The following is a 57,671-nucleotide window of genomic DNA, read 5'->3' as shown; positions in this document are numbered from 1 at the left end:
ATAAAAGACATTTGTTTTTGCGGTTGATTTGCGATGTGGAGCCGAGCAACTTAAGCATTCACTTAAGCATCAATCGTCGGTGCGGTTTTGAGATATTGGCTTGGGGTACAGCCCATTTCACGCTTAAACATATAACTAAAAGCACTCGGGCTGTCATAGCCGAGATCAAGTGCAATGGTGAGAATCGGTGTGTTGAGAGAGAGCGCAGTTAACGCGTGTAATAATTTGGCTTGTCGTTGCCAGTGCCCAAAACTCATTTGCATTTCGCGTAAAAAATAACGGCTAATGGTTTTACTGCTCAAATGAAACTGTTGGGCTAATTGTTCTAAGCTGATGTTTTGTCCAAGATTTTGACTAAGATACAGACAAATATTCTGTAGCGTTGCCGATTTGGCTTCGGGTAGCTGAAAAGGCAATTGTTCCAAGAAACGAACTTCATCTAAGATCAATTGTAGCAGACGTTCATCGCGGCTATGCGCTTGTACAGCATGTTGAATGCTCAGTGCACTATTGATCAATTCGGACAGTAAAGGGCTAATCGCGACCACTTGGCAGTGATTGGCTAAATCGGCTCTGGCATAGGGATCGATAAACACCCCATGGGCTTCGACCTGACCATAAATCTTAATACAATGTTCAGTCTGTGCAGGAATCCATACCCCTTTATTGGGGGGAATGACCCAGATGCCTTGCCGTGTTTGTACGTGGATCGCGCCACTTAAACTGTGTAATAACTGAATGCGGTCGTGTTGGTGAAAGGGTTCGGTACAACCATGTGCATAATGCTGTGCAAAGGCAAAAATAGGATAGTCAAGATGACCATGATGATAATGCATGGTGTCAGACTCCTTCAACAGTGACATCAAACACCATCACGTAGGTGTTTGATGTTGTGGCGCTGGTCTAATGGCGCAGCCCCACATTTTATGATTGATGACTGGCTTATGCTTGACGATTGGCTTTTTCCACTAAGCCAGATAGCCCTTGGCGGCGTGCCAATTCATTGAGCACAACTTGTGGGTCGATATCGAAATAGCCTAGCGCGATAATACTATGGAACCAGACATCAGCCACTTCATAGATAAAGTCATTTTTATGGTCGGCACAAGGGTCTTGTGCATATTCTTTGGCTGCTAGAATCAGCTCTATGCTTTCTTCACCGACTTTTTCGAGGATCTTGTTGAGCCCTTTATGGTAAAGCTGAGCAATATAAGAGCTATCGGGATTCGCCGTTTTACGCTGTTGCATCAAGTCTGCCAAATAGTTGAGAACTTCAACTTGTTCAGCTTGTGCATTGGAAGCTTGCATGACTTGGCTATGTGCATTTGGGCTTGGGCTTTTTTCGGCATAGATCTGTGTTGGATCTTTAAGCTGAGCATCCACCACCTCCCAACCGTGTGCCGTGAGTTTACGGTAGAAGCAGGACTCGCGCCCGGTATGACAGGCAATGCCGCCGTGTTGTTCGACAGATAAGATGATCACGTCGGCATCACAGTCTAAGCGGATTTCATGAATACTTTGAAAATGCCCCGACTCTTCGCCTTTATGCCAAAGTTTTTGGCGAGAACGAGAATAATAAACGGCTTGATTTTTTTCAGCGCTCAAGCTCAGGGCTTCACGGTTCATCCATGCCACCATCAACACGCGACCGCTACGATGATCCTGAGCAATGGCAGGGATTAGACCTTGTTGATTAAATTTGACTTCATCAAGCCATTGCGTATTTGCCATGAGGGTTCACCTTTTGTTTATTTCACGTATGGCTTGCCAATATGCTGTGTCTTGGCAAGCGATATTTTGCTGCATGTTATCATGCAAGCATGTGTGCCTGCTTGTAAATACTAACACGACTAAATCCATAATCAGGACTCAAGACACTAAAAAGCTGTCCTGTACCCTGATCATGGATTGGGCAAAATGCAGTGCGCAAGCGTGAAACTTAAAGTGCCGCGCTATCTTGTGCGGTGAGTACGGTCACGCCAGCACCTTCTGAACCACAAAAACCATCAAACAATGCAAAGAAGGCATCTGGATCTATAACTTGCTCTGGTGAAAAGACGCCTGCGTGTTGGAAATGACCTTGCTGCAACAAGGGTAAAAATAATGCTTGTGGAATACCGGTCAGGGTGGCCATCCCACCTGCTGGCAAGTGTTTTAAGTAGGCACCGACGCGCGTCGGTTTGTTGTCTTTGAGACCCGCAGCAAAAGCAAATGAGCCCGGGGTTTTTACTGCCACGGGACTGGCTTGAGTCGTTGGGGCATCTTGCTGTACCTGTTGCAATATTTTGCGTGCTGCATCATCGACACTGATTTGTCCAGCAGCAATGGCTTGGGCAGCTTGGCGTAAACTATCAACCCAATCAGCAATGCCTAACATGCCGTTATAACAGCTTTGTAATTGCGTAAAGTGCCGTGGCAAGGTAATGGCTTCTGGATGCCCCAATGACCAAACGTCCATTAAACCAAACTCAGGGAAATCAATAGTCGAGTGTTCCAGTGCATCGGTTTCAATGCTTTTACCTTCGCGAATAATCCGAATTTTTTCAGACAAACAATGCATTAAGTGTACTGCAGCGGCATCAACACTGCCTGCAACGGGTGCTGTTTGAAAACCATCATCGGCATTGACGGCACCCGAGAGTTTCCAGGCCGAAATAATGCGATCAACACGATCCAATTGCTGCGCTGCTTTGACACAGAGCAGGTTAATAATGCCTGGACTTGCACCTAAACCAATAACAGCAATGACATTATTTTGTTTGGCTTGTTCATGTAATTCCAGCATGGCTACGGTTGGCTGCCAGTCATCACAAATATCGCAATAGTGTTTGCCTTCAGCAATGGCCGCAGACAAAATGGGAACGCCAAAACGGAAGAAAGGTCCTGCTGAGTTGAGGACCACATCGACTGCGGCAATCGCATATCGCAGTTGTTCTTGATCGGTGACATCTAAAAAGATACTACGGGCGCGCGGGTCGTTGAGGGATGCAGCAAAACGCTCTCCTAAGTCAGCATCGATGCCCGCTATAATGATTTCTTCAATAAAGTCAAAGCTTAATGCTGCACGAACGGCAGCACGTCCCATACCACCACTACCACCTATTGCTAATACTTTCATGAAATGCCCCAGATATCGTGTTGCTTATAACTTGAATTCGAAATATTAAATCTAAAAATATTAAGTCTTAAAATACTGCATCGAATGCGTGGATTGGATGAGAGCATGCACTGCTGTTGGCACAGTACATGCTTATCCATTTTCAATACATCGTGTGCATGACATTGATCTAGCGATGAACAATAATTGACATGATGTATTGTCAACTTCTTTATATTAAATTATTTAATTGAAAAACATCAAGTTTATAGCATGACTCTAGGGGGCAGCCAATGGTCGTCTAGCGGCCAACTGGCTGGTCTATACTGAAGTATAGCTGTGTCTATTGATTTGTCGTTGAGGCAAAGCCGCATGTGCTGGGCTTAAGAGCGAGTTTTTTGCTGCCAAAAATACATCAGGATCGCCCATAAACTGCTTGCCAATGCCGCGATGAACAATAACAACGCGATACGATTTAAGTTTATATGCGGTTGTTGTGATAGGAAAAAACAAGCAAATAAAAAGCTAAAGCAGAGCCCAAAGCAAAGACTTGTTTTGAGCAGTGAGCTATTTTGGCGCGCGAACATAATTAAGTTTCTATACTATAAATAAATTAGCTCGATTTTACCCATTTTTTGCCATCATGAACATCGCTATGTGACACAGCGGCTGCTAACGGCAAGTTTTGGCGATGTCAGCATAGGAAAATTGTTGTAAGGCATTACGCTTTAGACCTGCAATGGTCAATGCCATCTGTCTTTGTAAATAGGGAATTTGATTCATCAGTGGAAAACAGACATCACGAAAATAGCCCGCACTACGGCTGTGTGATTGGTATAAAGGGGTGAGCAGTCGACTCAGCGTTTGATAAAAAGCGGTCGAAGGTTGTCTCAGTAGATGATAATGCTGCCATAGTTTTGCCCAGTCCATTTGTTCGTGCTGACGTGCTTGTTGTATCGCTTGTCCCAGTGCCCAAGCATCGAGCAATGCCATGTTGGCACCTTGCCCTAATTGCGGGCTCATGGCATGTGCTGCATCACCGATCAAACCAATACGCCCCATGCCAAAGCGCTTGAGGACCACATCTCGATATTCAGCCGCCAGCCATTGTGGTGGCTGTGCGCTATGTTGCCAAATCTGTGCCAAGTGTTGTGCAACTTTGGGCCAATGTTGTGCAATCTGCTGTAGCCAAACTTCATGATCATGTTGTTGGATAAAGGCGGGAAGCTGCTTGCTCGGCATGCTCCAAAAAATGCTGCTGAGACGCTGTGTGGGGGCATGTGGTATACAGCCCGAGGGTAGGATGCCCAGCATGACTTGAGCACCGGCATAGTATTGATGCAAAATTTTCTGTTCAAACAGGGTGTGATCTTGCTGTTCTGGCACAATACACCAGGCTGCACCCCAAGGATAAACTTGCTCGATTTTGACCCAAGCGGCGGGACGTAATTGGCTGCGCGCACCATTGGCAATGAACACGGCATCATGAACCTGTTGAAAAGCTTGAGACGATTGTTGCGTTGGCTGCTGTGATATGACTTCACCATGGAGGAGTACATGCTGTGACTGTTCCTCAATCCGCTGAATGCGTGTATTGAAGTGGCAGTCGATCAGATCGCGATAGGGCAAGAGACCTTGTTGTAGCACATGGCATAAGCTAGCACGATGAATACCCAGGCCATAATACGCAGTATCTGCTTGTGAATAATGGCTATCGACCACCAAACGACCATCTGGCAAGCAACCTTTTAAACCAGAAATCTCAGCAGTCAGTTGCTGAACCTGCGTTAATAATCCTAAGTGTTCAAACACTGCTAAGCCAGCGGGTTGTAACAACAAGCCAGCTCCTACAGGGGCTAAGCGCGGTGCTTGTTCATAAAGACTGACCCGTATATTAAGTTTGGCGAGCACGATCGCGGCAGCTAAGCCAGCGGTTCCTGCTCCAATAATGGCAAAATGTAAACTTGTTGTTGTCGGCATATTTTTGCAATGATTTTGTAATACGTTAAATGAATAATAGGAGGCTATGCTGATGCAATTGTGCGAGGCGTAGCTTAGCAAAAGTGCGCTGATTTACCAAGTGATCCACTTTGCCGTGAGCATAAATGGGTTATGTTGAAGAAAAGCTGATAAAAATGTTTAGTATTACTAAAAAAATCTGTTAGAATTTTCTGACTTGATACTGTCTGTTTTAAGTGAAAACAATTCTATCATTCTCTTTTGAATTGCTTTAGACACCTTGTGAATACGGTGTATCTATGTGCTAGGTATAAATTTTCTTGTTGCTGTGCTTTTTGGCACCGACTTTCCTAGCAACCTCTAAAAATCTCTATATTGTTTATATCCTACTTGTGTTCGCTCATGCAGGCTTGGTCTGTATTTGGGGCAGCAAGTACAATTTTTGTGTGTAGATTAAAATGCAAAAGGTTCCAACTACCACCTTGAGCCGCGCTACGTTAATGTTTCCATTGGCATTGGTGCTGTTCGAATTTTCGGTATATATCGGAAATGATTTAGTCCAACCTGCGATGCTTGCCGTTACACGAGACTTCGGCGTGAGTAGCACATGGGCACCGTCATCCATGTCTTTTTATTTATTGGGTGGGGCTTGTGTCGCCTGGTTATTAGGACCTTTATCCGATCGTTTAGGTCGTAAAAAAGTATTGCTCGGTGGCGTACTCTTTTTTGTACTGACCTGTTTATTGATTTTATTGACGCAAAATATTTATCAGTTTCTGGCTTTGCGTTTTTTACAAGGCTTTGGTCTGACGGTCATTTCTGCTGTCGGCTATGCTGCAATCCAAGAAAGTTTTGCGGAACGTGATGCTATTAAGGTGATGGCGTTGATGGCAAATATTTCGCTATTGGCACCTTTATTAGGTCCTGTGGTCGGTGCAGGACTGATAGAACATGTCTCTTGGCATTGGGGCTTTATTGGTATTGCTGCCATGGCTGGGCTCAGTTGGTTTGGTCTCAAAAGCAAAATGCCAGATATACAAGTCTCTGTTCCCAAACGTTCGCTACGTTATATGCTGCAAGATTTTAAACAGGTTTATCACAATAAGCGTTTTTTAATCATGACGGCATCATTGCCTTTGCTAAGTATGCCACTGATGCTTTGGATCGCGTTATCCCCCGTGATGTTGGTCGATGAATTGGGCTTGAGTAGTGTTGAATATGGTCTAAGTCAATTTCCCATTCTCGGTGCTTTAATTTTGGGTAATTTGGTTTTGGTGCGGATCGTAGATAAATATCCATTGGGCAAAACTGTTTTAATCGGTGTACCGATTATGTTGGTCGGTGCCTTGATTTTATTATTCGGTACTTTTCATCAAGACTATGTGTTGCCTTGTATTTTACTGGGTTTGAGCTTGATTAGTTTTGGTGAGGGAATTGGATTTTCTATTGTTTATCGTTTGGCATTAATGTCATCTGAAGTTTCAAAAGGAACGGTTGCTGCAGCCATTTCATTATTATTAATGACTTTGTTCTTTAGTATTATTGAAATTGCCCGCGTGTTATATGAGCATTTTCATATCATCTCCTTTGCTTTCTGTTGTTTGGTATTGCTATTACTGTGGTTTACTTTACCGCGTACAGAGCTTAAAAAGATCATGCAAGAACGTGCTGCCAATCAGCAGTTCTAATCTAGCATGGTCTAGATGACGTCATTTGTCGATGAGAGCCAGTGTCGATGAGAGTTAGGGTTTTCTTCAGCAATGTTTGTGCGATGCACAACTTGCTGGATTAAACCAGCATGACTATCCCGCTTTGAAGTCCCAGTTTTAAAAAGCCTCGTTTTAAAAAGCCCAGTTTTAAAAAGCTTAGTTGTGAAAATCAAATACTGAAACGCTAGCTGTGAAACTTCAGTTTTGCAAAGCCAAGCATTGAAATCTCAGTGTTTGCAAAGCCAGCTCTACCCGTAAGTTAGCGAATTTCCCAAGCCAATAATTGCTGTTGTAATAATAAAAACTCAGGCAAAGTTTCTAATAGCAAACTCAGTTGTTTGAGTACCAATAATATGTGTTCATCATGATCATTGCCGAAACTGAGCGCAGCAATTTGCGTACTCAATTGCTGTAATTGTTGTTCATCAAGCGGTTGTTGCTGGACTACGCTGTGTTGTAATAGCTGCTGGCAGTTTATGAGTAATTGGCGGATGGCAGTTTGTGCCGTGTACTGCCGATGGCTACCCAAAGCGGCGATATAGCTCAATTGACTATGACTATAAACCAGATAACGAAAAGCTTGCTGGATTAGTTCAGCATTGGGGTGTGGTTCGGTACTTAAACTCGAAATCATATTGGATAGTTCAATCTGCGCATTATGCGCATAGCGCCGTGCTTTGCGATAAGCAGTATGGTTATTGCGCCCCTGCAAATACTGTTGTACCACTTCATCAAAATAAGCCATGCTATTGAGGTTACTCTGACGAATATTGCGACTAATATTTCTAAAGTTCCAATCTGGCCAGATAAAACTGACAGCAAACCATGCGATTAAACAGCCCAATAGCGTGTCGATAATACGGGGCAGAATGACGCTATAACCTGCGCCTTTTAAATTGAAAATTAACAATACCATCAAGGTGGCCATGAGGGTTGCCATGGCATATTTTTTGGAACGTAAATAAAAAAAGCATACGCCAAAAATAATGGTCAATAATAATTGTCCAGTCATGCTGGGAACAAAATACAGAATTGGAATACCGAGGAATACCCCTAGAACCGTACCGAGGGTGCGGAGTTTTAAGCGACTTTTGGTCGCAAAATAACTGGTCTGACAAACAAATAAACTGGTTAATAAAATCCAATAACCGTGTTCTGTGATGGGCAGTAAGGAGATCAGATTACCGATCAGAAAGACCACCGCAATACGAACCGCATGACGAAAAAGAGCCGAGTCGGTATTGAGGTGCTGCTTGAGCTTGAGCCATAAATCACCGAGCCCTTGAATATCGTCATCTAACAGTTTGAGATGTTCAACTTGCTGGCTATTTTTCGGTGATTCTATGCTTTGTTGTTGGCTGAGACGTTGCAATTGCTCTTGCAGTGATGTGAGATTATTTAAAATCAGTTTAAGGTTTTTAACTTGTAATTGTTTGGGATTGGCACTGATCCAGTCTTGCATAGAGTATTCTAGTTGTGTCAGGGCATAGCGTTGTTCTGGATTTTCCTGATAGTTTTGACGATGCAAAATACATTGTGAAATGTGTTGGCAGGACTGTGCCAGTAAACGAATATTTTTTTGAATACGGTAAATCAAATCACTGCGACTAAATTGTGTTTGTAGTTGTTGATAATGGACAAAATTGGAGCTGGCATGCTCATGTAAATCTTGGGCTAGAAAATATAAATCTAACCAGTAAATGGTAGTGGCATTGGCACGTGAGGCTTTTAGACGGGTCAGTAATGCGCGTTTGGTTTGATTTAGACTGTGCACTATAGGCGTATTGTACTGTGACAGGGTATAGAGCAGTTGTTCGACATTGTCATAATTATCGGGATCAAATAGCCGTGCTTTGGCATAGAGTAGGTCGGCAATTTGGCTAAAGCTTTGCGCGAGATTATCTTGTAATGCTTGCGTCGGTTTGAGTAAATAAAAAATGATCGAGCTCAGACCATAATATAAAGCGCCTAACACAAAATAACTGGCTTGGGTCGACCAGTGTGGATATTCACCGATACCAAAGAGTGTATAGATAGATAATAAGACTGCACCAAACGAAATAACCGCATAACGTTGTCCCAAGGCACCCAATAAAATCAAAGCAGCACTGGATAAAGAAAAATAAACCACAAACAGTATTTTATAAGGATAGATGAGGCTTAATAGGCTACTGACTGCAAAAAATAAAACACAGACATAAATGAGATTTCTAAGCCGAATACTTAGGCGATCATCAAAATCTGTGAGCGCTGCTGCAATAGCACCTAAGGTCACCGGGACGATGAGTGACTGATTATCAAGAAAATATAATCCCAGTGTGGTGCCACTGAGTACAATTGCAATTTGTATGCAATACAGCAATAAAGAGTTACTGCTAAGGTGCTGTCGTAGCGCTTGCCAAGCTGTCATCATCGGCATCCATCATGATGCAAAGTGCAGGGTATCATCAAAATGTGGATATCTTCGTAGATATCCACATCATCATCATAATAATAATAATCAGATCATTATCATCCGATCAAATCTTCAAGCATTAGATAATACCGCAAGCTACACGGTTACCTCCGCCACCTAGTGGCGCAGGGCTATCAGAATAGTTATCACCTCCCTCATGTACCATAATGGCAAGCCCTTTGATGTCTGCCAATTTTAACCGTGGTGCAATGACCGTGGTTTGGGCTTTACCATCACTGTCGACATTGAGTACCGGTAAATCACCTAAGTGACCATCATTGGGCGTGCCGTGATGTGGTGCATTGTTCGGGTTAAAATGACCACCTGCCGCCAATGCTGCCCCCATCTTGCCATCTTTTTCAGCTGGTTCACAAGAGCCTTTTTCATGGATGTGGAAGCCATGATAGCCTGGGGTTAATTGGGATAAGTCATTTTCAATAACCAATCCTTGCGCGCTGTCACTGAGTTTTACTGTACCAATGGCAGCACCGACCCCTGCAGGGCTTACCGCATGTACAGTGACACGATGTACAGTTGTTTGACTGAGATTTTCTGTTTGTGTGGTTGCTGTGTTACACCCCAATAAAGCGGCTGCTGCAATACTACAGCAAGCACTCAGTTTTAATAATTTTAATGACATTGACATATCCTAATTTTCGATGTGTAGCATGATTTAAACAAAGCTACAGCCAGATGGCAATCGAAAATAACTATATGATTGTATAGATCAATTAATCAAAATCATCGCAATGAAAACCTTATTTAAGTTAAGGGATTGGTTTAAGTGAAGCGATTGCAACGGCCTTGGGCATGATCATGCATCATTCTCATCATCATACAGCAGGGTGGTTTTAGGGACCTGCATGCTTTCTCTTTTCTCATGCAGCCACTCACGCCAAATCGCCAATAAAATCGCTAAAATAACTGGTCCAATAAATAAACCAACAAAACCAAAACTGGCTATACCACCCAGCACACCAAACATAATCAAAATAAATGGAATACGTGTAGCGCCAGAAATCACAATCGGTCGAATGACATTATCTGCCGTACTGACGATGCCAATACCCCAAAGCATGACGCCGATGGATTCAATGGTCTGACCTTGTGAAAATAACCAGAGTGATACTGCACCATAGGCAAAAGGCGTTCCAAATGGAATTAATGCAAATAAAAATGTTACCAACGTCAGGACTGTGGGGTTGGGAACTCCGGCAACAAAATAACTGAGTCCTGCCAACAGTGCTTGAGCAATAGCGGTTAGCCCTACGCCATAAACAACGGCACGTGTGGTTTCAGAAATCGTATCCAGATAATGATGCACACGTGGACCGATAATATTCTCTAAGGCTTGGCTGACTTGTTGCAAAATGGTTTTACCATCGCGGTAAAAGAAGAATAGAGTTAATAACACAAAGAACAGTTTAATCAGGTTACGACTAATTTCATTCACCACAGCCTTACCATAACTGAGATGCCCCTGTAACCATGTTGCAATGGTCTGCGATAGGCTGCCTGGCTCAGCATTAATCTGTTCCATAATACGGGCTACTTCAGGTCCAATTACTGGCAGCTGTAAAATAAATGCTGGCAGATTGAGATCACCAGAACTGAGTTGTTGTTCGAGGTTCAGATAAAGATGACGACCTTCTTGTTGCAGCATAAAAATAGTAATAATGAGCGGTAAGCCAACCACTAAAATAACCAGCGTTAACATGATGGATGCGCTGAGATTAGGGCGGTGTTCTCCACAACAGCGCAGAATATATTTATATAGCGGCCAAGTCATGTAGGTAATAATGCTGGCCCACAATACGGGAACGATAAAGTACTTGAGAATGTCGTAGCCCAAAATGACTAAAATGACGAGCAAGCCAAGTAATAAAATACGCTGTAAAGATGAAAAAGTATTTTGCACAAATTTCTCGAATATCAGTCAATCAAAGGGATGGATATAAAACAAAGGGATGGATATCAAATGGCAATTGGGGGAGCTGCTATCAGCCATTTAAACAGTTTTATTTACAGACTGCATGGTGCTGATAACAGAATAAATGATGACGCACCGCTCAAGGGCTTAAATCATCTTTCCTCACCCAAAATTATTCTAGCTTTAATTTTAATCATTTGGGTTGTTTTTATTTATCAATTACTTCGATGGAGAAAACCCGATGGAGAAAAACAGCTCAGAGCAAACCATAGACAACGCTAGAATAGGCTGTATCTGCATACCCTAGCGCGGACATACTGCACGGATTGGCAGCAACGCAGTGTGTTTACTGAATACCGCAAAGGCGAGCATTGCAATGTCAGGGTTTAAAACCAAGTGGTTGGATCATCAATTAAAACATTTAACAAGGGTTGCCATTGCTGTTGCAGTTGGTAGGCATTTTTTTGGGTTTTGTCAAAAATACTTAAACCTTGTGCCGCCAGTTGCCCATATAGGCTGCGTTCAGAAATCCAAGCAGTTGGTTGCTGCTCTACTTTCTCAAAAAACTCTTGAATGATTTTACTGCTGGCACTATTGCTTTTAACACGGTTGGCAATCAAGTAGATCTCGACCTTACCTTTACGAATGCGCTTGATATTCTGTATATGCTTTAAGAATCGTCGGGTACTGTCGATATCGAAGAATGAAGGCTGTAAAGGAATGACTATGGCATCGCATTCGGCAATCAGCTGCTCGGCATGCTCACCATGTAACGCACCCGGTGCATCGATAATCAAATAATCTAAGTTTTTAGGCGCATCACCAATGGCTTTTTCTTGGCTCCAATTCAAGCTCTGAATGGGGGCACAGTCCGACGGTCGCTGCTTCAGCCACTGTAGCGCAGATTTTTGGTTATCGGCATCTGCTAATGCCACCTTATAACGCTTTTGGGCGAGTGCTGTCGAAAGCGTGATTGCCGTTATGGTTTTTCCGCAGCCGCCTTTTTGATTGGCAATAAGTATCGTCTTCATGTTCGCTTTATTAAAAAAAATAGTAAATGTTGATCGGTTTAGGTCATCGCTAGATTGATTTATATTTCAACTATATACCTTAACATTATTTTATGGGTTTGCGATGCTACATGACAAAAGAAAGCTGTTTGTATACATTAAATGGCGCTTAAAAATTTAGGAAAACTTTATGTCAGTTTGGGTGGCCATGGCGATCGGTTTAGTGATCGGGATGATATTGACCACAATAATGTTAAATGGTACACGGAATGGTCGCATAAAAGCGGAATACGAGCAATATATAGCCGAGTTGGAACGTGATCACCAGCAGGCATTGATTGTGGCACAGAAAAAAAGTGTCAATACCAGTCGGGCAGTTTTAAAAGGTAAAATGGCTGAGCAATTGGCTCCGTTATTACCGGAATTTCCCTATTTACCTAGTGATGCCAAATTTATGGGGGATCCGGTCGATTATATTGTTTTTGATGGCTATAGCGATTTTAGAGATGGTGATGGCGCTGCAGAAGATATAGAGGTGGTATTGATTGACATTAAGAGTGGTACTGCACGTCTGACCAAAGGCCAACAGGCAATCGCTCAGGCGGTTGCTGAGGGGCGAGTACGCTTTGAGACCATTCGTATAGATTTTGCTGACTGACACTGCATGGGATGCGCTGGGTATTTTACAGGCGTGGCATAAGACAGCAGTTACATAAATCTTATAGAAGACTCGTTTTAAATAGCCTCTATTATTTTAGGATAGTTTAAATTTGTGTTATTGCTTGATGCGTTGCGCTCAGTAGCAACTTGCGAACAAAGGAGTTTCGTTGTATGCAGGCTCGATTATTGGGATTTAAATCCTGGACGCAAACTCAGCGTCCATCGACTAGGATTTACCGCATGGGGTTGTGTGGGGTTTTATTGTGTGTGGTGAGTCAGTTCGGCTTTGCGGTTGATCCACGTCATGATCAAGGCAAAGCTGACAGCGTAGAATATAATATTGCCAAAGGGTTAGCGCCCGTTGTGCAAAGTCAAAATATTTCAGTGCTGGATCATTTTGATGGTGAATTCCGTATTTTAGGCAGTAAAGAATATCATCATGATGAACAAGCTAAGTTTTCTCCAATCGATTATGCGGTAACACGTGGTTTATTTACCGAACCTGAAATTGCACGACAAATTTCGATTAATCAATATGACCGCTTTTTAAATTGGAAAATGGCACATCCCCCAATTGATCCGCGTTTGGCGACGCAATTGGTGAGTAATATGCACATTATTCCTGCCAACCCGAAGATTGCGCAAGAAATTAAAAAGGTTAAACGAGGCGATTTAGTCCGCATTCAAGGTGAAATGGTCCAAGTCAATGATCGTGATTTGGTATGGACCTCAGCACTAGATTGGAATGGTGTGGGGGATGGTGCATGCAAGCTCATTCGTGTGGATTCAATACAGTGGTTAGAACGAGAAAATATATAGTTTAAGCCGCGATCTGCTCTTTTAGGATGTATGTAAGATTTAATGCCTTGATCACAATGATCAGGGCATTTTGCTGTACATTCTTAGACTTAGCCTAGTGCTATGAACCCAGAATCATACCATCTTGAATGCTGACGCATGCCAGCCTGAGCAAGAGAATAATCAATGGAATCAGGTTTATTTTTTCTGTTGCGATTGCCATTTTTGTAATTGTTGATGTGCTTGTTGCTGGGCATCTCCTGTGGTGAAGGCGGAAAGATTTGCGCTGTTGCTGACTGGTGTTGGATTCTCTGAAAAATGATGTAGCTGTTCATCCCAGTGGGTGGCATATAAAGCTTGGATATAACGCCCTTGCTCAGTTCTTAAATCTAGTGATTTCAGTAGGTTTAGTGCAGATAAAATAAAGTCATGCTGGCGTTGTTGTAGCAGTTCTTGACTCATTTTTTGCTGCTCTGCCAATAACTGTAAGTCTTTTTCAATATCATGGGTCAAATTTTTAATTTGCTTTTCAAATTGAATTAATTGTGCAATGTCATGCGGATCATCTGCTGTTTGCTGAAAATCTTTGATTGCGGCACTGGCACTACTTTTATCTGCTGCTGAATCAGATGCATCTTTGGGGTTGCATCCTGTAAGCAGGATTAAACTCAGTGCAAGGCTGCTGATTAAGCGTGCAGCATATTTTGGACGCATGACATTACTCCAGAGTGTTAGGATTCGGTTTTTTGGAAGTGATAAAGATAAGTGGTATAGGGGAAGGCAATCTGATCTTCAGGACCTTGCTGGGTATAGTGCTGTACTATGCTTTCAAACTGTTGTTTGAGTTGCTGCTGTTGAGCTTGCGGCATGGCGGCAATAAAACTGGTCGATAATAAACGCTGACTGACCACATCCTGAACGCGACCTTCATGATATAAAGCAAAATGACTGCTGCCTAGTGCCTGAAAAAAGTCTTGTTGTTGGAAAACTTTTTTCCAGTTTTCGCTGTGATAGCGCGGCGTATCGGCTTCATATTGTGCAATTTGTTCAGCCAGAGCTTGCACCCAAGGTACGCTGATATCACGCTGATTCCAAACCAATAACAAATGCCCTTGGGGTTTTAAAATACGATGAAATTCTTGTAAGGTGGCAATGTTGTCAAACCAATGAAAAGATTGCGCACAACTAATTAAGTCAACCGTCGCATCGGCGAAGGGCAGATGTTGGCTGTCGGCTTGATAAGCAGTAATGTCTGGATGTGCTTGTTGTAATTGTTGTAACATTTCTGCAATCGGTTCTACTGCGATAACTTTTGCTTGAGATTGCTGTAAATAGGGTAAAAATTTGCCAGTGCCCGAGCCAACATCCACCACCGTACTGTGACGATCAAGTGCGATGTGCTGTTTAAGCCAAGCAACAATTTGTTCAGGATAATGCGGTCGCGCCAGTTGATATTGCTGGGCATGGCTGGAAAAACCCGCCTGTGCTGCGTGATGAATTGTTTCAGACATATGCAAAACCACCTATCTCATTCTAAGTGCTTAAATTAACGAATTAAATCGGATCTCGTCCAGCAGTTTTGTTTAAATATTGTTGAATCACACTGTACAATTTAATGCAAAATAAAGGATAAATTGTGATGATAAGCAGATTTAAAACAAATGTTTAGCATTTAAACAAATAGCGTGTAGCGACAGGGTGTGGATTAAAACTGGAATATAATGTGCTTTTGTCTCAGACTGACGGGGTTAGAATAGAGCTTTTCGCCCTGTGTTTGTTGTGAAGCATAGGTTGAAGTGAAGAAAAGCATTTTCCGTCTTTTTTCGGTGTGGCAATGGATAAGCAAATAATATTTGAAGATGAACATATTCGCGTCATTTACTTAAAAGCGCACACATCCACATTGGTCATTTCTTTTGGTGATTTGATTACGCGTGCCAAAGGAACCATGATTAATGCAGAAAAATCATTGTTCAAATATGGTTATGCGGCATTAGGGATTATGCCTAAACAGAAATCATGGTATCCAGCAGCCAGTATGCAAGCCATGCTACCGCATGTGCTGGATATTTTGCAGCAGTATTCGTATCGCGTGGGTTATGGCGGTTCTATGGGCGCTTATGCAGCGATCAAATATGCCAAAGCTTTACAGATGCAACGCGTTATTGCCATGGTGCCACAATATTCTATCGATCCGACTGAAGTGGTGGATAGCCGTTATCATGGTTTTTATGACCCTGAACTCAATCATAATATGCGCATTCAAGCAGAAGATATCGATGCTGACTGTGAATATATCATTCTCTATGATCCTTATTATGCTGAAGATCGAGAGCATTATTTAAAAATTAAACCCCTTATTCCGCAGTTGAAACATTTACATGTGCCGCATACGGGGCATGATGTGATAGCGGTCTTGGCGAACTCTGCCTTGCTGCATGATTTTATTGAACATACTTGGGATGAGCATTATTTTTATCGGCAAATTCGTCAGGTCAAGAAAAGCAATAAATTTTATTATCGTGGTGTTATCGCACGTTTATTAGGTCAGCATTATCACGCACTCGGCGACATTCTTAAAAATCTCGATATGCAGTTAGATGCGCAATTTTTTGATAATCAACTCAAACAACGTATTACCCGTATTTTATTGGCACATAAACAAGTTGATCAGCAAGATTTAGAAAAGCTGGGTATTAATATTGATCTGCCACAGCAGCAAAAAAATCAGCTTTATGATGCACAAGGGCAAGTGTTGGTTTTCAATTTAATCAGTCAAAAAATAGAAAGCTACCCACAACAGGTTGTTGACCTCAATGGTAAATATATTATTCCTCTGATTATTAAAGCGACGGGTTTGGCACAAGTCGATATACAAGGGGAGAGTTATTATGTTGCTATGAATGATCGCCGTATTTTTAAATTACTGAAAACAGATGCAGTGCTAACGACTGGATTACATCCGATTATTGTCAAAAAATATTCAGACTATTATGTGCTCAGCTATAAACAATTTAACCTCGCGTGTAATACACAAGGATATTGTCAGTTTGAATCAGAAGATATCGTGGAAGATGCCAAGTTTTATCATGAGCCATTCAGTGCTGAACTCATCTAAGACATAGCAATTTACTATATAGTGATTTACTGGCGATGACTTTGCCGAATGCATCGCAGTGGAGCAGCTAAGTCGATAGCAGCAGATTTAGTCAAAGAATGGATTAAGTCATTCCGTCAACAGATATTTGAGTCATCGCTTAAAAATATATTCAGCTTGAGTGCTTTGAGCTGAACATATTAAAGTGAGATGACTTCAAGCCTATTGTTCGGTTTTGCATTATCCGATTGTTCTGTTATTCCATGTACGATTGGTTTTTGCGTAGGTACTGCGTTTGGCGATGCTGGAGCTGTGTCCGCTTGAGGAGCATCATTACTGGGTTGTTGATTGGGTTGCTGATCGGTTTGTTGAGTCGGTGGTGTTGTCTGTTCATGATCTAATTTAGCTGGTTCAGTATCTGTGCTGTTCTGCTGTGGAATACGTTGTATTTCAGCGGGTTGTTCAGTAATTGTATGGGTTGTCACGGATGAGGTTGTTGGTGTTGTGGGTGACATTACCGTGGCTGAGGCAGTACTCGGGGTATTGTTGCTAGAAGATTGACTTAAACTTTTACGTTCGATCGGTGCTTTGCCTGCGCTATGACTACCCGTCACAGCATCAATTGCTTCTTCAACTTTAGGTTTAACTTTTTCAATGCCTTGTTCGGTGGCTTCACCAACCTGATCTGCTGTTTTATGAATTTTTTGCCCTGTTTTATACGCCAATACTTTAAAAATATTAGGATTGTCACCATAAGGTGGCGTGGTCTTTTGCTCAGCCTCAGCGCTATGGACAGGAGGGACTGAAGCGGTGGTGTTTGCATAGAGTTGTATGCTGCTGACACATAACATCGTGCCTAAACTAAGTTTGATCCATGCCATGGCTGAGTGATCTCTATAGGAGTGAAAGAGGGGAAAATGATTAAATTATCGATTGTTATTTTAAACTGAAAAATTTTGCATTGTGTAAGTTTTAACATATTATCGATGACGGTCGATAACATAAGTCGATCATATGCATTAGTCGATCATATGCATTAAAAGTAGCATAGCGTTTACTCACATAAATTAAAGAAGAAGTTTATGCATAAAATAAAAATTATTCTACTCGCTATGGTGAGTCTATTGCTGCAACCCAGTTGGGCATGTGGTTGTGGTGGAGATCTACCAATAATACATCATCCATTCTTTCAAATATCAATAGGTATCCTTTTGATAGGGATTTATTTATTGCCCACATTTTATTATTTGCGGGTAAATTTACGTACGCCACTTTCTCCCATGCCGATTGTGATTTCTCATCTGGGTATTATCTTTTGTGCGTTTCTCGGTGGGCATGAATCACTTTTAAATTCTCTTATACCCATGATCAGCAATCTGTTGGTTGAGAGGATTGTGGGATTTATTGTGCTATTTTTACTCTTGCTCTTGTGGTTTGCCCCCATTTTTATTGCTTTTCGCCGTAGTCGTCAGCAAAAAATAAGCCGTTAAATGTTAAGCTTTTTTCAAGTTTTTACAGCCATGCTCAAAGTCTAACCAGCCATGTTTAAAGCTTAATGGGGCAAAATCCTATTGATCTTATCGCGGGTCTTTTTATTTTAAATCCAGACATTGTTGTAGATGTTTGGCACTGAAATTTTTCAGTAGATGATTAAAATTATTTTGTTGCATCGGATCTTTGATATCAAAATTATGCTGAGTTTGATCGAGAGAGTTTTGGGTAAATGCGCGGCTTAATTGACCTTGCTCTAAAATCCAATACTCAGTGACTTCAAAGTTGTTAAAGTAGCCGGTAAATTTAACACTACAGTGCTGCGGATATTTAAGGAGTTGAACGGTATTATTTTGGGTTTCTGGCTCTACCGCAATATTCTGATGTTGTTCTAGAACAATGGGTTTAGATGAAGAGGATAATGGCATATTCTGGCAAGCACTCAATAATAATATCGCGCACCAAGGGAAAACGATTTTTGTATATTTAAAAAAATGAGTCACGGGTTCAACCTATAACGCTTAATAGTTCTAGCGCAGCATAACAATGAACTGAGTTAAATAAAACCAGTGTGAACTGAAAGACATTCATATATTACATAAAAAAGACCCCAAGTCGGGGTCTTCTGCTATTGCACTAGATTAGTGTTGTAGTACCGAAATATCAGCAACACTCATAAATAGAGCACGTAATTGCACCAAGATTCGTAGACGATTGGCTTTGAGTGCCGGATCTTCCGCCATCACCATGACATGGTCAAAGAAAGCATCGATCGGGGTACGTAAGGCTGCCAGTTTAGACAGTGCTGCGGTATAGTCTTTGGCTGCAAGCAAGGGCTGTACGATCGGGCTTAATTGTTGTAGCTCGGCATAAAGCGCTTGTTCAGTTGCTTCTTGCAATAAGCTTTCATCGACTGCGCCTGATGGGGCTGTCTCTTTGGCTAAAATATTGGCAACGCGTTTATTGGCTGCTGCCAATGCTTGTGCTTCAGCAAGCTTACGGAAATGATTGACCGCATTGACGCGTTTATCAAAATCAAGTGGTGATTTTGGTGCCAAGGCTTGTACCGCTTGGATCACATCTACTGCAACGCCTTGGTCTTCATATTTGGCACGATAACGACCTTCTAAGAATGCCACGGCATCTTGACGTGTTTTGGCAGGATCTTGAATGATGCTGCCATAGCTATCAATTGTGGCATCAATCAACTGCTCAATAGAGGCTTCGATTTGATTTTCAATCACTAAACGTAAAATACCAATCGCAGAACGACGTAATGCAAAAGGATCTTTAGAACCAGTAGGCGCTTGACCAATGGCAAAAATACCGACCAACGTATCTAAGCGATCGGCAAGGGCAATGGTGGTTCCGGTTTGAGTTTGCGGTAATACATCGCCTGCAAACTTAGGCAGATATTGCTCCCCTAAAGCTTGGGCGACTTCTTCATTTTCACCTTCGAGCCGTGCGTAATAAGTACCCGCAATGCCTTGTAATTCAGGGAATTCACCGACTAATTCTGAGGTAAGATCACATTTTGCCAGCAGCGCAGCACGTTCAGCATATTGGGCATCTGCATGCGTAAATGGGCTTAGTGCTACAGCCAATTTGGCGATACGCTGTGATTTATCCCATAAGCTGCCCAATTGCGCTTGGAAAACCATGTTTGCCAATTTGTCTTTGCGACTTGCCAAAGCTTGTTTCTGATCTTGTAAAAAGAAAAATTCCGCGTCAGACAAACGAGGGCGCACCACTTTTTCATTGCCTTCAATAATCTGTTGTGGGTCTTTCGACTCAATATTAGAGATGGTAATAAAATAAGGTTGTAATTTATGTGCTTGATCAACCAGACAGAAATACTTTTGGTTATCCTGCATGGTGGTAATCAAGGCTTCTTGTGGAACAGCCAAGAAGCGTTCTTCAAAGCTGGCACGTAAGGCAACCGGCCATTCTACCAAGGCGGTTACTTCATCTCTTAAGTCGTCTGGTACGATTGCAGTTGCGTTGACTTCATCTGACAATGCTTGGATTTGCTTATCAATGATCTGTTGACGCTCATCGAAGTCAGCAATGACTTTCGCATCGCGTAACGCGTCAAGATAATCATTGGCATGTTTGAGCTCAATCGCCTCTGGTGCATGGAAGCGGTGACCATAACTGAAACGGTCAGCGCGATGATCTTGAATGTTTGCTGGAATGACGTCAGCATCTTTGAGCAATAGTACCCATTTGACAGGACGTACAAATTCAGTACGGCTGGCTGCACTGCGCATGCGTTTGGCAATAGGCAAGTGATCTAAAGCGTGTTGTAAAATTTCAGGCAAGAGTGCGTCGAGGCTTTGCCCTTTGATGTCTTTGTAATAGCAAACTTTTTCAACTTTACCGGCTTGGAAGGTACTCACTTGTTCAACGCCAATGCCTTGACCACGCATAAAGCCTTCCAGTGCTTTGGTCGGTTGACCGTCAGCGTCATAGGCTGCTTGGAGCGCTGGACCATCAAAACGTTTTTGTGAATCCGCTTGTGCGCCATCGACGTCAATAATTTTAATGGCTAAACGACGTGGTGCTGCATAGGCTTCAATACGAGTAAATTTTAATGCTGCATCGTTTAAGCCTTGTATGACTTCGTCACGTAATGCATCACGTAGTTTTTTTAAGCTTTTTGGGGGGAGTTCTTCACAGCCTAATTCGAATAAAACAGTATGTTGAGTCATGTTAGTTTTTCTCCGCTTTGGCTGCATCAGCATCAGCTTGTGCTTTAAGTTGGGCAAGAACTTCATCACGTAATTCAGCCGGTGCCATCGGGAAACCGAGTTCGGCACGCGCTTGCACATAACTTTGCGCAATGGCACGGGCTAGAGTACGCACGCGTAAAATATAACGTTGACGTTCAGTCACCGAAATTGCCCCACGGGCATCGAGTAGGTTAAAGCTATGTGATGCTTTAATAACTTGCTCATAGGCCGGCAAGGGCAGTTTTGCTTCAATCAAGCGATTGGCTTCAGTTTCATAGAAGTCAAAGAGTTTGAAGAGCTCAGCAACAGGCGCATATTCAAAGTTGTAGGTTGATTGTTCTACTTCGTTTTGGTGGAATACATCACCATAGGTGACCGTGCCAAATTGGCCTTTGGTCCAAACCAAGTCATAGACTGAGTCTACACCTTGTAAATACATGGCAAGACGTTCTAGACCGTAAGTGATTTCTCCTGTTACAGGGTAGCACTCGACACCGCCCACTTGTTGGAAGTAGGTAAACTGTGTGACTTCCATACCGTTTAACCAAACTTCCCAACCTAAGCCCCAAGCGCCAAGTGTTGGAGATTCCCAGTTATCTTCAACAAAGCGGATATCATGAACCAATGGATCAATACCAATTGCTTTTAGGGAATCTAAATACAGCTGTTGGATATGATCTGGGTTGGGTTTGAGCACCACTTGAAATTGATAATAATGCTGTAGACGGTTTGGGTTCTCACCATAGCGTCCATCTTTGGGACGGCGAGAAGGTTGAACATAAGCCGCATTCCAAGTTTCAGGTCCTAAAGCACGTAAAAAGGTTGCAGTATGAAAGGTGCCTGCTCCCATTTCCATGTCATAAGGTTGTAAAACGACACAGCCTTGTTCAGCCCAATAATTTTGTAAGGCTAGAATTAAGCCTTGAAAGGTATCAATCTGCGATATGGCGCGACTCATGGTGCATCCACTTTAAAATGAGAAAAAAATTGTGTTCAAGTATAAGGATTTTAGCCAGTACTGGCAAAGGCTTGTTGCTGAAAACATAGCGATTTAACTTCTGCTACACAATCTAGTCGAAGAAAGGTGATTTCTACAGAGAACTGACAGGGGCGTGCACTGATCAGCTGCGTCTTCATTGCACTTGCATCGGCACGATAGCATTTTGAATCTTTGGTAAAATTATATGCTTATATAAAAAGATGATTTGGAATAGGGCGATCTTGGCTTAGTATCAAAAATCATTTCATTTTTCATGATTAAACCGCATGGCAAACGCAAATATTTTACAATTGAATGCAGCAACAACATGGCGTGGTGGTGTTGCCTCAAGTTCCCAGATCCGTCAGTTCGCGCCAGTGATGATGGATGAACCGCAAGTGTTGGGTGGTCAAGATCAAGGTGCCAACCCTTTAGAATATATACTTGCTGCATTAAACGGTTGTCATGCAGTGATGATTCCCTTGATTGCTAAAGAAATTGATTTTAAATTTACAGGGCTGTCTTTTGATTGTGATGCTGAAGTGGATTTACGTGGTCTAATGGGGCAAAGTGGCATTTCACCACATTTTCAAAAAATCGCATTTAGTATTGTACTTGATACCGATGAAACTGATGCGCGTTTTGAAGCGTTACAACAACGTGTTGCAGCACGCTGCCCTGTGTATCGTTTATTAAAAGATGCTGGTGTTGCCATTGCGGTACAATGGCAACGGGTTGCAGAAGCATCGCCAGCTTAGTCCGTCTGCGCTTGCTCAGTCAGGCAGTCATGTCGAGGCAGTAGCATATTGCTGGTTACCTTCATGAGGTCATCTCGTTTAAACGCATCCTTCTCCGGGATGCGTTTTTTTAATGCTTATTCTCATATATGGTACGCATAGGGCGTTGAGAATCTTCTGATAGATTTGCTTGGGTTCTACGCTGCGGCATAATAAACCAAAGAATAAGATAAATTAAAATACCTGGAAAACCTGCACTTAAAATAGATACGGCAACAAACACAAGGCGTAGTAGATTGGCATTCCAATTAAACCGCTCTGCTATTCCGCCCATCACGCCAGCAATGATTTTCTGCCGTTGCGAACGATATAAACCAACTTGATTCATGTGGTACTCCATAGCTTTGGGGGAAATATAAGCACAATTAAGATATTCAACATATTGTATAGATGGTGCTGTCATCTGTAATTTAAAGTTTTTCACAAAAAAATGTGTCAAATTTAAAATAAGTTATTGTCTATCGATGTAAAAATGTGATGTAGTAAGCTTTGTATTTCTGTAAGTATGTCACAGTGTGGATTATTATTTACAAGAAAATCAATAATATGTACCCAGCGTTGAGCTGATCGTTGTAATCATGGTGGCTGAATAGCGAAAGATGATAAATCTCAATTATTTGCAAGTTAATTCTAAAGTAGCGATCAGCAGTCTACTCAGTATGTTGTTATTGAGTGCTTGTGATAATTATTGGTCTAATGATGTACAAGATTTCTCTATACAACACAGTGATCATGCAGCGAGCGAATTGGTCGAGCATAATCAAGCGTATGCAAGTGGCGACGGGGATGATGTTGAGCAAGGTATGCGTCTGACAGATGTTGTGGGGCAATATGCTTCTCCACCACCGCAACAAGAACATAGTTACCGACAAGGTCGTTTAAGTGCAGAGGAAGTGAAGTATATTGGTCGTTATCATACCTTTATTCCATGTAGCGACGAATTCATTGCCTGTAATCAGGGTTATGTAGAATATATCCTCAATTTGCGTCCTGATGGCACAGCACATCGCACGATTATCCATTTAGGGCGTTTGTACAGCGGTCAGATTGGTACCATTAAATCTTATCGAAAAGATTCATGGAATTATGATGAGCAGCACAAGGAGCTGGTGATTCATTTGGTGGAAGGGGCTGAATTATTTTATAGCGTCAATGAGCGTTTAGAATTGCGTTTAAATATAGAGAAGACCTTAAACGTCAACCAGCTAAATCATGATTTCTTTAGCAAACGTTATCCTGCACCGAACTATAGCTATGTTTTGAAAAAATATGCAGAGATGTAGCGCTTCGCGATCTCTTATTCCAGATGTTATGTTGTTGTACTCGCTGTGTTCAATGTGATCAACCCTATGGGTATTGGGGGAGGCGAAGTGTTTTAGCTTTATGACTTCTAGCTTGCATTTTTTAGCTTTCATTTCATGTCAATCTTCACCTAATAACTGCTGTTGGTATGTGGGCTTTAAAAATGCAGATCAGAACATACAGAAGAAAATAGATAAGAAAATAAGAAAACAGATAAGAAAAAAGCCCATCACAAGGTGATAGGCTTTTTAGAATCTTGGTGGGTCGTCCGCGATTCGAACGCGGGACCAACGGATTAAAAGTCCGCTGCTCTACCAGCTGAGCTAACGACCCAAAATTGTCAAAACGGTAGATGGTGGGTCGTCCGCGATTCGAACGCGGGACCAACGGATTAAAAGTCCGCTGCTCTACCAGCTGAGCTAACGACCCATCTCGTTTTGATGCTGCGTATTGTAGCAGCATCTCGAACGAGCGCAAGTAAAAAATATAAGACTTTTTCTTGTTTGATTATAAATAATGCAATTTGGTGTTTTTCTTGCTAAAAAACGTGCAAAAGCAACTAAAAACGGTATTGCTGTTGCTGAATATTTTTAAATATCTCAGCATCGAGCAGGGTATAGGTCGATTCATTTGGCAATAAAACATACAGTGGATCAGAAATTTGCATTGGATCGAAGCCTTGTTGCTTTAATTTACTTTTCTGATATTTAAAAGTTCCTGTGGTTTCAAGTTGAGATTGCACTCTCAAGAATAACGGCACAGCATAAGCGGGTAGGTTTTTTTTGAAATCGATATACATCTGACTGAGATCTTGGGAGTCTAAGTGGGTATTGGGGTGCAAGGTGATGGTTGCCATACCTGCTCGACCATCGGTATATGGAATTTCTACGCCATAGACCACAGCTTCTTGTAACTTCGGATATTCGCTACAGATATTTTCAACTTCTGTGGTCGATACATTTTCACCTTTCCAGCGGAAGGTATCTCCTAGGCGGTCAACGAATTGTGCATGACGAAAACCTAAGTCACGGACTAAGTCACCGGTAATAAAATAAGCATCGCCAGATTTAAAGACATTTTTCATAATCACGGCTTTATTTTTTTCAGGATCTGTATAGCCATCAAAAGGTGAGCGCTTGGTTATTTTTCCAATCAATAACCCTACTTCGCCTTTTTTTACTTTTATACAGTGACCTTTCTTGTCTCGAATCACTTCATCTTTTGCTTTGTCGTATTGAACCACCGCATAAGGTGTAGGGGAGAAGCCAACGGTATTGTCAAAATTAAAGACATTACTAAAACCGACATTGCCTTCACTAGACGCGTAGAGTTCTAAAACCTCCTCAATCCCAAAGCGTTGCTTAAAATTCTGCCAGATGGTGGGGCGCATACCATTACCAATCATTTTGCGTACGCGATGACTTTGATCTAGCTCGCTTGTCGGTGCATCGAGTAGATAGCGACATAGCTCGCCGACATAGCCGATGGCAGAGACATTATAGGTTGCAACATCACGCCAGAATGCACTGGTTGAGTATTTACGGCGAATCACAAAGGTTGCACTCCCTGCAATCACCCCACACCAGCACACCACGATGCCTGTCGCATGGTAGAGCGGTAGGGTGCAATACATAACATCTTGTTGATTGAGATCAAGAATATGACCATAAGTGCCATATGCTAGTGCCCAGCGACTATTACTAAAGATGACGGCTTTGGGTAAACCGGTGGTGCCCGATGTATAAATATAAAATAAACCGTCTTTGCCTTTGACACTTTGGGTGGTGGGGACATTAAAGGTCGCAAAAGGGATGATCTTCTCGGCCAAGTTTTGATAGTTAAATGGCGCGATGCCATGATCTTCTACCGTGGCTTGGTCGGCAAACCAATAGAAATGATCGTGTGCTGTGCTTAAGTCTTGGCGAATTTCATCTATTGCACTGCGGCATTCTTCCCCGACAATCACCGCACGTGCTTTGACTAAGTTAATGCTGTGGCTGAGCACTCGACCACGTTGAGCGGTATTTTGTAAGGCGGAGATCACCCCAATTTTTGCCAAGGCGATGACCGTTGCAATCAACTCGGAACGATTTTCTAACATGACTGCAATCACATCACCTTTTTGCAATCCTGCTGCCAAAAAGAAATGTGCAATTTGATTAGACCACTCATTGAGCGCTTGATAGCTATATTGTTGTTGTTCGTAGCGCAATGCAATGGTTTGGGGAGCTCGTTTGACGGCTCTTTCAAAAGCTAAACCGAGACCTGCGGCAGTATTGGGTGTCCTTAAGTAAGCTTGTTTTAGACCACTGACAATATGTGGAACTTTATTGAGGAACTTAGGTAATTTTGCTGCAACATCGGTGAAACCAATGAGGTCTGATTGTTTAGTCTGATTCATGTCTATCCTATCTGATTTGGATGTATAAGCTACGCTATATTTTGATTTAAATTGATACGAATCAACAGTGTTGCACTTCGTCTCATTCTCAATACGTGATCAGTAGCTTTTATATATGGGCAAATCTATGCAAGTTTTTTGATATTATTAGGTTTTAATCTTTTTGTTGTAGTGCAATCAACCTAATTCATCAAAATACAAAAAAAACCTAGCCATCGGAATGGCTAGGTTCGATTTTTTTAGCTCAAAAAAGTAAACGCTTTACTCCGCAGTAGGCGTTGCTTTTTTCGGTGGACGACCACGTGGACGACGTGGGCGTGCTGGTTTTTCTGCTTCAGCATCGGCAGCTTGTGCTGGACTTGCTTGTGCTTTGTCCAATGCTAAATCTTGCTGTTGTTCAGCAGCATTTTCGACCACCGCAGCGGTTTTGGCAGCAGCAGCTTTGCTACTACGTGCTTTGGCTGTACTTCGGGTCTTGGCTGGTGCTGCAACAGGTGTGGCTGGTGCTTCAGCGGTTGGCGCTTCGCTACTTTGCACATTAGCGCTTTCGGTTGTGGCAAGATCCGCTGTTGGAGTGGCTACAGCTGCTTCTGCAGTAGCGTTTGCCACCTCCACTTCTGCGCTACTTGACGCAGCAGGCGCTGGGCGTACTGCTGGTGCGCGTGTTGTAGCAGGCTTTTCAGCAACTGCTACAGCTTCCGCTGTAGTGGCTGCAGTTGTGTCTGCATCATTGGCAAGGTGCTCTGTTACCGCTTCTGCGGCTGTGCCCACTTCAGTTGCTCGCGTGCTTTCAGCAACTGTTTCTAGCTGAGCCGTTGCAGGTTCTGCTGCGACTGTGGCGGCAGTTTTTGCGCTCAGCTCTGCCGCGTTGGCTACAGTTTCAGTTTTCTCAGCAACTTCTTCTGTCTTAGCTGCCGTCAAGGCCTGTTTTGACTGCACAAAGGCTTGTTCGGCTGCCAATTTGGCAAGACGACGACGTTCACGCGGGTCATTGGCAACACGTTTGGTTGCTGCTGCCGTTGGTGGAACCAAGTCTAATACTGCAGCTGGTTGTGCTTCAGGCTGTGCTTTGCTAATCGCTACATCACGTGTAACGGGTTTGCTCTCAGGCGCGGCTTGAGTCGGTTGCTGCACCTGTTGTTGTGCAAAATACTCATCACTAAATTTACTGAGGGCACGGTTAAAGGTAGCGATTAAACCAAATTGCTCAATCAGTACGGAACAGTCCTCACCATAGACATGGCGGATTAAACTGCCAATGGTGTAGTTTGACAAGGTCGGTACTTGTGACGGATTGGGCTTTTGGGGTGCTAGTGCTTTGTTTTTGTGTTGCACGCGTTGTTGACGACGTGAGCGTGGATCATTGCTGGCACGACGTTGAGGCTCTTCCGCGACAACTTCAGGTTTTTTCTCCGCTTTCTTTTGCACGGCTGCAGCAGGTGTCGCTGCGGTAAGCTCAGTTGCTGCTACATGTGCTGCTTCTGCGACGACGGGTGCACTCACAGGTAGGTTGGCATTGAGCGCAACAATTTCACTTTGTTGTTTGTCAATGTTAATGATCAATGCCGTTGGCATCATTTCATTTTTAGGTGCATCAACCATTTCAACATGCAAGATTGGTTTTTCAGCAGTATTCGCAGGCGTGGTTGCTGCTTCTGCTACTACGACAGGAGCCGTTGGGGCTGTTGTCGCAGCTGTTGCCGCTGCATTGTTGTTGAGTACGCTGTTGTCGCGCTGACGGTTCGGACGTTGTGGACGTTGTGATTGACGATCACGGCGTGGCACAGCTTGTTCCGTTGTAGCGGATTGCTCATGTGCCTCTTGCGTAGCGACTTGCTGTTGGCGTTGTTTGTGCTGTTGACGCTTTTGCTCACGGTTGTCTTGACGTGATTCAGCACGATTGTTATTGAGCTCTTCATGCGGCAGTACAGGCTCTTGTACTTGTTCACGTGGTTCTTTTTGCTTGCTACGTTTTCTGTTGCGATGATTACTGCGTTCTTCACGCTCTGGCGCTTTTTCTGGATAATCACGCTCAGTTTTCGCCACATGCGGTGTTGCTAAATACGCATTTTGGTCGACGGCAACAGGTGCAGCTGCTACCGGTGCAACAACAGCTGTACGATCAATTTGACCATATTGACCACGGCTAACAGCGCCATTGTTGACCATTTGCTCAATCGCGGCGGCTGCATTGTGTGCAGAGCGAGATTGGTCTACTGTGCTGGCTTGTTTTTGTACAAATAAATTTTCTAACCAAGCACAAGGACTTGCGGCTGTCGCTGCTGGGGTCGCCGCTGCAGCCACGGCTTTTGGTTGATTATTGCGAATCGGTTTTTCTGCTGCTGGGGTGATCACAGGGGCATGTACTGCTTCATCTTCTAAATGCCAGTGTGTCGATTCGTAACCCAATTCTTTTTCGCTTAAACGTGTTGCTTCAGTACGTTCATAGCTACTTGGTGCAAAGCCTTCAGGATTGAAGGTAATTTGATAATGCGGTGTTTCTAAATGAGGGTGTGGTAAAACAGTCACACGTACATTTGAGGTTTGTTCGAGATAGACCAAACTGTGACGTTTTTCGTTGAGTAAAAAGGCTGCAATTTCAACAGGCACTTCAACTTGCACTTCACCTTGGCGTTCACGTAAAGCAATTTCTTCAACTTTACGCATAATTGATAATGACAATGAGCGTAGGTCACGAACCATGCCAGTACCATGACAGCGTGGGCAAACATAACCCGTCGCTTCTTCTAGCGATGGACGTAAGCGTTGACGACTCATTTCCATTAGACCAAAGCGTGATAATTGACCAAATTGAATACGCGCACGATCACTTTGCGTCGCTTCGCGCAGTTTGGCTTCAACCATGCGTTGGTTACGTTCTTTGGACATGTCGATAAAGTCAATCACCACCAAACCGCCAATATCACGCAGGCGCAATTGACGTGCAATTTCTTCAGCAGCTTCGAGGTTGGTGCTGAGCGCGGTTTCTTCGACATCGTGGCCGCGGGTAGATTTGGCAGAGTTGATATCGATTGAAACCAAGGCTTCAGTTTGATCGATGACAATCGAACCGCCAGAGGGCAGTTTCACTTCGCGTTCATAGGCCGTTTGGATTTGACTTTCAATCCCAAAGTGCGCAAATAAAGGCTCATTTAAAGTATAAGTCTGTAATTTTTCTAATTGATTGGGCATGACCGCTTTGATGAAGTTATGTGCTTCATTATAAGCTTGTTCATTATCAATGAGAATTTCCGAAACATCGTCACGTAAATAGTCACGAATTGCGCGGGTAACCACGCCAGCTTCTTGGTGAACCAACATCGGTGATGGACCAGAACTGGCAGTATTTTGGATTTGATGCCATAGGTCGAGTAGATGTTGTAAATCGAGTTGCAATTCTTCTTGCGTGCGACCAATGCCTGCAGTACGCACAATCACACTCATCCCACGTGGAACATTGAGCGATGCCAACATTTCTTTGAGTTCGTCACGAACAGCACCAGAAATTTGACGGCTAATTCCACCGCCTTTGGCATTGTTGGGCATCAAGACCAAATAGCGCCCAGCCAAAGAAATATAAGTCGACAGTGCCGCGCCTTTATTGCCACGTTCTTCTTTCTCAACTTGTACCAATAACTCTGTACCTTCGCTAATTAATTCACGAATATTAGTGTTTTGGCGTGGATCTGATTTGAGATAACTGTTGGCAATTTCACGCATCGACAAGAAGCCTTGACGACCAGCACCGTATTCAACAAAGACGGCTTCTAGAGAAGGTTCGACACGAGTCACGTGCCCTTTATAAATGTTTGCTTTTTTTTGTTCGCGGGTACGGTTTTCTAAGTCAAAATCGTAAAGTCTTTGACCAGTGATAAGTGCAACACGAACCTCTTCAGCATGTGTTGCATTAATCAACATACGTTTCATGGGGTAATACCTAATAGTGACCCACAACAGTCAATTGCTTAGACTCGACGGTGTATAGCTGACAAGATGCACGAAACCCTGATCACGCAAATATTTGGTGAATATCTGGATGATGGGTAGGTTGCCAATGAGCAGGCAATAGGCTGGCTCTTGTAATAGCGTATAGTGTAATTGGCACTATCTCCACGACCTGAGTTGTCGGTATTTTCACTGGTAAAACAAGTGGTGTATTGGATGGTTAACTTTCACTGTCCTTTGCTCGAAGATTGGCTGCTGGTTGAGCAGTTGCTCTTGATACGGAATGATCGTCGTATCTTTACAAGGAAACAATTCCAATGCTTCAGTCACTTGTATCCTGAAAACACACAACAGCAATCACTTCTGATGTGTATCAGTTTACATTTAAAAACCAACATAGCAGTTGGCATCATCATTTTTTCAACATGTCGATTTATGTACAAAAGCACAATTAAACCTAACAGTTTGTGTTTTTACCGATATAATAAGCCTTCGGCGTCGGCGTATTCTTTGGGGACCTTTCCGAGTTTGCAGCGAGTCAGTGTTTTAGTTTTAGATTTCAGGATATGAAATGACTAAAGCCTAACTCTATTACGGCGGTATCCGTGGGTTGACTATAGCAAACCAAAATAGTTCTGCCTATGGGTTAAACGAAATATTCTTGTGAAAAACATGATCTAAATGTTCAAGTTTTAATCAAATTCTTTTTATGCACTGAGTAACTCTATGAATTCCTCACAGCAGTGGCAAAGTGTCACTTGGTTTGACGTTGATGAACATCAAGTTGGACAACGAATAGACAATTTTTTATTTAGTCGACTCAAAGGTGTACCGAAAAGTCGTATTTATCGCTTGATTCGTGAAGGGCAAGTGCGTGTCAATAAAAAACGCATCAAAGCTGAAACGAAACTACAACTTGCCGATCAAATTCGTGTGGCACCGATACGCTATGAGCAAAAACAAGCAGACGCTATTGTGCTATCCGATCAATTCGCCAATAGTTTATTGCAACGTATTGTTTATGAAGATGAAGGGCTATTGGTCGTCAATAAACCATCAGGGATTGCCGTGCATGGCGGTAGTGGTGTTAACTATGGTTTGATCGAAGCCTTAAGAGCTGCGACTGGTAAAAAATATCTTGAATTGATTCATCGGATTGACCGAGATACTTCGGGTTTGGTGATGATTAGTAAAAAACGTAGTACCTTGAAAACGTTGCAAGATCTGCTACGTTCTCACAATATTTCCAAGACTTATGCTGCCATTGTAAAAGGGCAGGTCAGTTTGGATCAGCAATTGATTGATGCACCTTTATTACGCTACGAACTTGCCAATGGCGAACGCCGTGTGCGGGTATCGAAAGATGGTAAGCCAAGTCAAACGCAATGGCGCGTTGTGCAACGTTTCAAACACGCTAGTTTGGTGCATGCTTCTCCTCTATCTGGACGTACTCATCAAATTCGTGTGCATGGGCTGAGTATTGGTCATCCGCTATTGGGGGATGATAAGTATGGTCATCAGTTTAATTACCAAGGACCAGCGCCGAAACGCTTATGTTTACATGCTATGCGCTTGGAAATTCCTGGTTATCCCGTAATCGAAGCTGCAATGCCTGAAGATATGCAGCAGTTATTGCAGCAATTGCAACTGGCTCATTAATGTCTGATCGCCTATGATGTCTGTTGCTATGAATCTTGGACTTTGAGTATAAATATGGTGGATACAGCAGTAAAACTGGTTATTTTTGATTGGGATGGCACATTGTTTAATTCGGTCGATCAAATTGTAGCCAGTCTTTTGTTTGTTGCAGCACAATATCAGCAACCTTTACATCCAGATGATGCTAAAAGCATAATTGGTCTTGGCTTACCAGAAGTTATGCAGCGTTTATTTCCACAAGTTCCTGAGCTTCATCAGGATTTACTCAATAGCTATGCTGCACATTATCCCCAGCATTCACAACAAGATCAGTGGTTTGATGGTGTTGCTGAGTTATTACAAGATCTCGATCAACGCGGGGTGTTATTGGCCGTGGCAACAGGTAAAAGCCGTCGTGGTTTAGACCGTGTTTTAGCCCATACGCAAAGCCAAGATCTTTTTGCGGTGACACGTGCTGCCAGTGAAACCAAATCTAAGCCAGACCCATTAATGCTCCAAGAAATTCTAGCCGAGACGGGATGTCATGCTCAGCAAGCTATTTTGGTTGGAGATACTAGCTATGATCTTGAAATGGCAAGAAATATTTCTATGCCACGGATTGGCGTGAGCTATGGTGTACATGATGTTGCCACCCTAGCGCAGTATCAGCCTTTGGCAATCGTCGATAGTATTGCCCAATTACACCAGACTTTATTGAGTCGTATTCATGCTTTGTGTTAGCGTGCAATGATGAGCGTATTTTAATATTTTATTTTTTTATAATGGTTGGTGACAGTTCATAATAGCGAACGTTTGTGCCGCGGTATTGGTTATTGGGGTGCTAAAGTTGTTTGGATGCTGAAGTTATTTGGATGCTGAAGTTATTTGGATGTGTGTGTGGCTCAATGGTGCAATGGCTAATATAGTGTTGTAATCGCTAATAGTGTAAAAAAAGCTTAAGTTGCCCAGTGAGCAGTCATGCAAAAATAAAAAGTTACGATGTAATACAAAATCGCTAAATTATAGTTAAAGTATTGATTCCTATGATTGATTACGCTTAGCTGAAGGATCGATAAGCAATAAAATAGTCAGTGACTGTGCTGTTTGAAGGATTCAGCCAAGTCAATCGCTTTTAATGTATTGCATACTCTGGATATCTTTAAATTTATATATTTGAAATAAAATACTTTTAGCATTTTAGATCAAGCAACTGATGTTGTGATGTCATGCCATAGTGGACATCAAGACAATTGAAATTTTAGGTATAGATCTAATCTGTTGATCAAGTAAGGGTGATTGGACGAATCATGTCAAAAAAGGTGGAATTGGAACAGTTGCTAACAGCAGCGCCGAATACAATCGATTTACAACAGCACAACTCGGTCGATGCCTTGCACTATCGCCTACCAACTGAATCCTGCTTAGGGCATTTAATGGCATCCCCAAAGTATTCAGCTACAGATCTTCAGCATCATAATGGTCGACATTTTATCAATATCACGCAATCGCCATGGGCACCTACTGCAAAAGCCAAATTGCTTAAATGGGTTCTGCTGCGTAAATCCAATACTTGGCAGGTGGATTATCAACAGGCATTAACTGAACGCTATAGCCGAATGCAGTCTTTGCCTCAAAATCGACCACATGCCAATTTAGACGATTGGCAGGTTTGGTTTGTTGGACATGCCACCGTGTTATTACAAATTGGTCGCTATAATATTTTAACCGATCCTGTTTGGGCTGATTATGTCAGCCCTAAACAAGGTCTTGGACCCAAACGAGCGATTCCAGCTGGTTTGGCTTTAGAACAGCTACCAGAAATACATGCAGTCTTATTGAGCCATAATCACTATGACCATATGGACCTTGCTACTTTAAATTGGTTGCATCAGCGCTTTGAAATGCCGATTTATACAGGGCTTGGCAATGGCTATTATTTACCAAAACATTTTAAAGTCATGGAAATGGATTGGTGGCAATCTGCGATTTTTAAAGATTTAAAAATTATTTATACGCCTGCTCAGCATGGTTCTGGTCGGGGCATGCGAGATGAAAATGCTGCCTTATGGGGAGCATTCTGTATTCAAACAGACCAAGATTATTGTTATTTTGCTGGCGATACCGGCTACGCAGATCATTTTAAAGATTTGCATCGCAGGCTTGGTGCCCCTCGTTTGGCTTTATTGCCGATCGGTGCTTATGCGCCGCGCGAATTACTACGCTATATGCATATGAATCCACAAGATGCATTTCAAGCCCATTTGGATTTACAAGCTAAGCGCTCTCTTGCAATTCATTATCGTAGTTATCAACTGACAGATGAGTTACGTGATCAACCTGAATTTGATCTTCAACAAGTCTTGAAAAACTCATCGAAGCTGATGGGTCCGTTTTATTGTATTCAAGAAGGTCGTAAAATGATTGTATAGCGTTTGGCTGAGCTTGCACTCAACACGCCTAAACATGAAAAAACGCCACCTTGTAGCCGAAGTTACAGGGTGGCGTTTTGTTGTGCAGCACCATTTTTATGGCGATGCGGTTGCGGATTTATAATAGGCTAGGCAGTCCCAAGGCTGGATCAGTCGCGCGTGCAGCTTGTGCATCGGCAACGCTCATCCCTAGTGCTTGAGCCACGCCTTCGCCATAGGCGGGGTCGCAGAAATAGCAGTTACGTATATGACGATATTTGATAAAGTCTGGTGCATCACCCATTGCTGCGGCAGTATTGTCAAATAAAGCTTGCTGTTGTGCGGGTTGCATCAATTGAAATAAAGCTCTGGGCTGACTGAAATAATCACTATCATCTTCACGATAATCCCAATAGTCAGCATCACCAGTAATTTTTAGTGGTGGTTCACGATATTGAGGTTGTTCCTGCCATTGTTGGAAGCTATTCGGTTCATAATGTGGTAAGCCACCATAGTTATCATCGATACGACCTTGACCATCACGATGGTTGGAGTGTACAGGGCAACGTGCCGCATTGACAGGTATTTGTTGATAGTTCGGACCTAAACGATAACGCTGCGCATCGGCATAGTTAAATAAACGTGCTTGTAGCATTTTATCGGGTGATGCACTGATACCTGGTACAAGATTGCTTGGTGCAAAAGCAGATTGTTCAACATCTAAGAAAAAGTTTTCAGGGTTACGGTTAAGCTCAAATTCACCGACCTCAATCAGTGGATAATCGCCATGTGGCCAAACTTTGGTTAGATCAAAAGGATGGTAAGGTACTTTTTCTGCATCGGTTTCTGGCATGACTTGAATGTACATGGTCCATTTGGGATAGTCGCCTTTTTCGATTGCATCATATAAGTCACGTTGATTACTTTCACGGTCATTGGCAATCACAGCCGCCGCTTCAGCATCGGTTAGATTAGCGATGCCTTGTTGTGTTCTAAAATGAAATTTCACCCAAAAACGTTGTTGTTGAGCATTGATAAAACTATAGGTATGGCTACCAAAGCCATGCATGTGGCGGAAGCTTTTGGGAATACCACGATCCGACATGACAATGGTGACTTGATGTAGTGCTTCAGGTAATAAAGTCCAGAAATCCCAGTTATTGGTGGCGCTGCGCATATTGGTACGCGGATCGCGTTTAACAGCTTTATTTAAGTCTGGAAATTTTCGCGGGTCACGTAAAAAGAATACAGGGGTATTGTTTCCCACCATATCCCAGTTGCCTTCTTCTGTATAAAATTTTAGTGCAAAACCACGAATATCGCGTTCGGCATCAGCTGCACCACGCTCCCCGGCAACAGTGGTAAAACGTGCAAACATTTCAGTTTTTTTACCCACTTCACTGAAGATTTTGGCGCTGGTATATTGGCGAATATCATGTGTAACAGTAAACGTACCAAAAGCACCAGATCCTTTGGCATGCATACGACGCTCAGGAATTACTTCACGTACAAAATTTGCTAATTTTTCATTCAACCATAAGTCTTGGGCAAGTAGAGGGCCGCGTGCGCCTGCCGTTAAACTATTTTGGTTATCGACCACAGGGGCACCAAAATCAGTGGTAAGGTGGGTGACTGGACATTTTTTAGGGGGGTTACTCATTGTATTTCTCCAAAATATTCACACTATTTTTAAAAAGTAAATCTATGGATTTATCGGGCTTTTTCTTGCCGGTCTTGGCATATAGAAAGTAGAGCCTTCCGTGACGATTATCGTTCATATCGATGAATGATAAATTGCACAATTAACGTTATATGAAGCACTGTTAGACTTCAAACAGATTAAAAAGTTATAGTTAATTCATTTTTTCGATTAAAGCGGCTGATAATGCATTTTTGATCACGTTGCTTTTTTAAACAGAGAGATTACAATGGCGGTTGCAAAAACCAACATGCTGTGGTGGTTGGAAGTCGATAAACAGGAATTATTTAAATTTCTTTTTTATCGATGAGGTTAATACTCAATACATGCAATCTCAATAGAGGCTATAGATGAAGAAGTCTAAACCAGCAATAGAACCGGTGATTCATAATTTCGTAGCAAAACATATGCACGAAGTCAATCGAAGTCAAACTTTTATAGACCGTAAGAAAAACCTAAAACGGGGCTATGAAAAGCATAAAAAAGGGCGATACCAACAGGAGGATCGCCTTTTTTTATGCTGCTAATTTTGTATTGTGAATGACCAGAGCTAAAATAATTTTTGACCTATTGTGTTTTGTTAAACATTAATCAAGCGTGAAGACTTGACCATATCTGCTAATCCATGTGTCTTAAAATAATATTCCATCCAACTTTTGATCATGAGGGGGTTATTTAGCTTTAAGACCTGATCTAATAATTGCTGCGCGTCTTGCATTGAAATATGACAAATCGTTTTACGTACACGTAAAATATTACTTGAACTCATGGAAAGTGTATTGAAGCCCATCGCCATGAGCAACACAGCTGACAATGGATCGCCTGCCATTTCCCCACAAATACTAATGGGTTTGTCGTAGTCATGGCATTGTTTAACCAAGCGCTGTAATACCCGCAAAATAGAGGGATGAAAATGCGAATAAACACTCGATACCCGTGGGTTATTACGATCGACCGCCAGTAAATATTGAATCAGGTCATTGGAGCCTACCGAAAAGAAATCGACCAGCTCGGAAAATTCTTCGATTTGCAATAACACACTTGGAACTTCAACCATAATCCCTATTTTGGGTTTGGTGATTTTGACTTCTTCTTCTTCTTGTACTGCAATCCAGTCACGCTCTAATAAATAGAGTGCTTCTTCTACTTCACTTACACTGGTGACCATCGGTAACAAAATATGCAAATTATTCAACCCAATACTTGCTTTTAGCATGGCGCGTATTTGTGCAGAAAAAATCTCAGGATGATCTAAAGTAAAGCGAATTCCGCGCCAGCCTAATGCAGAGTTTTCTTCTTCTATTTCAAAATAGGGAAGGTCTTTATCTGCACCAATATCTAGGGTTCGCATGACCACAGGTTTATTGGCAAAGTGGCTGAGTTGCTGTCTATAGATGGCACGTTGTTCCTCTTCGCCAGGAAAGCGCTCACGTAGCATAAATGGAATTTCAGAACGATAGAGCCCAACACCTTTGGCACCACGTTGTACACCACGAACCACATCGATCATTAAACCAGTATTGACAAATAATCTAACCGCAACACCATCTGGCGTAATGGCGTCGCGGCTTTCATATTGTTTTAGATCTTTGGCGATTTGCTCTTCTTCTTTTTGGATTTCTTTATAACGTTGTCTGAGTCGACGTGGCGGATTAACAAAGACACGTCCTTGATAAGCATCAACAATCAATTCGACATCATCAAGGGTATTGATAGGCAACTCGGTTACTCCAACAACGGTTGGGATGCCGAGTGCGCGTGCAACGATGACCATATGAGAGTTTGCTGCCCCCTCACTGGTGACGATGGCTGCAATTTTAGAGACGGGTAATTCGACCAAGGCTGCGGTACTAATTTCTTCGCCGATTAAAATACTGTCTGAGCTTAATTCTTTATGGCTTGGGTCTGAGCGTTGTAATGCGGCCAAAATGCGGCGTCCGAGGTCTTTGAGGTCCGCAACACGTTCACGTAAATAGTCATCTTCCATTTGGGCAAACAGGGTGACATGACGATCAATGACACGCTTTACTGCACCTTGCGCCCAATTGCCTTCACGAATAATTTCTTTAATCTCTGACGGTAATGCATTTTCATCTAGCATTCGGAGGAACACACTAAACAAGGTGCGTTCATCAGCCATCAGTGAGTCTTGCATTTTGTCATCAAGTGCTTGTATTTCATGACGAACTGAAATAATCGCTTGATCTAATAATGTTAATTCTTCACTAATGTCATCTGCTTCGCGGTCTGGAACAGCGGTTAAATCGGCTGGTGGATAGAGAATAATGGCACGCCCCAAGGCAATACCACCTGCACCGGCTGCACCTTGAAAGGTTTTATAAGCCGATGCATTATTGGGTTTTCGAAAAACATCAATATTACCCACAGCTTGAGCATGTGCAATTACACCTGAAAGTTGTGCACAGAGCGTCACCAAAAAGGATTCTGCTGCTTCACTAAAATCTTGGGAATGCTGGTTTTGTACCACCATAACGCCCATAACTTTACGGCGATACATCACTGGAACGCCGAGAAAAGAGTTATAAAGTTCTTCACCGGTTTCTGGAAAGTAAGCAAAGCGTTCGTGCTGAGGAGCATTGTGTAAATTGACAATCTCCTCACGCTGCCCGACTAAGCCGACTAAGCCTTCACCTAGAGGAAGTGAGACATTGCCGACGGCTTCTGCTTTGAGCCCCTTGGTCGCCATTAAGACATAACGTTGATTACGTTCATCAAATAGATAAATTGAGCAGACATCCACTTGCATGGCCTCAGAAACCTGATTGACCATGATATCTAAAGACTCATGCAAACTGACGGACGCATTGATTTCCTGCACAATACGTCGCAAGGTGTCCAGTTGCATGTTTGACATGAAGTCTGCTCCTTAAAATGGTGTCGCAGTTATACTGCTGTCGCTGTTAGACCATTATCGTAACAGCTATTTATAACAGGGCTACCATTAAAAATCATTCATATTTATGATGAATTTTCAATTGTTTGTGTCGGTAATTGCCGACACAGTTCCATCATGGCTCTACGGTAAACATCACGTTTAAAATTGACGACTTGACCGAGAGGATACCAATAGCTGACCCATTGCCATTGATCAAACTCTGGCGGATCAGATAGATTCAACTGAATAAATTGAGTTGAAGCTGTTAGTTTTAATAAAAACCACTTTTGTTTCTGTCCAATACATACAGGGTCTGAGTCAGACCTGATATATCGTTGTGGCAAACGATAATGCAACCAACCTTCTGTTTGCGCAATAATTTGGACATGTTCCTGCAATAAGCCGACCTCTTCGTGCAGTTCTCGATAAAGAGCTTGCTCTGGAGTTTCCCCCACATGAATGCCGCCTTGAGGAAATTGCCATGCATTGTGTCCAATGCGTTTTGCCCATAAAACTTGACCATCATCATTTGCCAAAATGATCCCGACATTGGGTCGGAAACCTTCTGAATCGATCATTTGGCTACCTAAAATTCATCGTATATTTGACTTTGTTTTCGGGGAGCGTTGCAAATTGCTGACCAACACGAAAAGTTCAAAGTAATAATGTTTTAAAATTGCTATGATCTTAACTAATTTCTATCGACTAGCGGAGATAGATTTACATTTTTTTTCTTAATATTCAGTTTTTACGAGAAATTTCATGAAATTGGCACTGTTTGATCTTGACCACACATTACTCAATACTGATTCTGATCATTCTTGGGGAGAGTTTTTGATTCATGAGGGATTAGTAGATGAGACACGGCATCGTCAAATCAATGATCAGTTTTATAATGATTATAAAGCAGGTTGTTTAGATCCAATTGCTTATAATCAATTTGTATTTGAGTTTTTAACTCAAAATGATATGGCTGATCTAATACAGTTACATCAAAAATTCATGCAACAGGTGATCAAACCACAAATGCGTCCACAAGCATTTGTTGCCATTGCGGAACACCGTGCAGCAGGGCATGAACTGGTTGGTATTACTGCAACTTCTGATTTTATTACGGCACCGATTTTTGCAGCATTTGGTATTACAGAAGTGATTGCCACACGCGCGGAAATTAAAAATGGTCAATATACTGGGCAAGTTGCAGGTGTTCCTTGCTATCAAGCGGGTAAAATTACACGTCTCGAACAGTGGTTAGCCGATCGCCACATCGAAGAATCATGGGCTTATTCTGACTCTATCAATGACCAGTTTCTATTAGAATATGTAGACCATGCCATTGTCGTTAGCCCAGACACAGCTTTGGCTGCACTCGCGCAGCAACGACAGTGGCCGATTGTCGATTGGTCTATTGGTGGATCTTCTGAATGTTAATGCACTTTATAGACTTTGCTTGGCTTTCTGGTAAAACCTACTGTAAATCAGGGTCTTGATTTTTGTTAATTGGGGATAAGTAATAACAATCAACTTTATTATTGCTTTGTTATTTTAAGTTATTGTGATTGTTGCTACCAACTTCATTGAACCATTTCGATTAATGCTTCTAGCGCTTTTGATTGGGTTCTGTTTGGATGCCAGACAATGCCGAGTTGGCGTTGCATTTGTACATCAACATCAAGTTGAATCAAGTCCGCATTCAGCATGGTTTTAGGCAGAACAGACCAACCTGTACCAATCGATGCCAACATACGAATCGCTTCGAGTGAGTTATTTAACATATTCATACGTGGCTTGAGACCTTGTTTTTCAAATTCTGCCAGCGTGATTTGACTGGTATAGGTTTGTAAGGCTGGAAGAATACTTGGATAATCAATCAGATCTTTTAATGATAAATTGTTTTTTGCTGCCAGTGGATGGAAAGGGGCTGCAACAAAGACTAAGGGATCATTCCAGATACTTTGATATTTGAGCCGAGCATCACCATTGGGGGGCAATGTTAAAAAAGCTAATTCTAAATCACCGGAGAGTACTTGCTCATGTGCTTGTTCAGAATCAACAAACAGCACATTGAGATTTACATCAGTGAATTTTTGCACGTAGTCTTTGAGATAAGGTGGCAGATGATGTAAACCAATATGGTGGCTGGTACCAATTTTTAGTCGACCACGGACTTGGTCCTGCTCATGGCTGAGTGTGTAGTGAATGTCATTTAATTCATGCATCCACTGCGTTATTCTTGGCAGTAAAGTATGTGCAGCAGGTGTGGCTTGAATACCACGACCGGCAGATTCAAATAATTTGACGCCGAAATATTCTTCTAAAGTATCAATACGTTTAGTCACAGCTGGCTGTGTGATAAATAGTAACTCAGCGGCCATAGAGATTGACCCTGTTTCCATTACTCTCATAAATGCTTCAAATGCTGCAAGGTTCATATATATTCCAAATCATAATAAAATATTATGTAATGCCTCATTATTAAAAAAAAGATCGATTTAGCAAATAAGATTTAATTTATTGAATTGATTTAAGCGGATATTTGATGGTTTTTATGCAAACTAAATCACTGTTGGTTGTGAATAATGTAATTCATTATAAGTTTATGTATAAGTAAAATTAAACAGTTTTGTCTATGGATGTGTGGAGAAAAAAATAATATTTTAGCTTGTAGTCTAGGTTGCTCATAGCTTGGTGACTATTTTTTGTGCTGTAAGTGGGGGAGTGGGTGCTTGTAGTTAAATTTAATATATCGACAAAAATTATTTTATGACAGCAAAATAAAAAAAATATTATTCTTGTATGTATTCTTTTGTTTTAAATATGGCATTGTTTTAAACTTAAAATAACATTAAAAAGTATATGTATTATAATTATTTATACATTTAATAGAAATAATGAAGCTAAAGGAATATGGTGTGAGGGAGTTTTTTTAATAAATATTGCTTTAAAATTAAATACCTACTGTTTTACTTGGTATTATAATATACGTTATTTTATTAATAAGGCAATGAAATTTCAAAAAATTATAAAAATTAAGTTGGGCGCTGTTTGATTAACTTTATTTCTCCAGTATTTAGTTTTTAGCGTTCATTTTTGAATGCAGGTCATGGCATTGCAGCATAATTACACTGTCTCTAAGTAGATTAAACTGCGAGTAATGATGCGAAATCTTTGGGACAGTAGCAATAAAAAAGGCGATCTTTATAGGATAAAAGACCGCCTTTGGCTGTTTGGCAATATTACAGCATGATTTAACCAGCTAAAGCATCTTGTACTGGAATTTTACCAATTTTTGCTTGCCAGATTTTTGGTGCAACCGCATGAATGGATGTGCCATTGACATCGACAGCCACAGATACTGGCATGTCTTCCACTACGAATTTATAAATAGCTTCCATCCCTAGATCTGGGAATGCGACGACTTCAGCTTCACGAATGGCTTTAGATACCAAATAAGCAGCGCCACCGACAGCCATTAAATAGGTTGCTTTATTGTCTTTGATTGCTTCAACAGCCGTAGGACCACGGTCTGCTTTACCAATCATGCCAAATAAACCTGTTTCTTCTAAAATAGTGCGCGTGAACTTATCCATACGCGTTGCAGTCGTTGGACCAGCAGGACCAACGACTTCGTCACCAACTGGGTCAACTGGTCCAACGTAATAAATAAATTTTCCTTTGAGGTCTACAGGAAGCTCTTCACCCTTGGCAAGCATATCGACCATCCGTTTATGCGCAGCGTCACGACCAGTATAAATTGTGCCGCTGAGCAATAATGTATCGCCAGGTTGCCAAGCATTCATTTCTTCTTGAGTGATGGTGTCAACATTAACGCGTTTAGATTGCGATGCATCCCAAGTCACTTGCGGATAGTCCTCAAGTTTTGGTGCTTGAATGTGTGCAGGTCCTTGTCCATCTAGTTGGAAATGCGCATGACGTGTTGCAGCACAGTTTGGAATCATACCGACGGGTTTACCAGCGGCATGGCATGGATAATCTTTAATTTTAATATCTAGAACAGTTGTTAGACCGCCTAAGCCTTGTGCACCAATACCAAGAGCATTAACTTTCTCAAAGATTTCAATACGTAGTTCTTCAATGTTGTTTTGCGGACCACGTTGTAGTAACTCGTGCATGTCAATTTCTTCCATGAGTGCTTCTTTGGCGAGCATCATGGCTTTTTCTGCAGTACCGCCAATACCAATCCCGAGCATGCCAGGTGGGCACCAACCTGCACCCATGGTTGGAACTGTTTTTAGTACCCAATCCACAATAGAGTCAGACGGGTTTAACATCACCAACTTCGATTTATTTTCAGAGCCGCCGCCTTTGGCTGCAACGGTAATATCGACTTTATTACCAGGCACTAATTTGTAATGAATAACCGCAGGAGTATTGTCTTTGGTATTTTTACGACCAAAGGCAGGATCTGCCAATACCGAAGCACGCAGTACGTTGCTGTGCTCAAGATAACCTTGACGCACGCCTTCATTGATAGCGTCATCTAGGCTCATTGTGAGGTCAAATTTTACCTCTAAACCGACTTCAACAAAGACGTTGACGATACCTGTGTCTTGGCAAATTGGACGATGTCCTTCGGCACACATCTTTGAGTTAATGAGGATTTGAGCGATTGCATCCTTGGCTGCTTTGTTTTGTTCGCGGTCATAGGCGCGACTCATGGCTTGGATGAAATCTTGTGGATGGTAATAGGAAATAAATTGCAATGCATCCTTGACCGAGGTGATCAAGTCATCTTGCTTGATAATCGTTGTCATATCAAAAAATCTCTTGAGCGGGCTGTTAGCTAGCAGGCTAAATTATACGGGATAAAGCATCTACTGTGGTGGATTTGCCTGATTTTTGGGCGTATTTATCAAGAGATATTTTGAAATTGCTTTAAGAAGATGGCGCTGAATTGATTGATAAAAAATGAAGCGCATCTAGGCGCTTCAGGAAAATAATGAGATTCTATGTAATTTGTTTAAACAGACTTAAGGTAAGGCTAATAAATCCTGTGCCATTTGCTGACCAAGTTCTTGATAACCTAAGCTGGTAAAGTGTACACCATCACCGCGTGCCCGACCTTGATTGATCCATGATTTCATAGAACAGCTACCGCCCATAGCATCTTGCCAATCCCAATAGAGTGTTTTTTGTTGTTGTGCAACTTGATACTGCATATTTTGAAAGGCGGTTAATTTTGCTGGTCGCGTACCACAACTGCCTGCGGTGTTTTTTAAACTTTCAGGTGCAGATACCACTAAAATGGCGCTTCTTGGGCTGGCTTGACGAATGGAATGAATCTGTCGAATGAGATTGGATCTTTCCTGTTCTATATCGACATTATTGTTATAAGCCTCATTGGTACCATAGGCGAGAATGACTAAATCTGGTGCGATATTGGCAAGATCATTACGAATGCCCTGTTGGCTCCAACGGTCCCAGTACGAGAGTTGTGCACCATTAATACCCAGTGCTGACACGATAGCTCCTTGACCATTTTCATTTTGTGCCCACCAACCCGCAAGTGCTGTTTGAGAAGATTGTTGAGCAACAAAGGTAAAGGGCAGTTGCGCGACGAATTCGACCATTTGCCATTGCCCATTTTTGATCGGGGCTTCGATTTGAAAACGACGTCCTTGCGCATCATGACCTAATAACGCTTCATCACCAGCACCTTGGCGAATACTGACTTTAATCCGTTGCGAGACTTCACTTTGTTTGGCCTTAATGGTGAGCGAGGCACCCGCATACTTAGGAATGGCGAGTAAACCACCTAAACTATAATTTTCATTAGATTGGGTACGGCTTGAAATAGGCGACCAACCACTGTTGTCATAACCATAACGTGCCAAACGATGCCCAGTAAAATACATCGGCATACCCCAGCCCATTCCACCATTGCCTAAATGGGCTTGTAAGTCGACACGTAATGCGTCGGTCATGACATCTGCTGCTGTATGTGAGTCGCCGAGTTGCACGATATGCAGTGATTTATTGTAGATGGCTTGAACAAGATTTTGACTATTGGGGTCATTGAAATTACTTAAGCTGGCGGCATGGCTCAATGTGCTACAGATAAAACCTAAAAATGACATCGAGACGACGGCAGTAAATTTTTTCATTATGATTCCTAAAGCTTTTTCAAATCTAAATCACATTATATGTGTTGCAAGCATAATCTATAAATGAATTATGTATGACAAGACAATCTGTAATGCAAGATAATGTCTAATTATAGATAAAAAACGCAGCGATAGCTGCGTTTTGTGCGTATTACTACATTTAAGCGTTGACGGTTTTAGCTGGAGCCTTGACGGTTTAAGCTTAAGTCCAGCTATGAATTATTTACCATATCACCTGAATGCTTTAGGAAACAACATGAATGTTTTCGGCAATTTTTGCAGCAACGATCTTTTGCCCTTCGACAGAAAAATGAATTCCATCGGCACTACGTGTTTTGCTCGATACACCATTTTCCATACGATAGTCACTATAAACGTTATTTTGACTGCCAAGTAAGGCGCGTGAGTCAATCACATAACCATGATGTTTTTTGACTTCATCAGTAATGACTTGGTTTAAATAGATCATTTGTTGATTCAGACTATCTTTACGCATATTGGGCGGGCTAATCCACATCACGCTGACTTGATGTTGTTGAGCAGTCTGGAAAATATCGGCAATACGTGAACGATACAATGCCTCCCAGTCAGGAGATTGAAATTTGAGATAGCGACCACCAGCAGGATTTGCCATATCCCATGGATCATTCGGCCCTAAAAAGACCACTAAGATTTTGATATTGGGATTGCTTTGCAGCGTTTCTTGAATGGTCTTTGGCCAGTTAAAGAAGCTTGGATAAGATAAGCCGGTACTTTGCTTGCTAAGATTGACGGTATTGACCTGATAATTTTCTTGCAGATATTTTTGTACATGGGGGGCGACACCTTGCATAAGCGAGTCGCCGGCAAAAAACACTTGTTGTTGTTTGTTGATCCTAAATTGATCGAGCAATGCCTGTTTAGCTTGTGCCGCTGCGCGTTGTTGTGCCAATAACCGTTGTTGCTCAGCTTTGAGAGCTTGTTGTTGTTTAAACTCTGCAGTGTAGGCATATTCTTGGTTAAACAGATCAACCCAGTGTTGGTTGAATTTTTGAATGGCAAGTTGAACTTGATCATGTTTTTTATATAACGTTTCGCCAATTTCTTGTCCCTTATGCCAGAGTGCATAGTCATCTAAAAATGCTAAGGGGCTGGGTTGATGATACGTTTGCTGGTAATAAGCATTGACGGAGTTTTGCATAATCCATAAGCCAAGCACAGCAAAGGTCAGCAAATTGCTAAAAATAAAAAGAAATGAATAGCGCCTGCGGGATGGAGGTGTTTGCTCCTCAGCATTTTGTGGCTGATCTTCTGTCGTGGGCAGAGCTGAGGGGGGATTAGAAGTTTGCATAGATAAATCCAGGAATGCCTGAAGGTGCGCAAATAACAATGATCATGAATAGAACAAATAACGGTATAGATAACGCGTATTGTGGCAAGGTATCGATACGTCGTCTAAGCTGAGTAGATAAGCGGCGTATAAAGGGATACATGATCCAAGCCAAGCTGAGTAATACCAATAGATACAACGGATTATTAACCAATGGTACATTAATGGTATTTTGCAATAAAGCTTGGAAAACTTGCAGTGCCTCTGCAAAGTTTTTGGCACGGAAGAAAACAAAGCAGAAACAAACAAAATTGATGGTGATAAATACCCCAAGAATTTTACCCACTACACCGGATTGATACAGGCGATTTCGCGCCTCTTTGGGACTGACTTTATATAATTTTTCATATAGTTTGTCGCTACAATTGAGTAAAACCAAGGCAAGCCCATGGAATAGCCCCCAAAAGAAAAAGTTCCAGCCATAACCATGCCATACACCAGAAAACACCATGGCAGCCAATAGGTTAAATTGGGTTCTCGCAAAACCATCCCGACTACCGCCTAGCGGAATATAAATATAGTCACGAATCCAGGTCGACAAACTAATATGCCATTTATCCCAAAAGTCACGAATATTATGGGCGAGTAGGGGGGCTTTAAAATTGACCGGTAAACGTAAACCCAGTAAGAGAGCAAAGCCGATCATCATTTCGCTATAACCAGAAAAGTCTAAAAAGAGCTGTAAGGTATAGCCATAAATCGCGGTGAGGACTTCGAGACTATGGTATTGCATCGGGTTGGAAAAGACAGGATTAACCCATTGATCGGCTAACCAACCAGCAATCCACCATTTCTTGATCAATGCGAATAGGATCAGACATAATGCCAAGCTCGGATATAAAATCTTACGTGGCTCGGTGCGGCGAATCTGCTCGCTCATACCACAAGGCTTGCCATCGACGTCCTGTAATCCTCTTGCCGATTGTGCACGTGCAATAGGACCTGCGGTAATCGTAGCAAAGAAACTAAAGTGTAAAAATAAATCTAATAGTTTAAAGCGCGGGACGTCTAGTTCTTGTCGATAACGACTGACCAAATAACTAATCGCTTGGAAGGAGTAATAAGAAATTCCCAGTGGTAAGATCAGATTGGCTGCCAAACCAGAACTGTCTAGCTGTAGCTGCGCCATGACAGTACTGATATGTTCTTTGAAAAAGTCGTAAAACTTAAACAGAGCCAGTTGTGCAATGGTAATGACAATACCCAAGTAAAGAAATAATTTGCGCTGCGCACTAAAGCGGTCCATGGCTAGGGATAAGGCAAAAACAATCGCACTAAACGCCAATAAAATACTGATGGCAAGTCCGCCTGCCATGAGATAAACAATGCTATAGCTTGCAGCCAATAATAATAAATTTTGTATGTGCGGCGAGGCGCGAAATGCCCAATAGATTGCAAAAAATATTATAAATAATAGGCTGAATTCTATGGATAAAAAAGAGAACATTGTTATGCTTGTCTAGGCGCGGATTGCTGCGAAATTCTAGCATAATCTTGCTTTAGTACAAGCGCTATTTATAGCAAAAAAATTAGTTTTTAAAATGCTGTACGCATGATGCGCTCAACCTTACAGCAAAGTTATACGATTGTATTTTTATTATCTATGAATAAGGAGATCATTGATGTCTGAACAACAATCATGGTTGGCGACTGTGCAGCAAATGATGGCATTGGCACAGTCCGGTTTGCACTATAGTCGGGACATCTATGATCAGGAGCGTTATCAACAACTGTTGGGTCTGGTAGAGCGGTTATTACAACTACAAAACATTGATACGCAACATTTTCAAGCAGATGTTTTAAAAGATGTTGGTTATGCGACACCTAAAATTGATGTCCGTGCCGTGATTTTTAAGCAGGATAAAATTCTCTTGGTCAAAGAAAGTAGTGATGGATGTTGGTCTTTACCGGGTGGTTGGGCAGATCCAGGTTATTCAGCCAGTGAGAATGTACAAAAAGAAGTATTAGAAGAAACTGGGTTAGAGGTTCGAGTAACGCAACTATTGCAACTGAGTGACATGCGCAAACACGGGCATAAGCCGACTTTTCTGCATGTCTATAAAGCATTTTTTCGCTGCGAAGTTTTGTCTGGTGTGTTGACTACAAGTTATGAAACGCCAGAACTGGGCTTTTTCTCACGGAGTGAGCTGCCAAAAATTTCTACAGCACGTGTCACTGAACAACAAATTCAACATTTTTTTGATCGACTGCAACAGCCTGATTCAAGCACTCAATTTGATTAGAGGCAAAAAATTACTGTTTGCCGTGACCTATATTTGCTGTGATCCAATCGAATCAAAGGCTATCTTGTGCACATCGTAATGTGCACAAGATAGCGTAAAGTGTTTCACTTTAGCGCTTATCATGATTAGCAATGTTTTATTTATTCACGCAGTATTGATTTGCCGCGATTAATGCATTGCTATTTATTTTGGATACTTTGGGCTTGTTGCTCAGCTTGGATTGCAGTCAGTGCGATGGTAAATACAATATCATCTACCAGTGCGCCACGTGATAAATCATTCACGGGTTTATTGAGACCTTGTAGCATCGGTCCAACACTGATCACATTGGCTGCACGTTGTACTGCTTTATAAGTGGTATTCCCCGTGTTGAGATCTGGGAAAATAAAGACATTGGCACGTCCCGCAACAGCGGAGTCAGGTGCTTTACTGCGACCAACACTTTCGACCGATGCCGCATCATATTGGAGTGGTCCATCAATTAATAAATCAGGACGGCGTTGCTGTGCAATTTGGGTGGCTTCACGAACTTTGTCTACATCGGCCCCTGTGCCTGAAGATCCTGTTGAATAGGAGATCATAGCAATTCTTGGTTCGATGCCAAATGCTTTGGCTGAGTCCGCCGATTGAATAGCAATTTCAGCCAGTTGTTGTGCATCTGGATCTGGGTTAATAGCACAGTCACCATAGACATAGACTTCGTCGGGAAGCAGCATAAAGAATACTGAAGAGACCAAAGAGTATTCTGGTGCGGTTTTGATCAGTTGGAACGCTGGGCGTACCGTATTGGCGGTGGTATGTACTGCGCCAGAGACTAAACCATCGACCTGATCTAAGGCGAGCATCATGGTCCCGAGCACCACAGTATCTTGTAATTGCTCCTTGGCTTGTAGCTGGTTGATTTTGCCTTTACGCAGTTCAACCATGGCATCGATGTACTGATCACGTATCAAATCTGGATCGATAATTTCCAGATCATTGGGAAGGTCGATATTACGTGCCTTAGCAATTTCGATCACTGCTTCTGGTTTTGCCAATAAGACACATTGGGCAATGCCACGTGCTTGGCAAATAGCCGCTGCTTGAATGGTACGCGGTTCATCACCTTCTGGTAGAACAATACGTTTATGTGCGCTAATGGATTTTTGTACCAGTTCATGGCGAAATGCTGAGGGTGATAGACGTGCACTATAGTCACCATTAACCAACTGTGACAACCATTCTGGGTCGATATGACTGGCAACAAAACGAGTTACTTGGGTCGCACGTTCGATATCATCGACAGGAATTTCATTGTGCTGATATTTGAGGCGTTGTGCAGCATCCAGTGGGCTCATTGAGGTATGCAAGATTGGTAAGCCATGCTTTACGGCATTTTGACAGAAATCAAAGATGTACTGTTGAGGCTGTGGATATTCACACAGCACTAAACCTGCCAGCGGAATACCATTACTTACCGCTAAGCTACTGGCCAAAAGAACATCAATACGATCAGCAGAGCTGATGATCAGTTCACCAGCAATAAACTTGTTGAGTTCGTGATTAATATTGGCGGACATTAGGCTGCTATGCAGTACACGGCGCTTTTCTGCCTTGCCGCGATTAATCCAACTGGCATGAATTTGGGTCGCTAAATCAGAGACTCGTGGCACACTTAAGGTATTACTAAACGGGACCATACCAACAATAGGGAACGAAGCACTGCCAATCTCAGGGAAGTTACGTTTGATTTGCGATTCAAATTCGGTAATTTCTTTGACTAAGCGTAAGTTGGTGTTGAGCGTAACAGGAATTTGTGCAGACTCTTCGGGTAGACCGCGGGTACGCATAAAGAGAATGCCAGATGTACGCGAGGATGCGGTTCCGCCGAATTGGCGTAATTGATGATCGACAATACTAGCACTGTGTAGTGCATGATTGAGATCTGCTTGGCTAACAAACAAAACTTTGGCATTGAGCGCTTGAGCCAAAGCGGCATTGAGTTCATTGCTGAAACCATCTTGTGCAGTTGGCACCAACCCTTCCACAATAATCACATCATGTGTTTTGGAAATCTGTCGGTGTAAATGAACCGCCTGTTCGAGTAGTTCATCTCGTTGCCCACTCTGCCATTGCCTCGTGAGCTCTTCATAGTTAATGGGCTCAACAGTTTCTGATTTGAATAAATGTTGGTAGAGCGCATTACTACGGTCTGGTCCATTTTGACGTTCTTGAGAAAAAGGCTTAAGGAAGCCAGCTTTGATGCCCTGACATTCTAATGCATAGATTAAGCCTAAACAGGCTGACGTAAGACCGACGCCTTCAGCGGTTGGAACGACGAGTATGGTTTTCATATGTTTTTCATAGCCTTAATGACAAATAGCCCATCATTGGGCATGGCAAAAAATGAGAGAATAAAAAATAAATCTTAGAGCAGATGCAATGCATCTGCTCTACCCGCATTAAGCATCGACTACTGCGCGTGTTTCTTGTGCGATACGACCTTCTTCATCGGTTGGAATCACCCAAATTTGTGGACCTTCACCTTGGTCAATACGACCTTCGCTACCGCGTGCTAAGTTGTTATTGAGTGCTTTATCTAGTTTGAAGGAGAAATGCGGTAAATAAGCTAGGGTTTTTTCACGGATATAAGCAGAGTTTTCACCAATACCACCTGTAAACGCTAGACCATTAATGGTGGGTAAACCACAGCTGAGCGCAGCAAGTGATTTGGCCAGACGATAACTAAAGACTTCAATGGCCAATGTAGCATCTTCATTGCCTGCTTGAGATGCTTCAACTAATGTACGCATATCATTGGAGAGATTGGATAAGCCAAGTAATCCACTTTCTTTATTGAGCATATTGTCTATTTTTTCGATATCCCAGCCTAAGTTGCTGGCAAGAAAGCTGTGTAGGCTTGGGTCTACATCACCGCTACGGGTTCCCATGACAATGCCTTCTAATGGGGTTAATCCCATAGAGGTGTCTATACTTTCACCGTTCCATACCGCACAGGTCGAACTGCCATTACCTAAATGTGCACAGAGCCAACCACCCTTACGAAAATCTCCAGCGAGTTCTGATGCTCGGTCCGTCACATAGGCATGGCTGGTACCATGGAAGCCATAACGACGTACGTTATGCTCGGTATAGAGGAATTTTGGTAAGGCATAACGATAAGCATGCTCTGGCATGGTTTGATGGAAGGCTGTGTCAAATACTGCTACTTGTGGCAGTTCTGGGAACAGTTTTAAGGTCGCTTCGATACCAATCAAATGTGCTGGATTGTGTAAAGGGGCGAGTGGTGTTGCTTCACGAATTTTTTCAATAATCTCTGGTGTAAGCAATTCTGCTTTGGTGAGACTGCCGCCATGAACGACGCGGTGACCAATGGCTTGAGGTTTATAATGTGATAGCCGATTTAAAATGGTTTCTAATGCTTGGCTGTGATCGGCATAGGGAATGCTTAATTCGAGTGGCTGACCACCAAAGGTAATACCTTTGATACGCGCATCAGCTGAATTTAAATTTTCTGCAATACCGTAAATTCGGTTTTCACGCAGGTCTGAAACGAGTGCGTATTTGATAGATGAAGAGCCGCAATTGATTACTAATACTGATGTAGACACGTTTATTACTCAAATAAAAACAAAATTGTAGATCGCTAATTCCCTATAGATCGGACCATTTTTTATACTGATGCTCGTGCAATAAGCTGCTGCTGACGAGCAATGGTCACAACCAAGGCTTAATTTGTATCATGCGCATTCACAGCAGCATAGATAGACTTTAGCCGATTAGACTTAAGCACTATCGACGATACAAAAATGTATATTTAATATCTGTGCGTTAAATTTTTTAAATTAGCTTTAATTTACCGTGCATTTGATTGGTCTGCAATTTATTGACGATATATAAGTTGTGGCTAAATGTAACGATAACGTGAATCTTGGCATGGATTTGAACCATTTTTTAGGTTATTGCTGGCGCAGTAGATGCTAAAAAGCCCAACATTAAGTTAGGCTAAGGCAAGTAAATCACAGGTATAAGACAGATATTATTGCGATCGCGATAGTGTCATGGATATCTTTTTAGCGTTGCAAACGATCTAGCACTGCAAACGTGTACTGCAAATCAGCATGACGCTATTGGTGGTTGATGCTTGATGCATATGTGATTATTGGCGGATATGACCGTCACCAAAGACCACCCATTTTTGTGAGGTTAGACCTTCTAGTCCAACCGGTCCACGGGCATGGATTTTATCGGTTGAAATGCCAATTTCTGCACCCAAACCATATTCAAAACCATCTGCAAAACGTGTAGATGCATTGATCATCACCGAGCTTGAATCGACACGTGCCAAAAACTGTCGTGCTTTGCTAAAGTTTTCTGTGACTATCGCATCGCTATGGTGTGAACCATAATGGTTGATATGTTGAATCGCTTCATCCATATCTGGTAGTACTTTAATGGCAAGGATTGGGGCAAGATATTCGGTCGACCAATCTTCTTCAGTTGCCGCAATCACGTGTCCTGCTAAAATATTTTGTGTGATGGGGCAGCCGCGTAATTCCACCTGTTTTTCAGCATAGAGTACGGCAATCTGTGGTAAAAAACGTTCAGCAATTTCAGCATTTACTAACAGTGTTTCCATGGCATTACAGACGCCATACCGATGGGTTTTGGCATTCAGGGCAATCGCGAGGGCTTTGTCAATGTTCGCTTCATTATCAATATATACATGACAGTTTCCATCAAGATGCTTAATCACAGGGATTTTGGCTTCTTTGGTGATTCTTTCAATCAAGCCCTTACCACCACGAGGTACGATGACATCAACATAGTCAACCATGCTAATCAGATAACCGACAGCACTACGATCCGGTGTGTTGACGACTTGTACCGATTCAGTGGGTAAAGCGACATTTTTGAGTGCTTGATGTATTGCGGTAGCGATGGCTTGGTTGGAATGTAAGGCTTCAGAGCCACCCCGTAAAATAATGGCATTGCCCGACTTGAGTGCCAATGCCGCTGCTTCCAAGGTTACATTGGGACGTGATTCATAAATCATGCCTACCACACCTAGAGGCACACGCATTTTTCCGAGTTGAATACCGGTTGGGCGATAAGCCATATCGGTAATTTCACCAATAGGGTCTTTCAGTGAGATCACATCTTGAAGTCCATCCAGCATTGCTTGGAAGCGTTGTTCATTCAGTGCTAAACGGTCTAAGAGCGCAGCATCAAGATTTTTCGCTTGTCCTTGTGCCATATCGATTTGATTGGCAGCAAGAATGTCTGCTTGATGGTGCTTTAATTGCGTGTGAATTTCCGCCAGCGCTTGGTTTTTACTGTTGGTGGTGGCGCAAGCTAAAGTTTGCGCGGCTCGGCGTGCATTTTTGCCAAGTTGTAGCATGTAATGCTGTATAGAATCTTGTGCAGTCATCTGTAGAAAACCCAAAATTGAGTGGAGCGTCATGGCTTCGATAGTAGCTTAACTGTGCCCATGACGCTATGACAATTAATTGATTAAATTGAATAACCCATTACAGTGCGCTTTGCTCTAATTGCTGTCGCTGAAACAATACCGTGTATGGCTTAGACCGTGTATTGGTCATATATGGGTATTGCAGCAAACAATAGGTACACAACCAGCAAACAATAGGACAGCATTAAACCCGCGTGCGGAATTGTTCGATATGCTGTTTTGCTGCTAACCACTGTGCATCTGCTGCCAATGGTTGTGCGGGGTCCACTGCTGGAATTTGTCCACGCATTTTTTCCAGTCGGGTCTGATCGGGGAGTGGATAATCTTCAATGGCACCCAGTGCTGCCAATGCCGCGGCACGATCATTGCAGACTAAGCCCATATCACAGCCAGCATCCAGTGCGGCGCGAATTCTGGCCGTCACATCACCCGCTGCATCGGCAGCTTGCATACTTAAATCATCAGAGAAAATAACACCGTCAAATTTAAGTTGCTGGCGTAATACCTGTTGTACCCAAAAGGCTGAGAAACCAGCCGGGTGGGCATCAACTTGGGAATAAATCACGTGGGCCGGCATGATGGCTGTTAGTTGCGGTTGGAGCTCGATAAAGCTTTGCATGTCTTGCTGATAAATGTCTGCATAGCTGCGTGGATCAATTGCCGCAGCAACATGTGAATCGGCTTGTACAGAGCCGTGACCGGGGAAATGTTTACCTGTGGTTGCCATGCCAGCACGTTGCATCCCTTGCATAAAAGCACGTGCCAATACAATGACCTGCTGTGCGGTATTGGCAAAAGCGCGATCCCCAATCACATCACTAATGCCGTTGAGATCGAGCACAGGGGCGAAGCTAAAATCAATTCCCACAGCCAATACTTCTTTTGCCATTAACCAGCCACATTGTTCTGTGAGTTGTAATGCTTGTGTGGGGTCTTGTTGATAAAGCTCACCAAAACGCCCCATTGCTGGAAGTAAGCTAAAACCATCTTTCAGACGTTGTACGCGACCACCTTCTTGATCAACCGCGATTAGAATATCTGGACGGACCTTTCGCATATGATCTGTCAGGGCGCGGACTTGTTGGGGCGATTCGATATTACGACGAAATAAAATAACTGCGCCAACTTGTGGAGCCTGTAATAAGTCTATATCTTGTTGTGTAAGAGTTGTGCCAGAGATATCTAACATCAATGCGCCAATCATAAATTATTCCAGTGTATTCGCGTCAAACTGCAGCAACAATAACTTAAATCAGCAATGATTTGCTACATTTTATAGTTGCAGAGTATGATAAAACGACAAAGTATAAACCTGATAAGTTGTTTAAGATTCTGATATTAATCAATTCAGTTTAAAACAGCGTAGAATTTGGAAACCGTAGGACTTCAACAGAATTTATGAAACTTCAATTAATTGCCTGCGCCGTTGCTGTTGCGACTGGTGGGTTGCTTTTTAATCATGCAATCAGTGAAGCGAACGCTGCAAAAGAGCCTGCAGTTGTTTCGTCTACTCTCCAACCCACCCAACCACAAGCTTTGGTCGCGCGCCAATTAGCAACTTTGGTTGACCGTCAACACTATTTAAATATGAGACTAGATAGCGAGACTTCAGCACGAATCCTCGACATGTATCTAGATGCTTTGGACCCAGACCATAATATTTTTCTGGCATCAGATATAGAAAAATATAAAGCAGCCTATGCGTCAAATTTTGGGACGAGATTAAAAGCGGGTGATTTAACCGCGGGATATGCGATTCATGCCGATTATCGTGAACGCTTAAAAAATTTCTATCGTTTTATGTTGGCTGAGTTAAAAAAACCACAAGACTTACATCAACCTGATGTTTATATCGATACCGATCGTGAGAAAGCCCCCTATTTTACCAGTACAGCGCAACAGCAAGCGCATTGGAAAAATATGATCGTGTCACAACTGATCAATCTAACCATTGCCAAAGATGAAGAAAAAGCTAAACAAAAAGCGTTAAAAGCAGATCCATCTTTGGCGAATGGGCAGGATTTGACGAGCTCTGAAGATCTCACCCCGGTTCAGACTTTGACCAAACGTTATACCCGCCAATTACAACGTATTGAGCGTTTAAAAAGCGATGATGTCTTAGATAAAACCCTCAACGCCATGATGGCAACTTATGATCCGCATAGTAATTATTTCCCACCGATTGATGCCATGGAGTTGAATCGTCAAACCACGTTGCAGCTCGAGGGCATTGGGGTGTCGATTCGTCCTGAGCGGGGCAATGAAGATTACATCAAAATTGAAACCATTGTAGATGGTGGTCCAGCCAGTAAGTCGGGTCAGGTACGCGCTGGTGATCGTATCATTGGCGTCGCACAAGATGGCGAAAAAATGATAGATGTGATCGGCTGGCAAAGTTCAGAAATTGTGGGGCTGATTCGTGGTAAACGCGGTACCAAAGTCACGCTGAAGTTACAAGCTGCTGGTAGCCCGATGAGCCAAGCACGTGTGATTACCTTGACCCGTGATGTGATTCAAGAAGAAGATGCCGGTTTACGTTCACGGACAGTGACGGTTAACCGTGATGGTAAAGAACATGTTTTTGGTGTGATTGAAATCCCATCCTTCTATTTAAACTATCGCGCACGCCGTGCGGGTAACGAATATCGTTCTGTTGCTGAAGATACCAATAATGCCCTGAAAGCATTGGCAGCCCAGCAGGTTGAGGGCATCATCATTGACTTGAGAAATAATCCTGGTGGTTCTTTAGAAGAAGTGGCAAAAATGATTGGCCAAATCATCAAAGAAGGTCCAGTGGTACAGATTCGCGATGGCAATGGTAATGTCAGCGTGTTTAAAGATACCGATGGCGGTGTACAAACCTATGCAGGACCCTTGGCAGTACTGATTAACCTCGCATCAGCATCAGCCAGTGAAATTTACTCTGCAGCGGTACAAGATTATGGTCGCGGTATTGTGATTGGAAGTACCACCACGGGGAAAGGGACCGCTCAGGTACAATTGGACAGTCTGGCGCATGGACAGGCGACCTTAACGCAGCGTAAGTTTTATCGTATTACCGGTGGAAGTACACAAAATAAAGGGGTTATTCCAGATATTAAATTGGTTGATATCTATGACGAAGAGTTTGGTGAACGTAAAGCAAAAAATGCTTTGGTATGGGATACCATCCAAACGGCACCATTCCAACGCGCAGGGACCATCAAACCATATTTAGCAGAACTGGCTACTTTATCGAAGCAACGTACGACACAAGATCCGCAATTTAGCTATCTTGAAACACGAATGGCGATTTCGAAGGAAGCCAAACAGCAGAAAAAAGTTGTGTTAGATATCGACAAACGTAAAGCTGAATTGGCGGCTTTAGAACAAAAGACCTTGGCTGCTGAAAATACACGCCGTCTAGCCACGGGGCTTAAGCCATATGTTAACTGGGAAAGCTATCAAGCTGCACTGGA

At 42.5% G+C, this 57,671-nt stretch carries 45 protein-coding genes and 2 tRNA genes (1 of these 47 cut by a window edge); 15 read left to right on the top strand and 32 right to left on the bottom strand.

What is annotated here, in order from left to right:
• Nucleotides 1-62: 62 nt before the first annotated feature.
• The 4 genes from BFG52_RS14010 to BFG52_RS13995 form a co-directional block, all read right to left on the bottom strand.
• Nucleotides 63-836, bottom strand: a complete 774-nt coding sequence (locus tag BFG52_RS14010; RefSeq protein ID WP_067557560.1) for an AraC family transcriptional regulator — start codon at nucleotides 834-836, stop codon at nucleotides 63-65.
• Nucleotides 837-942: 106 nt separating this feature from the next.
• Nucleotides 943-1,731: a bifunctional phosphoribosyl-AMP cyclohydrolase/phosphoribosyl-ATP diphosphatase HisIE gene (gene hisIE / locus BFG52_RS14005; RefSeq protein WP_067557557.1), complete on the bottom strand. Its 789-nt coding sequence runs from the start codon at nucleotides 1,729-1,731 to the stop codon at nucleotides 943-945.
• Nucleotides 1,732-1,939: 208 nt separating this feature from the next.
• The gene (locus BFG52_RS14000; protein WP_067557554.1) at nucleotides 1,940-3,118 is read right to left on the bottom strand and encodes a saccharopine dehydrogenase family protein; all 1,179 of its coding nucleotides are present in this window, start codon (nucleotides 3,116-3,118) and stop codon (nucleotides 1,940-1,942) included.
• A gap of 651 nt (nucleotides 3,119-3,769) precedes the next feature.
• Entirely contained in the window at nucleotides 3,770-5,077 is a 1,308-nt protein-coding gene (locus BFG52_RS13995) for an FAD-dependent oxidoreductase (RefSeq protein WP_067557551.1), read from the bottom strand.
• A 437-nt stretch (nucleotides 5,078-5,514) separates the two neighbouring features.
• Here BFG52_RS13995 and craA point away from each other — a divergent pair, with 437 nt between their 5' ends.
• Entirely contained in the window at nucleotides 5,515-6,744 is a 1,230-nt protein-coding gene (gene craA, locus BFG52_RS13990; protein WP_067557548.1) for a chloramphenicol efflux MFS transporter CraA, read from the top strand.
• A 280-nt stretch (nucleotides 6,745-7,024) separates the two neighbouring features.
• Here craA and yccS read toward each other — a convergent pair whose 3' ends face one another.
• The 3 genes from yccS to BFG52_RS13975 all read right to left on the bottom strand — a co-directional run bounded on the left by yccS (nucleotide 7,025) and on the right by BFG52_RS13975 (nucleotide 11,138).
• Nucleotides 7,025-9,175, bottom strand: a complete 2,151-nt coding sequence (gene yccS, locus BFG52_RS13985; RefSeq protein ID WP_067557545.1) for a YccS family putative transporter — start codon at nucleotides 9,173-9,175, stop codon at nucleotides 7,025-7,027.
• Between the two features lie 124 nt (nucleotides 9,176-9,299).
• On the bottom strand, nucleotides 9,300-9,860 hold the full coding sequence (gene sodC / locus BFG52_RS13980; RefSeq protein ID WP_407639214.1) for a superoxide dismutase [Cu-Zn] SodC: 561 nt from the start codon (nucleotides 9,858-9,860) through the stop codon (nucleotides 9,300-9,302).
• A gap of 174 nt (nucleotides 9,861-10,034) precedes the next feature.
• Entirely contained in the window at nucleotides 10,035-11,138 is a 1,104-nt protein-coding gene (locus tag BFG52_RS13975) for an AI-2E family transporter (RefSeq protein ID WP_067557540.1), read from the bottom strand.
• Nucleotides 11,139-11,168: 30 nt separating this feature from the next.
• On the opposite strand from BFG52_RS13975, the gene BFG52_RS13970 reads away from it, so the two are divergent.
• Complete coding sequence (locus BFG52_RS13970; RefSeq protein ID WP_157758119.1) at nucleotides 11,169-11,432, top strand: hypothetical protein; 264 nt, start codon at nucleotides 11,169-11,171, stop codon at nucleotides 11,430-11,432.
• A 104-nt stretch (nucleotides 11,433-11,536) separates the two neighbouring features.
• Here the strand turns inward: BFG52_RS13970 and BFG52_RS13965 are convergent, their stop codons facing one another.
• Nucleotides 11,537-12,181, bottom strand: coding sequence for a ParA family protein (locus BFG52_RS13965; protein ID WP_067557537.1), 645 nt, complete (start codon nucleotides 12,179-12,181; stop codon nucleotides 11,537-11,539).
• Between the two features lie 169 nt (nucleotides 12,182-12,350).
• Between BFG52_RS13965 and BFG52_RS13960 the strand changes: the two genes are divergently transcribed.
• Complete coding sequence (locus BFG52_RS13960) at nucleotides 12,351-12,818, top strand: Holliday junction resolvase-like protein (RefSeq protein WP_067557534.1); 468 nt, start codon at nucleotides 12,351-12,353, stop codon at nucleotides 12,816-12,818.
• Between the two features lie 242 nt (nucleotides 12,819-13,060).
• The gene (locus BFG52_RS13955; RefSeq protein WP_407639256.1) at nucleotides 13,061-13,639 is read left to right on the top strand and encodes a hypothetical protein; all 579 of its coding nucleotides are present in this window, start codon (nucleotides 13,061-13,063) and stop codon (nucleotides 13,637-13,639) included.
• Between the two features lie 177 nt (nucleotides 13,640-13,816).
• Here BFG52_RS13955 and BFG52_RS13950 read toward each other — a convergent pair whose 3' ends face one another.
• Both BFG52_RS13950 and BFG52_RS13945 read right to left on the bottom strand, forming a co-directional pair.
• On the bottom strand, nucleotides 13,817-14,332 hold the full coding sequence (locus BFG52_RS13950; RefSeq protein ID WP_067557531.1) for a hypothetical protein: 516 nt from the start codon (nucleotides 14,330-14,332) through the stop codon (nucleotides 13,817-13,819).
• A gap of 17 nt (nucleotides 14,333-14,349) precedes the next feature.
• Nucleotides 14,350-15,129, bottom strand: a complete 780-nt coding sequence (locus BFG52_RS13945; RefSeq protein ID WP_067557528.1) for a class I SAM-dependent methyltransferase — start codon at nucleotides 15,127-15,129, stop codon at nucleotides 14,350-14,352.
• Nucleotides 15,130-15,452: 323 nt separating this feature from the next.
• Here BFG52_RS13945 and BFG52_RS13940 point away from each other — a divergent pair, with 323 nt between their 5' ends.
• On the top strand, nucleotides 15,453-16,736 hold the full coding sequence (locus tag BFG52_RS13940) for a hypothetical protein (protein WP_067557525.1): 1,284 nt from the start codon (nucleotides 15,453-15,455) through the stop codon (nucleotides 16,734-16,736).
• A gap of 179 nt (nucleotides 16,737-16,915) precedes the next feature.
• Here BFG52_RS13940 and BFG52_RS13935 read toward each other — a convergent pair whose 3' ends face one another.
• Nucleotides 16,916-17,596: a hypothetical protein gene (locus BFG52_RS13935; RefSeq protein WP_157758118.1), complete on the bottom strand. Its 681-nt coding sequence runs from the start codon at nucleotides 17,594-17,596 to the stop codon at nucleotides 16,916-16,918.
• 201 nt (nucleotides 17,597-17,797) lie between these two features.
• Here BFG52_RS13935 and BFG52_RS17120 point away from each other — a divergent pair, with 201 nt between their 5' ends.
• Nucleotides 17,798-18,205: a hypothetical protein gene (locus tag BFG52_RS17120; RefSeq protein WP_157758117.1), complete on the top strand. Its 408-nt coding sequence runs from the start codon at nucleotides 17,798-17,800 to the stop codon at nucleotides 18,203-18,205.
• A 102-nt stretch (nucleotides 18,206-18,307) separates the two neighbouring features.
• On the opposite strand, the gene BFG52_RS13925 is transcribed toward BFG52_RS17120, so the two are convergent.
• The 4 genes from BFG52_RS13925 to BFG52_RS17385 all read right to left on the bottom strand — a co-directional run bounded on the left by BFG52_RS13925 (nucleotide 18,308) and on the right by BFG52_RS17385 (nucleotide 22,075).
• Nucleotides 18,308-18,634 (bottom strand): hypothetical protein, encoded by a 327-nt coding sequence (locus tag BFG52_RS13925; protein WP_067557516.1) that lies wholly within the window; start codon nucleotides 18,632-18,634, stop codon nucleotides 18,308-18,310.
• A gap of 213 nt (nucleotides 18,635-18,847) precedes the next feature.
• Entirely contained in the window at nucleotides 18,848-20,917 is a 2,070-nt protein-coding gene (gene glyS, locus BFG52_RS13920) for a glycine--tRNA ligase subunit beta (protein WP_067557514.1), read from the bottom strand.
• A gap of 1 nt (nucleotide 20,918) precedes the next feature.
• Entirely contained in the window at nucleotides 20,919-21,896 is a 978-nt protein-coding gene (glyQ, locus tag BFG52_RS13915; protein ID WP_067557511.1) for a glycine--tRNA ligase subunit alpha, read from the bottom strand.
• A gap of 50 nt (nucleotides 21,897-21,946) precedes the next feature.
• Nucleotides 21,947-22,075: a hypothetical protein gene (locus tag BFG52_RS17385; RefSeq protein WP_267284028.1), complete on the bottom strand. Its 129-nt coding sequence runs from the start codon at nucleotides 22,073-22,075 to the stop codon at nucleotides 21,947-21,949.
• A gap of 129 nt (nucleotides 22,076-22,204) precedes the next feature.
• Between BFG52_RS17385 and BFG52_RS13910 the strand changes: the two genes are divergently transcribed.
• Nucleotides 22,205-22,675, top strand: coding sequence for an OsmC family protein (locus BFG52_RS13910; RefSeq protein ID WP_067557508.1), 471 nt, complete (start codon nucleotides 22,205-22,207; stop codon nucleotides 22,673-22,675).
• Nucleotides 22,676-22,784: 109 nt separating this feature from the next.
• Here BFG52_RS13910 and BFG52_RS13905 read toward each other — a convergent pair whose 3' ends face one another.
• On the bottom strand, nucleotides 22,785-23,042 hold the full coding sequence (locus tag BFG52_RS13905) for a PspC domain-containing protein (RefSeq protein ID WP_067557505.1): 258 nt from the start codon (nucleotides 23,040-23,042) through the stop codon (nucleotides 22,785-22,787).
• A 271-nt stretch (nucleotides 23,043-23,313) separates the two neighbouring features.
• On the opposite strand from BFG52_RS13905, the gene BFG52_RS13900 reads away from it, so the two are divergent.
• The gene (locus BFG52_RS13900; protein ID WP_067557503.1) at nucleotides 23,314-23,997 is read left to right on the top strand and encodes a hypothetical protein; all 684 of its coding nucleotides are present in this window, start codon (nucleotides 23,314-23,316) and stop codon (nucleotides 23,995-23,997) included.
• A 276-nt stretch (nucleotides 23,998-24,273) separates the two neighbouring features.
• Here the strand turns inward: BFG52_RS13900 and BFG52_RS13895 are convergent.
• The 4 genes from BFG52_RS13895 to BFG52_RS13880 form a co-directional block, all read right to left on the bottom strand.
• Nucleotides 24,274-24,349 (bottom strand) — tRNA-Lys (locus tag BFG52_RS13895).
• Between the two features lie 20 nt (nucleotides 24,350-24,369).
• Nucleotides 24,370-24,445: transfer RNA gene (locus BFG52_RS13890), tRNA-Lys, on the bottom strand.
• Between the two features lie 130 nt (nucleotides 24,446-24,575).
• Nucleotides 24,576-26,417, bottom strand: a complete 1,842-nt coding sequence (locus BFG52_RS13885) for a long-chain-acyl-CoA synthetase (protein WP_067557500.1) — start codon at nucleotides 26,415-26,417, stop codon at nucleotides 24,576-24,578.
• A 261-nt stretch (nucleotides 26,418-26,678) separates the two neighbouring features.
• Nucleotides 26,679-30,344: an Rne/Rng family ribonuclease gene (locus BFG52_RS13880; RefSeq protein WP_081408710.1), complete on the bottom strand. Its 3,666-nt coding sequence runs from the start codon at nucleotides 30,342-30,344 to the stop codon at nucleotides 26,679-26,681.
• A gap of 744 nt (nucleotides 30,345-31,088) precedes the next feature.
• Between BFG52_RS13880 and BFG52_RS13875 the strand changes: the two genes are divergently transcribed.
• From BFG52_RS13875 to BFG52_RS13865, 3 genes are all read left to right on the top strand, one after another.
• On the top strand, nucleotides 31,089-32,021 hold the full coding sequence (locus BFG52_RS13875) for an RluA family pseudouridine synthase (RefSeq protein ID WP_067557498.1): 933 nt from the start codon (nucleotides 31,089-31,091) through the stop codon (nucleotides 32,019-32,021).
• A 54-nt stretch (nucleotides 32,022-32,075) separates the two neighbouring features.
• A complete protein-coding gene (locus BFG52_RS13870) occupies nucleotides 32,076-32,741 on the top strand; it encodes an HAD-IA family hydrolase (RefSeq protein WP_067557495.1) in 666 nt (221 codons plus the stop codon).
• A gap of 692 nt (nucleotides 32,742-33,433) precedes the next feature.
• A complete protein-coding gene (locus BFG52_RS13865) occupies nucleotides 33,434-34,429 on the top strand; it encodes an MBL fold metallo-hydrolase (RefSeq protein ID WP_228703847.1) in 996 nt (331 codons plus the stop codon).
• A 118-nt stretch (nucleotides 34,430-34,547) separates the two neighbouring features.
• Here the strand turns inward: BFG52_RS13865 and BFG52_RS13860 are convergent, their stop codons facing one another.
• Nucleotides 34,548-36,068: a catalase gene (locus tag BFG52_RS13860; RefSeq protein ID WP_067557488.1), complete on the bottom strand. Its 1,521-nt coding sequence runs from the start codon at nucleotides 36,066-36,068 to the stop codon at nucleotides 34,548-34,550.
• Nucleotides 36,069-36,457: 389 nt separating this feature from the next.
• Here BFG52_RS13860 and BFG52_RS17540 point away from each other — a divergent pair, with 389 nt between their 5' ends.
• On the top strand, nucleotides 36,458-36,634 hold the full coding sequence (locus tag BFG52_RS17540; RefSeq protein ID WP_456049096.1) for a DUF7230 family protein: 177 nt from the start codon (nucleotides 36,458-36,460) through the stop codon (nucleotides 36,632-36,634).
• A gap of 53 nt (nucleotides 36,635-36,687) precedes the next feature.
• Here BFG52_RS17540 and ptsP read toward each other — a convergent pair whose 3' ends face one another.
• Both ptsP and BFG52_RS13850 read right to left on the bottom strand, forming a co-directional pair.
• Complete coding sequence (gene ptsP, locus BFG52_RS13855; RefSeq protein ID WP_067557485.1) at nucleotides 36,688-38,982, bottom strand: phosphoenolpyruvate--protein phosphotransferase; 2,295 nt, start codon at nucleotides 38,980-38,982, stop codon at nucleotides 36,688-36,690.
• A gap of 104 nt (nucleotides 38,983-39,086) precedes the next feature.
• Entirely contained in the window at nucleotides 39,087-39,581 is a 495-nt protein-coding gene (locus tag BFG52_RS13850) for an RNA pyrophosphohydrolase (RefSeq protein WP_067557482.1), read from the bottom strand.
• Nucleotides 39,582-39,765: 184 nt separating this feature from the next.
• On the opposite strand from BFG52_RS13850, the gene BFG52_RS13845 reads away from it, so the two are divergent.
• Entirely contained in the window at nucleotides 39,766-40,434 is a 669-nt protein-coding gene (locus BFG52_RS13845) for an HAD family hydrolase (protein WP_067557480.1), read from the top strand.
• A gap of 143 nt (nucleotides 40,435-40,577) precedes the next feature.
• On the opposite strand, the gene BFG52_RS13840 is transcribed toward BFG52_RS13845, so the two are convergent.
• The 5 genes from BFG52_RS13840 to BFG52_RS13820 form a co-directional block, all read right to left on the bottom strand.
• Entirely contained in the window at nucleotides 40,578-41,435 is an 858-nt protein-coding gene (locus BFG52_RS13840; protein ID WP_067557477.1) for a LysR family transcriptional regulator, read from the bottom strand.
• A gap of 816 nt (nucleotides 41,436-42,251) precedes the next feature.
• On the bottom strand, nucleotides 42,252-43,778 hold the full coding sequence (locus BFG52_RS13835) for a fumarate hydratase (RefSeq protein WP_067557474.1): 1,527 nt from the start codon (nucleotides 43,776-43,778) through the stop codon (nucleotides 42,252-42,254).
• A 216-nt stretch (nucleotides 43,779-43,994) separates the two neighbouring features.
• Entirely contained in the window at nucleotides 43,995-45,128 is a 1,134-nt protein-coding gene (locus BFG52_RS13830; RefSeq protein WP_067557471.1) for a GDSL-type esterase/lipase family protein, read from the bottom strand.
• A gap of 244 nt (nucleotides 45,129-45,372) precedes the next feature.
• Nucleotides 45,373-46,458, bottom strand: a complete 1,086-nt coding sequence (locus BFG52_RS13825) for an SGNH/GDSL hydrolase family protein (RefSeq protein WP_067557468.1) — start codon at nucleotides 46,456-46,458, stop codon at nucleotides 45,373-45,375.
• On the bottom strand, nucleotides 46,445-47,812 hold the full coding sequence (locus BFG52_RS13820; RefSeq protein WP_323807455.1) for an MBOAT family O-acyltransferase: 1,368 nt from the start codon (nucleotides 47,810-47,812) through the stop codon (nucleotides 46,445-46,447). The genes BFG52_RS13825 and BFG52_RS13820 overlap by 14 nt, the downstream gene beginning before the upstream one ends.
• Before the next feature lie 307 nt (nucleotides 47,813-48,119).
• Here BFG52_RS13820 and BFG52_RS13815 point away from each other — a divergent pair, with 307 nt between their 5' ends.
• Nucleotides 48,120-48,740 carry an NUDIX hydrolase gene (locus BFG52_RS13815; protein ID WP_067557460.1) on the top strand — a complete coding sequence of 207 codons (621 nt, stop codon included), beginning with the start codon at nucleotides 48,120-48,122 and terminating at the stop codon, nucleotides 48,738-48,740.
• A 179-nt stretch (nucleotides 48,741-48,919) separates the two neighbouring features.
• Here the strand turns inward: BFG52_RS13815 and pta are convergent, their stop codons facing one another.
• The 4 genes from pta to nagZ form a co-directional block, all read right to left on the bottom strand.
• Complete coding sequence (pta, locus tag BFG52_RS13810; RefSeq protein ID WP_067557457.1) at nucleotides 48,920-51,073, bottom strand: phosphate acetyltransferase; 2,154 nt, start codon at nucleotides 51,071-51,073, stop codon at nucleotides 48,920-48,922.
• Nucleotides 51,074-51,181: 108 nt separating this feature from the next.
• Nucleotides 51,182-52,351 carry an acetate/propionate family kinase gene (locus BFG52_RS13805; RefSeq protein ID WP_067557454.1) on the bottom strand — a complete coding sequence of 390 codons (1,170 nt, stop codon included), beginning with the start codon at nucleotides 52,349-52,351 and terminating at the stop codon, nucleotides 51,182-51,184.
• Nucleotides 52,352-52,899: 548 nt separating this feature from the next.
• Nucleotides 52,900-54,171, bottom strand: coding sequence for a glutamate-5-semialdehyde dehydrogenase (locus BFG52_RS13800; RefSeq protein WP_067559572.1), 1,272 nt, complete (start codon nucleotides 54,169-54,171; stop codon nucleotides 52,900-52,902).
• A gap of 226 nt (nucleotides 54,172-54,397) precedes the next feature.
• Entirely contained in the window at nucleotides 54,398-55,417 is a 1,020-nt protein-coding gene (gene nagZ, locus BFG52_RS13795; protein ID WP_067557451.1) for a beta-N-acetylhexosaminidase, read from the bottom strand.
• 194 nt (nucleotides 55,418-55,611) lie between these two features.
• Here nagZ and BFG52_RS13790 point away from each other — a divergent pair, with 194 nt between their 5' ends.
• Nucleotides 55,612-57,671 carry the 5' portion of a carboxy terminal-processing peptidase gene (locus BFG52_RS13790; protein WP_067557448.1) on the top strand. Its footprint extends 121 nt past the window's final position, so the window shows 2,060 of its 2,181 coding nt (coding positions 1-2,060); its start codon is at nucleotides 55,612-55,614; its stop codon lies off the right edge, out of view.

Source organism: Acinetobacter larvae, assembly GCF_001704115.1.
Lineage (GTDB): Bacteria > Pseudomonadota > Gammaproteobacteria > Pseudomonadales > Moraxellaceae > Acinetobacter > Acinetobacter larvae.
Note: the sequence above shows the minus strand (reverse complement) of the source record. Positions and strands in the feature narration are given on the sequence as shown.

Coding starts and splice junctions, on each gene's coding strand:
- BFG52_RS13885 (WP_067557500.1), bottom strand. CDS start 26,417: ATGAATCAGACTAAACAATCAGACCTCATTGGTTTCACCGATGTTGCA.
- BFG52_RS17540 (WP_456049096.1), top strand. CDS start 36,458: ATGAAGAAGTCTAAACCAGCAATAGAACCGGTGATTCATAATTTCGTA.
- BFG52_RS13945 (WP_067557528.1), bottom strand. CDS start 15,129: ATGTCTGAAACAATTCATCACGCAGCACAGGCGGGTTTTTCCAGCCAT.
- BFG52_RS13865 (WP_228703847.1), top strand. CDS start 33,434: ATGGCATCCCCAAAGTATTCAGCTACAGATCTTCAGCATCATAATGGT.
- BFG52_RS17120 (WP_157758117.1), top strand. CDS start 17,798: ATGCATAAAATAAAAATTATTCTACTCGCTATGGTGAGTCTATTGCTG.
- BFG52_RS13925 (WP_067557516.1), bottom strand. CDS start 18,634: ATGCCATTATCCTCTTCATCTAAACCCATTGTTCTAGAACAACATCAG.
- BFG52_RS13840 (WP_067557477.1), bottom strand. CDS start 41,435: ATGAACCTTGCAGCATTTGAAGCATTTATGAGAGTAATGGAAACAGGG.
- BFG52_RS13970 (WP_157758119.1), top strand. CDS start 11,169: ATGGATATAAAACAAAGGGATGGATATCAAATGGCAATTGGGGGAGCT.
- BFG52_RS13965 (WP_067557537.1), bottom strand. CDS start 12,181: ATGAAGACGATACTTATTGCCAATCAAAAAGGCGGCTGCGGAAAAACC.
- BFG52_RS13860 (WP_067557488.1), bottom strand. CDS start 36,068: ATGAGTAACCCCCCTAAAAAATGTCCAGTCACCCACCTTACCACTGAT.
- glyS (WP_067557514.1), bottom strand. CDS start 20,917: ATGACTCAACATACTGTTTTATTCGAATTAGGCTGTGAAGAACTCCCC.
- pta (WP_067557457.1), bottom strand. CDS start 51,073: ATGAAAACCATACTCGTCGTTCCAACCGCTGAAGGCGTCGGTCTTACG.
- BFG52_RS13870 (WP_067557495.1), top strand. CDS start 32,076: ATGGTGGATACAGCAGTAAAACTGGTTATTTTTGATTGGGATGGCACA.
- ptsP (WP_067557485.1), bottom strand. CDS start 38,982: ATGTCAAACATGCAACTGGACACCTTGCGACGTATTGTGCAGGAAATC.
- BFG52_RS13880 (WP_081408710.1), bottom strand. CDS start 30,344: ATGAAACGTATGTTGATTAATGCAACACATGCTGAAGAGGTTCGTGTT.
- BFG52_RS13910 (WP_067557508.1), top strand. CDS start 22,205: ATGGCAAACGCAAATATTTTACAATTGAATGCAGCAACAACATGGCGT.
- BFG52_RS13955 (WP_407639256.1), top strand. CDS start 13,061: ATGGGGTTGTGTGGGGTTTTATTGTGTGTGGTGAGTCAGTTCGGCTTT.
- BFG52_RS13905 (WP_067557505.1), bottom strand. CDS start 23,042: ATGAATCAAGTTGGTTTATATCGTTCGCAACGGCAGAAAATCATTGCT.
- nagZ (WP_067557451.1), bottom strand. CDS start 55,417: ATGATTGGCGCATTGATGTTAGATATCTCTGGCACAACTCTTACACAA.
- BFG52_RS14000 (WP_067557554.1), bottom strand. CDS start 3,118: ATGAAAGTATTAGCAATAGGTGGTAGTGGTGGTATGGGACGTGCTGCC.
- BFG52_RS13875 (WP_067557498.1), top strand. CDS start 31,089: ATGAATTCCTCACAGCAGTGGCAAAGTGTCACTTGGTTTGACGTTGAT.
- BFG52_RS13835 (WP_067557474.1), bottom strand. CDS start 43,778: ATGACAACGATTATCAAGCAAGATGACTTGATCACCTCGGTCAAGGAT.
- hisIE (WP_067557557.1), bottom strand. CDS start 1,731: ATGGCAAATACGCAATGGCTTGATGAAGTCAAATTTAATCAACAAGGT.
- BFG52_RS13820 (WP_323807455.1), bottom strand. CDS start 47,812: ATGGCAGGCGGACTTGCCATCAGTATTTTATTGGCGTTTAGTGCGATT.
- sodC (WP_407639214.1), bottom strand. CDS start 9,860: ATGTCATTAAAATTATTAAAACTGAGTGCTTGCTGTAGTATTGCAGCA.
- BFG52_RS14010 (WP_067557560.1), bottom strand. CDS start 836: ATGCATTATCATCATGGTCATCTTGACTATCCTATTTTTGCCTTTGCA.
- BFG52_RS13800 (WP_067559572.1), bottom strand. CDS start 54,171: ATGACTGCACAAGATTCTATACAGCATTACATGCTACAACTTGGCAAA.
- BFG52_RS13845 (WP_067557480.1), top strand. CDS start 39,766: ATGAAATTGGCACTGTTTGATCTTGACCACACATTACTCAATACTGAT.
- yccS (WP_067557545.1), bottom strand. CDS start 9,175: ATGACAGCTTGGCAAGCGCTACGACAGCACCTTAGCAGTAACTCTTTA.
- BFG52_RS13940 (WP_067557525.1), top strand. CDS start 15,453: ATGGATAAGCAAATAATATTTGAAGATGAACATATTCGCGTCATTTAC.
- BFG52_RS13830 (WP_067557471.1), bottom strand. CDS start 45,128: ATGAAAAAATTTACTGCCGTCGTCTCGATGTCATTTTTAGGTTTTATC.
- BFG52_RS17385 (WP_267284028.1), bottom strand. CDS start 22,075: ATGAAGACGCAGCTGATCAGTGCACGCCCCTGTCAGTTCTCTGTAGAA.
- BFG52_RS13995 (WP_067557551.1), bottom strand. CDS start 5,077: ATGCCGACAACAACAAGTTTACATTTTGCCATTATTGGAGCAGGAACC.
- BFG52_RS13960 (WP_067557534.1), top strand. CDS start 12,351: ATGTCAGTTTGGGTGGCCATGGCGATCGGTTTAGTGATCGGGATGATA.
- BFG52_RS13825 (WP_067557468.1), bottom strand. CDS start 46,458: ATGCAAACTTCTAATCCCCCCTCAGCTCTGCCCACGACAGAAGATCAG.
- glyQ (WP_067557511.1), bottom strand. CDS start 21,896: ATGAGTCGCGCCATATCGCAGATTGATACCTTTCAAGGCTTAATTCTA.
- BFG52_RS13815 (WP_067557460.1), top strand. CDS start 48,120: ATGTCTGAACAACAATCATGGTTGGCGACTGTGCAGCAAATGATGGCA.
- craA (WP_067557548.1), top strand. CDS start 5,515: ATGCAAAAGGTTCCAACTACCACCTTGAGCCGCGCTACGTTAATGTTT.
- BFG52_RS13935 (WP_157758118.1), bottom strand. CDS start 17,596: ATGGCATGGATCAAACTTAGTTTAGGCACGATGTTATGTGTCAGCAGC.
- BFG52_RS13850 (WP_067557482.1), bottom strand. CDS start 39,581: ATGATCGATTCAGAAGGTTTCCGACCCAATGTCGGGATCATTTTGGCA.
- BFG52_RS13900 (WP_067557503.1), top strand. CDS start 23,314: ATGATAAATCTCAATTATTTGCAAGTTAATTCTAAAGTAGCGATCAGC.
- BFG52_RS13950 (WP_067557531.1), bottom strand. CDS start 14,332: ATGCGTCCAAAATATGCTGCACGCTTAATCAGCAGCCTTGCACTGAGT.